Consider the following 56,664-nt stretch of genomic DNA (forward strand, 5'->3'; position numbering starts at 1 on the left):
CGGCGGCGCGGGTGCCGACACGCTGAGCGGCGGCGATGGCACCGACACGCTGGTCTATGGCGGCGCGGACGGGGCTCTCGTCGACCTGCGCACCGGCTATACGGCCGGCCAGGCGGCGGGCGACGTGATCAGCGGCTTCGAGAACGTGCTCGGCGGCTCAGGGAACGACACGGTCTACGGCTCGGCCGAGGCCAACGAGCTCAACGGCCAGGGCGGCAACGACATCCTGGCCGGGGCGGATGGCCATGACACCCTGTGGGGCGGCGCCGGCAACGACTGGCTCGAGGGCGGCAGCGGCGACGATCTCGTCGCGGGCGGCGCCGGCGACGACCGCCTGGTCGGCGGCGCGGGCAACGACGTGCTGCACGGCGAGGCGGGGCGCGACACCTTCGTGTTCGAGAGCGCGCTGAATGCCACGAGCAACGTCGACCGGATCGCCGACTTCGCCGTGGCGGAGGACTGGATCGGGCTGAGCCGGAGCGTGTTCGGCGGCTTCGGCGCGTCGGTGTCGCTGGTGATCGGGACGGCGGCGACGGCCAACAACGCGGCGCAGGTCGTGTACGACAGCGCGACCGGCGCGCTGTTCTACGATCCGGATGGCGCAAGCCCGGCCGCGCAGGTGAAGTTCGCCCAGCTCGCTGCCGGGCTGGCGCTGACCTCGGCCAACTTCGTCCTGAACTGAGCGGGGACCGCAGTCTCACAATGAATGAAGGGCCGGTCTGCCGACCGGCCCTTCTCATGTTTAGGATGAAGCTTAAGGTCTCAGGCCGCTTCCTCGGTCGAGCCGAGGCGCTTGTCGAGATACTCGTCCACCGCCACCATCAGCTCCTCGACGCGGCCGTCGAAGAAGTGGTTGGCGCCCTCGATTACCGCATGCTCGAGCTTGACGCCCTTCTGGGTCTTCACCTTCTCGATGACGCTGATCACGTCCCTGACGGGGGCCACGCGGTCCTCGGAGCCGTGCACGAACAGGCCGGAGGACGGGCAGGGGGCGAGGAACGAGAAATCGTAGCGGTTGGCCATAGCGGCGATCGAGATGAAGCCCTCGATTTCCGGGCGGCGCATGAGGAGCTGCATGCCGATCCAGGCGCCGAAGGACACGCCGGCGATCCAGCAGGCGCGGGCGTCCGGGTTCATGGCCTGGGCCCAGTCGAGGGCTGCGGCGGCATCCGAGAGTTCACCCTGTCCATGGTCGAAGGCGCCCTGGCTGCGGCCGACGCCGCGGAAGTTGAAGCGCAGGACCGAGAAGCCCCGCTTCACGAAGTCATAGTACAGGTTATAGACGATCTGGTTGTTCATCGTCCCGCCGAATTGCGGGTGCGGGTGCAGGATGATGGCGATGGGAGCGCCTTTTTCCTTGGCAGGCTGGTAGCGCCCCTCGATGCGACCGGCAGGACCCGTGAAGATGACTTCAGGCATGTACGCGAACCTCTTGATCACCTCTCCAGGGAGAGGGAAAACCCTGACACGACCTTGACTTCAGGTCGCGGATTCTCCTAAAAGAACCCTTAGAATTATTCTAAAGTGTTCCAATGTTTCATTTTCCGGACGGCAACGGCTCCGGGGAGAAACACGGGACAGATGTGGTTGAGGTGCTTTAGCACGGCAACCAGGGTCGATTGCAAGAATTTCGTGAGGCCTCAGGGCAGCTATGACGTTCAGCCCGCGCACCTATCTCGACCATAACGCGACTTCGCCGCTGCGGCCGGAGGTTGCGGAGGCGGTTCTGCGCGCGCTCCAGCTTCCCGGCAACGCTTCGTCGGTCCATGCGGAGGGACGCGCCGCCCGGGCGGAAATCGAGAAGGCCCGCGAGAAAGTGGCGCGCCTCGTCGGCGCCAAGGCGAAGAGCGTCGTCTTCACGAGCGGCGGGACCGAAGCGGCCAATCTCGTCCTGACGCCCGGCTTCCGACGCCTGGGGCAGACGGGGGCGACGAAGCTTCTGGTGGGGGCCGTCGAGCATCCCTGTGTTCTCAACGGTCACCGCTTCCCCGCGGACGCTGTCGATGTCATTCCCGTCGATGACCAGGGCATCCTTGATCTCGTCTGGCTCAAGGCCCAATTGGGGAAGGCCGGAGACGAGCGGATCCTTGTATCGGTCCAGCTTGCCAATAACGAGACCGGCGTGCTGCAGCCGGTGGCCGAGGCGGCCCGGCTTGTTCACGAGCATGGCGGGCTGATCCACACGGACGCGGTCCAGGCGGCGGGCAAGATCCCGGTCGATATCGCCGGGCTCGGCGTCGATGCGATCACGCTCTCCGCGCACAAGATCGGCGGCCCGAAGGGTGTCGGAGCGCTGATCCTGGCCTCGGACCAGTTCGAGATCGGCGACAAGCTGATCCGCGGCGGCGGCCAGGAAAAGGGATTCAGGGCTGGTACCGAGAACGTGGCAGCCATTGCGGGCTTCGGCGCCGCGGCCGAGTTGGCTCAGGCGGGCCTCGAAGACGAAGCGAGGCGGCTTCGGGAGCTGCGCGGCGAGGCCGAGGCTCAGGTTCGCCGGATCGCGCCGGATGCACTTGTTGTGGCTTTCGCTGCGGAAAGGTTGCCTAACACCTTCGCCTTTGCCATACCCGGCCTCAAGGCCGAGACGGCACTGATCGCCTTCGATCTGGCAGGCGTGGCCCTGTCCTCCGGTTCGGCCTGCTCGTCCGGAAAGGTCAAGCGATCGCATGTGCTCGACGCCATGGGCGTGGAGCCGACCCTCGCAGAGGGTGTTTTGCGTGTAAGTTTGGGGTGGTCGACCACGCACGAGGACGTAATCCGCTTTGCGGAGGCGTGCGAAAGGGTGGTCGGCACCTTATATAAGCGGAAGGCGAGCGCGGCCTGAGAGAGCCGGTTCGCGTTCCTTCAGTCATCAACCCGCGGCCCTTGAAGCCGTGAGCGGTGGGAGAGACAGATGCCTGCAGTGCAGGAAACGATCGATCAGGTGCGTTTGATCGACGTCGATCAGTACAAGTACGGCTTCGAGACCGAGGTCGAGATGGAGAAGGCGCCCAAGGGCCTCTCCGAGGACGTGATCCGCTTCATCTCGGCCAAGAAGGGCGAGCCGGAGTGGATGCTCCAGTGGCGTCTCGATGCCTATAAGCGCTGGCTCACCATGAAGGAGCCGAACTGGGCGCGCGTGTCGTACGACAAGATCGACTACAACGACATCTATTATTACGCGGCTCCGAAGAAGAACCCGGCGCCGAAGTCCCTCGACGAGGTGGATCCGGAGATTCTCAAGACCTATGAGAAGCTCGGCATTCCGCTGCGCGAGCAGGAGATCCTCGCCGGCGTCGAGCCGGAGCGCCGGGTCGCCGTGGACGCGGTGTTCGACAGCGTGTCGGTCGCCACGACCTTCAAGGAAGAACTCGCCAAGGCCGGCGTGATCTTCATGCCGATCTCGGAGGCGATCCGGGAGTATCCGGACCTCGTGCGCCAGTATCTCGGCTCGGTCGTGCCGGTGACGGACAACTTCTTCGCCACCCTGAACTCGGCCGTATTCACCGACGGCTCGTTCGTCTACATCCCGCCGGGCGTCCGCTGCCCGATGGAGCTGTCGACCTATTTCCGCATCAACGAGAAGAACACCGGCCAGTTCGAGCGCACCTTGATCATCGCCGACAAGGGCTCCTACGTGTCGTATCTCGAAGGCTGCACGGCGCCCAAGCGTGACGAGAACCAGCTTCACGCCGCCGTGGTCGAGCTGATCGCCCTCGACGATGCCGAGATCAAGTATTCCACCGTCCAGAACTGGTACCCTGGCGATGCCGAGGGCCGGGGCGGCATCTACAACTTCGTGACCAAGCGCGGCGATTGCCGCGGCAGGAACTCGGTCATCACCTGGACCCAGGTGGAGACGGGCTCCGCGATCACCTGGAAGTATCCGTCCTGCATCCTGCGCGGTGACAACTCGCGCGGCGAGTTCTACTCGATCGCCGTGTCGAACGGGAAGCAACAGGTCGATTCCGGCACCAAGATGATCCATCTGGGCAAGAACACCACGAGCCGGATCATCTCGAAGGGCATCGCGGCGGGCAAGTCCGAGAACACCTATCGCGGTCTCGTGTCGGCTCACCGCAAGGCGACCGGCGCGCGCAACTTCACGAACTGCGACTCGCTCCTCATCGGCAACCAGTGCGGCGCGCACACGGTGCCCTACATCGAGTCGAAGAACGCCACCGCCGTGTTCGAGCACGAGGCGACCACATCGAAGATCTCCGAAGATCAGATGTTCTACTGCCAGCAGCGCGGTCTCTCGGAAGAAGAGGCGACGGCGCTCATCGTGAACGGCTTCGTGAAAGACGTCCTGCAGCAGCTCCCCATGGAGTTCGCCGTCGAGGCGCAGAAGCTGATCTCGATCTCGCTCGAAGGCTCTGTGGGCTAATCGAAAACCAATGGTGTCATCCCGGCCGAAGCGCAGCGCAGAGCCGGGATCGACCAAGCCAGTTCAATTCGGATAGCGGTCCCGGGTCTCGCTACGCTCGCCCGGGATGACGCGGATGGAAGTATCAAGATGCTCGAAATCAAGAACCTTGTTGTCCAGATCGAGGACAAGCGCATTCTCAACGGCCTCAACCTCACCGTGAACAAGGGTGAGGTCGCCGCCATCATGGGCCCGAACGGCTCGGGCAAGTCGACGCTGTCCTATGTGATCGCCGGCAAGGAGGACTACGAGGTCCTCGACGGCGAGATCCTGCTCGACGGCCAGAACCTGCTGGAGATGGAGCCGGATCAGCGCGCGGCCGCGGGCGTGTTCCTGGCCTTCCAGTATCCGCTGGAGATCCCCGGCGTCGCCTCGATGACCTTCCTGAAGGCTACCCTCAACGCCCAGCGCAAGGCGCGCGGCGAAGAGGAGCTGACCACGCCGGACTTCATCAAGCGCGTGAACGCCGCTGCCCAGCAGCTCGAAATTCCGAAGGACATGCTCAAGCGCGCTCTCAATGTCGGTTTCTCGGGCGGCGAGAAGAAGCGCATGGAGATCCTGCAGATGGCGCTGCTCCAGCCGACCTTCTGCATCCTGGACGAGACCGATTCCGGCCTCGACATCGACGCCCTGCGCATCGTGTCGGAGGGCGTGAACGCCTTGCGCTCGCCCGACCGTGCCTTTCTCGTCATCACGCACTATCAGCGCCTCCTGAACCACATCGTGCCCGACACCGTGCACGTGATGCATGCGGGCCGCATCGTGAAGACCGGCGGCAAGGAGCTGGCGCTCGAACTCGAGGCCAACGGCTATGCCGATTACCGGGAAAGCGAGGCCGCCTGAGATGGCTGACGTGACCCTTATGAAGACGCCGGCGGAAACAGCGCTGGTGCAGGCTTTCGAGAGTGCGAAGACGGCGTTGCCCGGCAACGGCGAGGCGCGCGCTCAGGCCTTCGAGCAGTTCAACTCGCGCGGTCTCCCGCACCGCCGGGTCGAGGAGTTCAAGTACACCGACCTGCGAACCCTCCTGCGCGAGGTGGCGCCTTTCGCCGGCGTTCCTTCGGCTGACGAGGCCAGGGCTGCCCTGACGAATGCCAAGGCTCTCGCGGGCGTCGAGGCGCTCCAGGTGCCGTTCGTGAACGGCCATTTCGTGCGCGAGGCGGTGGACTTCCATGCGCTTCCCGAGAACCTCGAGATCGTGCCGCTGGCGGAAGCCCTGGCGAACGGCCACGAGTGGCTGTCGCGCTTGAGCCCGGTCCAGTGGGCGAACGACAACCCGGTTTATCAGCTCAACACGTCCTTCATGGCCGACGGTGTCATGATCCGTGTGGCCGGGCCTGTCGAAACGCCCGTGCATCTGCGCTTCGTGACGGCGGCGAGTTCCGCCGTCGCCACGGCGACGCGCGTTCTCGTGGTCGTGGAGGAGGGCGCGTCCGTGACCCTGCTCGAAACGCACGAGAGCACCGACGGCGCCAACCACCAGCCGAACGACGTGGTGGAGATGATCGCAGGCGACCGCACCAACGTTCAGCACGTGCGCGTCAATGCCGAGGGCGACAAGGCGCTTGCCCTGTCGACGCTCGCAGCCAGGATCGGCGGCGAGGCCGTGTTCAACAGCATCAACGTGACGGCCGGTGCGGCGACCTCGCGGCATCAGGTGTTCGCCGTCCTCAACGGCGAGAACACGAAGCTGCGCGTGAACGGCGCGACGATGCTCAAGGGCTCGCAGCACGGCGACTCGACGCTCATCGTCGAGCACGGTGCTCCCCATTGCGAGAGCCGCGAGCTGTTCAAGACGGTCATCGACAACGAGGCGACCGGCGTCTTCCAGGGCAAGATCATCGTTCCCCATCATGCCCAGAAGACCGACGGCCGGATGATGTCGGCGGCGCTCCTCCTGGAGGAGGGCGGCTCCATGAACAACAAGCCGGAGCTCGAAATCTTCGCCGACGACGTGCAGTGCGCCCACGGCGCCACCTGCGGCCAGCTCGACGAGGATCTCCTGTTCTACCTCATGGCCCGCGGCCTGCCGAAGAAGGAGGCCGAAAGCCTCCTGGTCCAGGCCTTCCTGGGCGAAGCGCTGGAATTCGTGGAGAACGAAGCGGTCCGCGAGGCGCTCGTCTCTACGGTCGAGGGCTGGCTGAGGGCGCGAGCATAACCCTCCTCGTCATGCCCGGCCTTGTGCCGGGCATCCACGTCTTTGCATCGCGCCGACGTGGGAAGACGTGGGTGGCCGGGACAAGCCCGGCCATGACGGCAGAGAAACGGTTTTGGCAATGAACGCTCCAGTGAAGCCATACGACGTCGAAACGATCCGGGCGGAGTTTCCGATCTTAGGTCAACAGGTCTATGGCAAGCCGCTCGTCTATCTCGACAACGCCGCCTCGGCCCAGAAGCCGAAGGCCGTGATCGACGCCATGGTGAACACCATGCAGACGGGCTATTCCAATGTTCATCGCGGCCTGCACTACATGGCGAACGTGTCGACCGAGGGGTTCGAGCGCGCGCGGGAAACCGTGCGGGAGTTCCTCAACGCCGGGTCGATCGACGAGATCGTGTTCACCAAGTCGGCGACCGAAGCCTACAACCTGGTGGCGGATTCCTTCGGGCGCATGAATATCGGGGAGGGCGACGAGATCATCCTCTCCATCATGGAGCACCATTCCAACATCGTACCCTGGCATTTCCTGCGCGAGCGGAAGGGGGCGGTGATCAAATGGGCGCCGGTGGACGATGAGGGGAACTTCCTCCTTGAGGAATTCGAGAAGCTCATCACGCCGCGCACCAAGATCGTCGCCATCACGCATATGTCGAACGTGCTCGGCACCGTGACGCCCGCGAAGGAGATCATCCGCATCGCCCACGCCCATGGGGTCCCGGTCCTGATCGACGGAGCCCAGGGCGCGGTGCACCTCCAGGTGGACGTCCGCGACCTCGATGCGGATTTCTACGTCTTCACCGGACACAAGGTCTATGGACCGACCGGCATCGGCGTGCTCTACGGCAAGCGCGAATGGCTCGCGAAGATGCCGCCTTACTCGGGCGGCGGCGAGATGATCCGCGAGGTGAAGCAGGACGCGATCACCTATAACGACCCGCCGCACCGGTTCGAGGCCGGCACGCCCCCGATCATCGAGGCCATCGGCCTCGACGCGGCTCTGCGCTTCATGATGCAGCTCGGGCGGGAGAACATTCAGGCGCACGAGGCGGCGCTCTCGGCCTATGCCCATGAGCGCCTGGGGGCCATGAACTCGATCCGGATCATCGGCCGCGCCAAGGGCAAGGGTTCCATCCTGGCTTTCGAGATGAAGAACGCGCACGCCCATGACGTTGCGACGATCATCGACCGGCAGGGCGTGGCCGTCCGCGCCGGCACCCATTGCGCCATGCCGCTGCTCGAACGCTTCGGCGCGACCTCGACCTGCCGCGCTTCATTTGGCCTCTACAACACCATGCAAGAAGTCGATAAGCTGGCGGAAGCCCTGCAGAAGGCGGAAGCCCTGTTTGCTTGAGGATTAGACCTGTGAACGACATGACCCCGACCCAGGATGGGCCCAACGCGCCGCAGGTGTCCCCGGGTTCCACCATTCCGCCGGAAGAGCTCGACCGCATGACGGACGACATCATCTCGGCGCTCAAGACCGTCTACGATCCGGAAATTCCGTCGGACATCTACGAACTCGGTCTGATTTACCGAGTCGATATCGACGACGACCGCAATGTCGTCATCGACATGACCCTGACCGCGCCGGGATGCCCGGTCGCCGGCGAAATGCCCGGCTGGGTGGAAAACGCCGTTGCGAGTGTCCAGGGCGTTCAGAGCGTCAAGGTGAACATGGTGTTCGATCCGCCGTGGGATCAGAGCCGCATGTCCGACGAGGCCCGTGTCGCCCTCGACATGTGGTGAGCCTCGGCTCTCAAAATCTGTTCCATGTCATGGCCGGGCTTGTCCCGGCCATGTTAGTTACGGAGTGCTTCGCACTGTCATTCCGGGGCGCCGTAGGCGAACCCGGAACCCATAACCGCTACGGATTCAACGGATGGTGAGACGCTGATCGCCTTTGCCTTCCATGTCGGCGGCTATAGGTTCCGGGCTCCGCTGCGCGGCCCCGGAATGACAGTGCGTTTGTCGCTTTAACCTGTGCTAAGTTTCTCCGACCCTGCCGGCGTTTGCTGGAGGTCGAAGGAGGCCAGCATGGACACGCCTCGATCCTCTGAAACTCTGCAAACCCGCTGCTGTATCGTCGGCGGCGGGCCGGCCGGGATGATGCTGGGGTTTCTGCTGGCCTGGCAGGGGATCGATGTGGTGGTCCTTGAAAAGCATGCCGATTTCCTGCGGGATTTCCGTGGCGATACGATTCACCCCTCGACCCTAGAAATCATGTACGAGCTGGGCCTGCTGCAGGAATTCCTCGCCAGGCCGCATCAGGAGACGCAGACCGTCAGCCTCGTCGTCGGGGGCGAAACGCTGAAGTTGGGTGACTTTTCGCATCTGCCCACGCGGTGCAAGTTCATCGCCTTCATGCCGCAATGGGACTTTCTGGATTTCCTGGCCGATCACGCACGTGCCTATCCGCATTTCCATCTGCGGACACTAGCGGAAGCGACCGACCTGATCGAGGAGCAGGACAAGGTCGTGGGTGTCCGGGTGGCGACCCCGGACGGTCCTCTCGAGGTGCGGGCCGATCTCATCGTGGCGGCTGACGGGCGGCGCTCGGTGGTGCGCGAGAAGGCGGGTCTCGAGATCCTGGATCTCGGCGCACCCATGGACGTGCTCTGGATGAGGGTGTCGAAGCTGCCGGGCGACCCGAGCCAGCTGCTCGGGCGGATCGAGGCCGGACAGATGCTGGTGATGATCGACCGCGGCGAGTACTGGCAATGCGCCTATCTCATCCCGAAAGGCACGGTCGAGCAACTCCGTCAGGAGGGGCTTCCGGCGTTTCGGGCGAAGCTTGAAGGGCTGGCCCCCTTCCTCGGAAGCCGGGTGGAGGAGCTGCAATCCTGGGACGACATCAAGCTTCTGACCGTCGCCGTGGATCGGCTGAAGCAATGGTTCAAGCCGGGCCTTCTCTGTATCGGCGATGCCGCCCATGCCATGTCACCGGCGGGCGGGGTCGGGATCAATCTCGCCATTCAGGATGCGGTCGCGACGGCCAATATCCTGGGACCGTTGCTGAAGCAGGGGCCTGTCGGGCCTGAATCTCTCGCCCTCGTGCAGAAGCGGCGCGAATGGCCGACCCGGATGACGCAAGGATTCCAGGTCCTGCTGCAGAACCGTCTGATCGATCCGGTCCTGAAAAGCAGGAAGCCGGTCTCAGCGCCCTGGATCGTCCGCATGCTGGCCCGCTGGCCGCTCTTCCGCCGGCTTCCCGCCCGGCTGATCGGCATCGGCTTCCGGCCCGAGCACATTCGGTAGCGGCTCGTCGCCATCCGTCATGCCGTCCACCTCCTCGACGGAGGACAACACGGGTGAGCGGGGTGCGTCGGGCACCGCGGCGAACATGGCCCGGGCGATTTCCTGCTCGCCCATGACGACGCGGGAGGCTCCGTACTTCATCACGTGCTCCTCCTGGGCGTCGGAGTGAACGCGGACGATGATCGGCAGGTCCGGATTGATCCTGCGGGCCTGCTCGACGACCTGGCCGCTCTCGAAGGCGTCCGGGATTGCCACCAGGAGGCACCGGGCCTCCTTGACGTTCGCGGCAGCGGCCACATCGGGAGCCGCGGCATTGCCGACGATGATCTGCTGGTCGTCCCTCTGCAGCTCGGCGACCTGGTTCTTGTTCGTCTCGATGACCAGGAAGGGCGTGCCGGAGGTCGCCAGCTTGCCGGTGATGAACTTGCCGACCCGTCCGTGACCCACAAGAACCACGTGGTCGGTGAGGGCAGTGATCGGCAGCGGCTCGGCGACAGGTGCAGGCGCTTCCTCTGTCACGACTGCCGGGCTCTCGGAGGGCACTGTCTCGGCTTTAGCGGCAGCCTCGCGCTTCGCGGTCCAGCGGTCCAGCAGGGCGAACAGGAACGGGTTCGTCAGGGTCGACAGGATGGCGCCGGCCAGGATCAGGTCGCGGCCCATTTCCGGCATGAGTTTCAGGTCCACGCCGAGGCCGGCGAGAATGAAGGAGAATTCACCGATCTGCGCGAGGCTCGCCGCGATGGTCAGGGCGGTCGAGTCCGGGTGGCGGAAGAGCCGTACGATGGCAAACGCCGCGAGCGACTTGCCGACCACAATGATCAGGAAGGTCACCAGGACTGGGCCGAACTCGTTGACGAGGATCATCGGGTCGAACAGCATGCCGACCGAGACGAAGAAGAGGACTGCGAACGCATCACGCAGCGGCAGGGTCTCCGAAGCGGCCTGATGGCTGAGTTCGGACTCGCTCAGCACCATGCCGGCGAAGAAGGCGCCGAGGGCGAAGGACACGCCGAAGAGCTGCGCCGCCCCGAAGGCGGCTCCCAGGGCGATGGCCAGGACCGCCAGACGGAAGAGCTCGCGTGAGCCGGTATGGGCCACGTAGTGCAGGATCCAGGGAATCACGCGCCGGCCGACGATCAGCATGACGGCCACGAAGGCCACGACCTTGCCGAGGGTGATGCCGAGCGAGACCGCGATGGATTCGAGATCCGCCGAGGCGCTGGAGGTCGCGTTCGCGAAGGCGGGCAGGAGCACCAGCGTCAGGACCATGGCCAGGTCCTCGACGATCAGCCATCCGACCGCGATATGGCCGCGCTCGGTCTCGACGAGGCGGCGCTCCTGCAGGGCGCGCAGCAGCACGACCGTACTGGCGACAGAGAGCGCCAGACCGAAGACGAGGCCGCTGGTCGGGGTCCACCCCATCGCCCAGGCGAGCCCCATGCCGAGAAGCGTGGCGCTGGCGATCTGGACGATGGCGCCCGGGATCGCGATGGCTTTGACGGAGAGCAGATCCTTCAGGGAGAAATGAAGACCCACGCCGAACATCAGCAGGATCACGCCGATTTCGGCGAGTTGGTTCGCGAGCCCCTGGTCGGCCACGTAGCCCGGCGTGAAAGGGCCGGCGAGGACACCGGCGAGAAGGTAGCCGATGAGCGGGGAGAGGCGGAATCGGTGGGCGACGGTGCCGAGGGTGAATGCCATCACGAGGCCGACGACGATGGTCGATATCAGCGGCGTGTGATGCGGCATCTGCTCTCCTTGGGAAGCGGCGGACCTTGGGACGGGATGCATCCGATATGATGGACCTCGACCGTAGGAGCAACCCTGAACGGTCTCGACGTTTGCCGTTTCAGCTCTTATCTATGGGGGATCGAACTCGTTCTGCCCGGGCCTTGAACCCGGCCGTCAGGAGAGAAGGCTTATGGCACTACCCGGTTTCAAGGTCGTCACCTTGACCGACGCGGCGGCGAACCGCGTCAAGGACATCATCGGCAAGGCGGACCGCCCCATCGTCGGCGTGCGCGTCGGCGTCAAGAACGGCGGCTGCGCCGGCATGTCCTACACCATGGAATATGCGGAAAGCGTCAACCCGCTCGACGAGGTGGTCGAGGACAAGGGCGTGACCGTTCTGATCGATCCCAAGGCCGTGCTGTTCCTGCTCGGCACCGAGATGGATTTCCAGACCACCAAGATGTCGTCCCAGTTCGTCTTCAACAATCCGAACCAGACCTCGGCCTGCGGCTGCGGCGAGTCGGTGGCGATCACGCCTGCGACGCCTGCGGCCCTTCAATCGGCCGGTTAGCGCGTCGGAACCACACCATGGATCCCGAGGACCTTCGCGATATCTTCCGCAGCCTCGGGCCCGTTCATATCCGGCGGATGTTCGGCGGGCAGGGGGTCTATCAGGGCGACTTGATGTTCGCCCTCGTGGCTTCCGGTGAAGTCTATCTCAAGGCCGATGACGAGACGGCCCGGTTCTTCCGGGAGCGAGGCTCGCGCCCTTTCGCCTACGAAACCCGTGACGGCCGCAGAAGCATCATGAGTTACTGGCTCATGCCGGAATCGGCGCTCGACGATCCCGACGAGGCGGCAGAGCTTGCCGTGATGGCCGTGTCGGCCGCCCGGAGGGCGAAATCGGCCCAGGCGCAAAGAGGCGGCCGGGCCAAGCCGGCCCGCAGGGTCCCGAAGAAGGCCGCGGAGCGCGCTACTTAGCTTTTTTCGTCGTCACGGAGCGCATGAGGAAGGCCGGGACGTGATCGCCGAGGCCGATCACCTTCTCGTCCATGTCGTCGTCGCGCCGCGAGCGTCCCTGGTAACCCCGATCGTGGGAGCGCTCTTGGCGCTCGTGACGATCTTGGCGCTCATGACGATCCTGGCGCTCCTGCCTCGGCCTGCGGTTCTCGTGCTCCTCGCGGGGAGCCTGCGCCGCGCGCGGGGCGGGAGCTTCCTCCCGCGCCTCGTCGGAGGGACCACGGCTCCGGCCGGACGAGCGGACCTTGACCTTGCGGCCGCGCGAGCGGTCCTCGCCCCGTCCGCCGCGACGGCGGGAAGAACCTTCCGAGGCCGGGCGCTCGGCGAGGGTCGGGCCCTGCCACTCGATCGGCTGGCCGATCAGCTTCTCGATGGCCGCCAGGGATTTCTCGTCGCCCGGGCCCACCAGCGTGAAGGATTGGCCGCTTCGTCCCGCACGGCCCGTACGGCCGATCCGGTGCACGTAATCCTCCGCGTGATGCGGAATGTCATAGTTGAACACGTGGCTGACCGCCGGAATGTCCAGGCCGCGGGCCGCCACGTCGCTGGCGACGAGGATCGGCATCTCGCCGCTGCGGAAGCTGTCGAGAGCGGCCATGCGGGCATGCTGGTCCATGTCGCCGTGGAGCGCCACCGCGTCGAAGCCGTGCTTCTGCAAGGAACGGTGCAGGACCGCCACGTCGCGCTTGCGGTTGCAGAACACGATGGCGTTCTGCAGGTCCGTCGCGCCCCGGATCAGTTCGCGCAGGGTCTCGCGCTTCTCGTAATCCTCGCGTCCGGTCGCCACGAGGCGCTGGGTGATCGTCGAAGCCGTCGAGGCGGCGCGGGCGACCTCCACCTTCACCGGATTGTGAAGGAAGGCGTCGGCGAGGCGCTGGATCTCCGGCGGCATGGTGGCGGAGAAGAACAGGGTCTGGCGGGTGAACGGCACCAGTTTCACGATCCGCTCGATATCCGGGATGAAGCCCATGTCGAGCATCCGGTCGGCCTCGTCGATCACGAGCAGCTCGACGCCGGTGAGCAGGAGCTTGCCGCGCTCGAAATGGTCGAGCAGGCGGCCGGGCGTGGCGATCAGCACGTCGACGCCCCGGGTGATCTTGGCATCCTGGTCGCCGAAGGACACGCCGCCGATCAGCAGGGCCACGGAAAGCTTGTGATTGATCCCGTATTTGTCGAAGTTCTCCTCGACCTGGGCGGCCAGCTCGCGCGTCGGCTCGAGGATGAGCGTGCGGGGCATGCGCGCCCGGGCGCGCCCTGTTTCGAGAAGGGTGAGCATCGGGAGCGTGAAGGCCGCCGTCTTGCCCGTGCCGGTCTGGGCGATGCCAAGGACATCGCGGCGGGAGAGGACATGCGGAATGGCCTGGGCCTGGATGGGCGTCGGCTCGGTGTATCCGGCGCTTGCTACGGCCTGTTGAACTTTATCGCTAAGTCCGAGTTCGGCGAACGACATGAATGCTAATTACCGTTGAGGGGCTAGGCGCGCTCTTAAGTGCCGGCCGCGCTCTACGGCAACAAACAGGCGCGAGACTGGTTTCACCTGAGGGTCTTGCTCAAGTTAAGGAGTGGCGGGACCATAAGATAAGCTATGCGCTTGTCAATCCAAGGAAACTTGCCGAGAGGCGACAAAGGGAAATTTGAATGGCCGAAACACTTGTTCTGATTCCCGGATTGGCCTGCACGGTCCGGCTCTTCCAGCCCCAGATCGCCGCCCTGTCCTCGGACCGCACCATCGTCGTGGCGGACCAGGTTCAGGATGATTCGATTGCCGCGATGGCCAGCCGGCTTCTGCGGGACGTGCCCGGGACCTTCTCTCTCGCGGGGCTCTCCATGGGCGGGTACATCGCCATGGAGGTGATGCGGCAGGCGCCGGAACGGGTGGAGCGGCTGGCCCTGCTCGATACCAGCGCACGCCCGGACACGCCCGAAGCGACCCGGGATCGCGAGCGCCTGATCGCCCTCGCGGAGGCGGGGCGCCTCGACGAGATCGATTCCGCGCTCTGGCCCCGCCTCGTGCATCCCGACCACCGGGGCGACCGAGCCCTTCATGACATCATGCTCGGAATGATGCGGGAGACTGGCGCCGAAGCTTATATCCGCCAGCAGCGGGCCATCATGGCACGGGCCGATTCGCGCCCGTCGCTGCCGGGAATCGAAATCCCGACCCTGATTCTCGTCGGGGAGGGTGATTCGATTACGCCGCCCGAGATCGCCCGAGAGATGGCGGACATGATCGAATGGGCGTCGCTGGTGGTGGTGCCTGAGGCAGGGCACATGTCGACCCTCGAGCAGCCTGATCGGGTCACTCATGCGATGCAATTGTGGCTTAACGGCCGTTAACCATGCCGACACCCGAGGCTTGCGAAACTCGTCGCGAAGATGGTCAATGAGTGATTACCGGATCCGCCGACCGCTTGTCGAGCCCTTTGAAACACGAACAAGTCTTTGATCCGGAACGTCTATTTCAAGATTTTGGCAGTCGGGGAGAAGGCGGCGTCCGGGTCGGCGACGCGGTAAAATCCGCCAACTTTCGGTTGCGGATGTGAAAAGCCGCGCTTCTTGTCTTAACTGTGGCAGGAAAGTGACAGACGGTAGGGCAGGTCTGAGCTACAAGCTGCGTCACATCCTTCTAACAGATGGACCAAGACAAATGAAAAAGATCCTCCTCTCTTCGGTTGCCCTCCTCGGCCTCGCTTCTGGCGCTCTGGCTGCTGACCTCCCGTCCCGCCGCGCTCCGGCTCCGGTCATCGCTGCCGTTCCGGTCTTCACCTGGACCGGCTTCTACGTCGGTGTGAACGCTGGCTACGGCTGGAACACGAACGACGACTTCGTTTTCAACAACGTTCGTTACAACCTCAATGACGACGGCGGCTTCGTCGGCGGCGCGCAGGCTGGCTACAACTACCAGATCGGTTCGTTCGTGGTCGGTCTCGAAGGCGACATCCAGTACGCCGATTTCGGCGGCAATGACGTCATCCTCGCTGACGGCACCATTGCTGACTTCAACAACAGCGACTGGTTCGGCACGGTTCGTGCTCGCGCCGGTGTGGCTTTCGACCGCGCTCTGATCTACGCAACCGGCGGCTTCGCCTTCGCTGACGGCGCCACGGGCTGGACCGTCGGTGGCGGTATCGAGTACGCCATCACCAACAACCTGTCGGCCAAGGTCGAAGGTCTGTACGTGAACCTCGACCAGGACGACAACTTCCTGGGCATCAACAACGACGCCGAGTTCGGCGTGGTTCGCGCTGGTCTGAACTACCGCTTCAGCACCTACTAAGACTCATCGCTTCGGCGAATGAGAAGGCCCGGTGGAAACACCGGGCCTTTTTGTTTTTCGGGGCCGAACATCCGGCATCGCGCGGTGGGTCAGGATCCATTGGGCCGACAATACCCTTGGCGCTAAAGATTATAGTGGTATCGGCAAATGACGAGGTGTTGAAATACAGCCCTTCCGGGCGGCCAATCCCTCTTCAATTTCCAAAGACTGAAATTCAAAGCGAGCGTCAGGCCAAGGGTTAAGCAAGGATACCGATCACTCAGTTGTTGCACCGCGATCGCTAAATGGCCGTTCCCGACAAAGGCGGTCACCGAGCAAACCGTTATCCAGCAAGGCCACGCGCCATGCCGATCAATGCCTTGAGCGCGGCCGATGGATTTCGTCTGCTAGGATAGTAGAGACACAAGGGTGCTAGCAGTGGCGTCCAATCTTCCAAGACCCGAACGAGACGCCCTGCCTCGATGTCTTCGCGCACATCGTACTCCATAAAGTAGCCGATGCCGACGTGATTGAGGACAGTGATGCGCGAGAGGCTGGCCTCGTCTAGCGTAATAGGACCTTGAACGTCGATCTGAACCGGCTGACCGTCCTTCTCGAATTGCCAGTGATGCAGCGCGCCATTCGGCAACCTGATCCGAAGACATGAATGGCGCAGAAGGTCGGGGGGCACGCGGGGCTTACCGTTGGCTTTGAAATACGCGGGCGATGCAACCACGGCGAAGCTGCGGGGAGAGCCGACGGGAATGGCAATCATGTCGCTCGGCACAAGGTCGGCGCGCCTCAGGCCAAGGTCGAACCCGTCGGCAACGATGTCCACGATCCGGCCCTCGGTGACGAGATCAACGTGAACTTGGGGATAGCGACGCAAGAACTCTAGCAGGAGCGGAGCAAGAACTTCCCGCGCGCCTGTTGCGAATGCATTGATCCGAAGAGTTCCGGACGGGGTTTCCTGCTGTGAGCGGGCGGCGCCCATTGCATCGTGAAGCGTCTTCACGGCAGGCCCGACATGATCGACGAAGTTCCGTCCAGCGTCCGTCAGGGAAACGCTACGGGTGGTGCGATTGAACAGTCGGACGCCGAGCTGGCGCTCCAGCTTGCCGATGACGTTGCTCAGCGCGGTTGTCGATAGTCCAAGTTCCAGCGCCGCTGCCCGGAACGATCCGCGCCGCGCAATGGCGAGAACAGCATCAAATTCGATCAGGCCGTGCTTCGACATTATCCCGATTTCCGCAACACCACATACCGATTTGTCCCTGTTATCGTGAACCATGTCTATCTCTAAATTGTCCTTGTCACGTCAAGGAGCCGAGCAATGCCGATCGAACTACCCAAGCCCATAGCCGACTATGTCGAGGCGAACGCCCGGCTCGATGTTGAGGGCATGCTGACCCCCTTCGTCACCGATGCTGTCGTTCTGGACAACGGAGGCCGTCACGAGGGCCACGCCGAACTGCGGACCTTGTTCGAAGAGGCGGTGATCCCCGTCCAGGCGATCTTCACGCCGGACACCGTTCGCCACGAGACCGGTCAGGTCATCGTCGAAGGGCCTGCCCACGGCGACTTCAAAGGCAGCCCGATCCGCTTCACCTATCGTTTCATGCTCGAAGACGACGCCATCAAGGCTTTGGAGATCACGGCATGAACATCAAGGCTGATCCGACAGAGTTTGCGGGAAAGCGCGTACTCATCAGCGGCGGCACCAAGGGTTTGGGCCGCGCCACCGTCGACCGCTTTCTGGCTGGCGGAGCCCGAGTGATCACTGCCGCCCGCGGGCTCCTGGAGCCCATGGACGGCGTTGATTTCGTACAGGCGGACCTCACAACCGCTGAGGGCGGGGAAACGCTGGCCAAGGCGGCGCTCGAACGCCTGGGCGGGATCGACATTCTGGCTCATGTGATCGGCGGATCGTCGACACCGGGCGGCGGCTTCGTCGCCCTGACGGACGACCACTGGCTGTCCGAACTGAACCGGAACCTCATGGCGACTGTTCGCCTTGATCGTCTCCTGATCCCGCAGATGATCGAGCGCGGCAGCGGTGCGGTGGTGCACGTGACTTCCATCCAGTCGGTCCTTCCGCTGCCGGAGGCCACCACCGCCTACGCTTCCGCCAAGGCGGCGCTCAGGACCTACAGCAAGTCAGTGTCAAAGGAGCTTGGTCCCAAGGGCGTGCGGGTCAACGTCGTCTCCCCCGGCTGGATCATGACCGAGGCGTCCGTGGATTTCCTGAAGCGCATACAGGCCGCCAATGGCGGCACCATCGAGGAGGCGCGGCAGGTCGTGCTCGACAGCCTAGGCGGGATCTCGATCGGGCGTGCTGCCGAACCTCATGAGGTCGCTGACGTCATCGCCTACTTGGCGTCGGATCGCGCCGCCGCGATCCACGGCGCCGAGTTTGTTATCGACGGAGGCACCGTTCCGACCGTCTGAAGTGATCGCCCTGCCGTTGGCTGCTAGATTAAACGTCGCGCCGTGTTGCTTCGGCGCGAATATCAGAAGGGGCAGAAGGATCGCAGAAGGATCATGGTCAGGACGATCATGCCCAGATACACCGGCGCCTCCATCCGGATGCGTTCCGGAAGCTCCTTCGTCTGGCGTGCGGCCGATCCTACCCAAGAGGCCGAGCTTTGCGATTCCCATCCAGAGATAGGCAATAAAAAACCGGGGCTCGAGAAGAGCCCCGGTGAAGGGAGGCTGCTGTTCCGCAGCCGGGAGGAAAGTCCGCGCATCGTGCGGAAAAGTGGTTCCGGTTTTCCGCTTGAACGATGCGCTACTTTACAAAGAGAGCGTCGGATGAGTCCCAAAAGTGGTGTCCACTTTTGGGTTCGATGCTCGCTCCGATTAGACGGAGTAGTACATCTGGAACTCGACCGGATGCGGGGTCATCTCGAAGCGGGCGACCTCCGTCATCTTCAGCTCGATGTAGCTGTCGATGAAGTCGTCGTTGAAGACGCCGCCGGCCTTCAGGAACGCGCGGTCCTTGTCGAGGCTGGCGAGGGCTTCGCGTAAGCTACCGCAGACCGTCGGGATCTTCTTCAGCTCGCGCGGAGGAAGATCGTAGAGGTCCTTGTCCATCGCCTGGCCGGGATCGATCTTGTTCAGGATGCCGTCGAGGCCGGCCATCAGCATCGCCGCGAAGGCGAGATACGGATTGGCGGTCGGATCGGGGAAGCGAACCTCGACGCGCTTGGCCTTCGGCGAGGTCGTCCACGGAATACGGCAGGAGGCCGAGCGGTTACGGGCCGAGTATGCCAGCAGCACCGGAGCCTCGTAGCCCGGGACGAGACGCTTGTAGGAGTTCGTCGACGGGTTGGTGAAGGCGTTCAGCGCCTTGGCATGCTTGATGATGCCGCCGATGTACCACAGGCATTCCTGGCTGAGGTCGGCATACTTGTTGCCGGCGAAGAGGGGCTTGCCGCCCTTCCACAGGGACTGGTGCACGTGCATGCCCGAGCCGTTGTCGCCGAAGACCGGCTTCGGCATGAAGGTGGCCGTCTTGCCGTACGACTGGGCGACGTTGTGGATGCAGTACTTGTAGATCTGCATCTCGTCGGCCGTGCGCACGAGAGTGTTGAACTTCGTGCCGAGCTCGTGCTGGGCGGAAGCGACCTCGTGGTGGTGCTTCTCGACGGTGACGCCCATGGCCTTCATGGCAGCCAGCATCTCGCCGCGCATGTCCTGGGCGGAATCGAGCGGAGGAACCGGGAAGTAGCCGGCCTTGGTCTGGATGCGGTGACCCAGGTTGCCGCCCTCGTAAGGCGTGTCGCCGTTGATCGGCAGCTCGGAGGAGTCGAGCTTGAAGCCGGTGTTGTAGGGGTCGGCCATGAACTTCACGTCGTCGAACACGAAGAACTCGGCTTCGGGACCGACATAGACCGTGTCGGCGATGCCCGTGGACTGCAGATAGGCTTCGGCCTTCTTGGCGATGCCGCGCGGGTCGCGGTTATAGGGCTCGCCCGTAGCCGGCTCGAGAATGTCGCAGTTGATGACCAGGGTGGACGCCGAGAAGAACGGGTCCATCTGGGCGGTCGTCGGGTCGGGCATGAGGGTCATGTCGGACTCGTTGATCGCCTTCCAGCCGGCGATGGACGAACCGTCGAACATGATGCCGTCGGCGAACATGTCCTCGTCGACCATCGAGACGTCGAAGGTCACATGCTGCCACTTGCCGCGCGGGTCGGTGAAACGGAAGTCGACGTATTGGACGTCGTTATCTTTGATCGCCTTGAGCACATCCTTGGCGGTCTGCATGATCGTCTGGTCCTCTTCTGCCCTTAGAGATAGTCCTCGGCCTGTAGGCCTTGGCTTGGGAAAGCGAGCTTAGATCGCGTCGGATCCGGTCTCGCCCGTGCGGATACGAACGGCCTCTTCGACCGTCGAAACGAAAATTTTGCCGTCGCCGATGCGTCCGGTCTGAGCGGCCTTGCGGATCGCCTCGATGGCGCTCTCGGCCATGTCGTCGTTCAGGACGATTTCGAGCTTCACCTTCGGAAGGAAGTCCACCACGTATTCCGCGCCGCGGTAGAGCTCGGTGTGGCCCTTCTGGCGGCCGAAGCCTTTCGCCTCGATGACGGTGATGCCCTGAAGGCCAACTTCCTGGAGAGCTTCTTTGACTTCATCGAGCTTGAAGGGCTTGATGATGGCTTCGATCTTCTTCATCCCGGTCAACCGTTTCGTTCGAGGTTTTGCCGCTTTTAGCACCAGCACGGAGCGCCTTCCATGCGATCGTCGATTCAAAGTGGGCCAATTTGCCGAGTTGATGGGCATATTATGATCAAAGTTTGTGCAGTTGCGGAAAAGCTCGCCAAATCCCCGAAAACGCGTTCATTTTGCTCCCATGACAGCCTCTGAACTCGTTCTGACCCCCTCCGAAATGAAACAAGCCGACCTGGAGGCCATGGCGAGGGGCATTCCGGGCATCGAACTCATGAGACGGGCAGGGTGCGCGGTCGTCGATTCTGCCGAAAAATTAGCCTCTCCGGGCAGCAGGGTCGCGGTTGCGTGCGGGCCTGGACAGAACGGAGGAGACGGCTTCGTCGCGGCCACGATCCTGGCCGAGCGGGGCTATCGGGTGAGGCTCGGCCTTCTGGGTTCCTTGGGGCGCCTGACAGGCGATGCGGCGGAAGCCGCACGGGACTGGACGGGGGAGGTGGAGCCGGTCGAGGATCTGTCCTTCCAGGAGGCGGACCTGATCGTCGATGCCCTCTTCGGCACCGGCCTGTCCCGCGATCTCGACGGTGCCGCCCGGCACGTGGTCGACCGCATGAACGGATCCGGCAGGCCGATCCTGGCCGTGGATCTGCCTTCCGGCATCGACGGCGGGACCGGAGCGGTGCGGGGCATCGCGGTGAAAGCCGTCCGCACGGTGACTTTCGCGGCCCGGAAGCCCTGCCATCTCCTGATGCCGGGCCGGGCTCATGGCGGGCCCGTCGAGGTGGCCGATATCGGGATCGGGCGGGAGATCCTCGAGGCCAAGGGAGGAAGCCTCTTCGCCAACGGCCCGGCCCTGTGGCTCCGCTCCCTTCCCCGACCCGGCCTCGCTTCCCACAAATATGAGCGCGGCCATACCCTTGTCGCCTCCGGCGGCGCGACCCGCACGGGCGCGGCCAGGCTGGCGGCCCGGGCGGCTCTCAGGATCGGCTCCGGCCTCGTCACCGTGGCGTCCTCACCGGAGGCCCTTGGGGTGAATGCCGCCCACCTCACGGCCATCATGCTCAAGGGCTGCGACGGTCCCGAGGGGCTGCATACGATCCTCCAGGATGCCCGCTTCAATTCCCTCGTCCTGGGCCCCGCCCTCGGCGTCCATGCCGGGACCCGCGCCATGGTGGCCGTTGCCGTCCAGGCGCGGCGAAATCTCGTCCTGGACGCCGATGCCCTGACCTCCTTCGAGGGGCTGGCGTCGGAACTCCACGGGGTGTTCCGTCACGCCCCAACGGTGCTGACGCCCCACGACGGTGAGTTCGGCCGCCTGTTCAAAGGTCATCCGGATATTCTCGACCCGGAGTCGAAAATCGAGCGGGCCCGCCGGGCCGCCGCCTATACGGGCGCCGTGGTGCTGCTGAAGGGACCCGACACCGTCATCGCCGCTCCTGATGGAAGGGCGGCTATCAACGATAATGGTACGCCCTACCTCGCAACTGCCGGCTCGGGCGACACGCTCTGCGGCCTCATCGCCGGGCTGATGGCGCAGCATGTCCCAGCCTTCGAGGCGGCCTGCGCCGGAGCCTGGATCCATGGCGAGGCCGGGGCGAGCTTCGGTCCGGGACTGATCTCGGAGGATCTGGCGGAACTGGTGCCGGGCGTGCTGCGGGACCTGCTCAGGTAACCTCGATCCAGGTCCACAAGCCCGCGTCGAACCGTTCCATGATCGTCGAGGCCAGGAGCCACTTGCCCGGATTGTCGGCCACGAAGGCGATGCGGATCGTCTTGTTTTCCGGCACCTGAACCGTGTCGAGCCAATAGGGCTCCCACCCGTCGTCGAGCGGATGCAGCAGCCGGAACGAATGGCCGTGCAGGTGCATGGGTTGGACGAAACCGGTCTCGTTTTTGAGAGCGAGGACTACTGGCGTGCCACGCTTGACCTTGACGAGTGGGGCATTTGAAGGCTGGCCTGCGACCCCGTTGACGGTCCAAGGGGTGGCTAGTGCCTTCAGGTCGCCGTTGATCACTACATCCCTGCGCGTGGCATTCTGGAGCTTGATGGCATCCGGAAGCTTCGGGTTGAGGGGTAGAGGATCCATTGCGGAGCGATTCACGCGACTGTCGCTAGAAGCAATGATTTCAAGGAGAGGGAGACCATTAGCAATCGAGGCCATCACCATACCGGCCGAGCCAGCCTCCGTCGGCATGGTGATGAGCAGATCATACCGGTTCCCAGGAGCTAAAGGCAGGGAGCCCAACAGAGGTTCGAAGGTGTTGGAGGGTTGCCCATCCACGGCGATGACATTGGGTTTCAGCCCAAGGAACCTCAGGCGCATGCCACGGGCATTGCATGCATTGGCAATACGCAGACGGATTTGTCCACCTGGCGGAGCCTCGATCTGCTGCAGGGGAGGCTTTCCATTGACACTAAGAAAGCTGCCCAAGCGCCCGGCTGGGGCGGGCTCATCAAGAGCGAGGCTGCCATCCTCTGCTAGAGCCCAATCATCCACGAGCAGCACAACGTCCTGGTCGATTTTGGTAGTTTCAGCGTCCTCTACGACCAATATGCCCGAGAGACCACGCTCCTGCGGTTGGGCGCTGCTGCCCAGTACACAAGGGCGGATCAGGAAAGTGCCTGGATCAGGTGGTGTGAATATGTAGAAAAAACTGTCGCCGGGACCCACAGGTTTCTGCGTAAGGCCACCCACGCCATCCATCTCATTCGGTCCCCTGACTCCATGGAAATGCAGCGACAATGGCTGGGGCGTTTCATTCTCGAAGGACAGCCGCACCTCGGCCCCATGCTTCAGCCTGAAGACCGGAGCCATTTCCCCATTGAACATCCAAAGGTCGGCATCCTTGGCTGCATCGGGACGCAGGCGCAGGGACCGAGGTTTGGCGGTGACGGTCCAACCGAGGCCGTTGCCCTTCAAACCATCTACACTGACAGGAGAGGGCGTGGCGGTCTGGGCTGTTGCCCGCCCGGCAAGCCCGATCACGGTCGTGGCGAGACCGGCGGTGACGGCGCGGCGGGTGATCATGGAGGCGGCTCCGTCTCAAGGCGTGCGAATGGGAAACATCGGTACAGCCTTGAACGCGAACGGCCAAGTTTGGTTGCCATCTGGCCGCACACGAACTTTTTTGATGCACTGTCTTTTAACCGTGCTATAGAGCCGCGTCCCGGAAGAGGGGTGCGTTTCGCGCGCCGCTCCCGCGCGGGCGTGGCGGAATTGGTAGACGCACTGGATTTAGGTTCCAGCGACGAAAGTTGTGGGGGTTCGAGTCCCTCCGCCCGCACCAATCCCGTCAGGGTTGGTATCCGGAGGCTCCGAGTGGCCTGGTTGACGGCGTGACGCCGCATCGGCCGGAGCCTGACAGAAATTTTCGAGTGAATGAAGGCGAACAGAACCATGCAGGTGACGGAAACACTGTCCCAAGGCTTGAAGCGAGAGTTCAAGGTCGTGCTCCCGGCCACCGAGTTGGAAGAGCGCCTGAACAGCGAATTGACGACCCTCAAGGATCGCGTCCAGATCAAGGGTTTCCGCCCTGGTAAGGTCCCGGTGGGACATCTGCGTCGGGTCTATGGCCGTTCCGTCATGGCCGACGTGCTGCAGAACGCCGTCAACGAGGCCAACCGCAAGATCGTCGAGGACAACGACCTGAAGCTCGCAAACGAGCCGCAGATCCAGTTCCCCGAGAGCCAGGAAGAGGTCGAGAAGGCCATGGAGGCCAAGGGCGACCTGGCCTTCACCGTCGCCCTCGAGGTACTGCCGATCTTCGAGCTGGCCGATCTCTCCGACGTGACGGTCAAGAAGCCGGTGGCCGAGGTCACCGATGCCGAGATCAACGAATCGCTCGAGCGCATGGCCAAGCAGAACCGCTCCTTCGACACGAAGGACGGCGCTGCCGCCGAGGGCGATCGGGTGGTCGTGGACTTCGTCGGTCGCATCGACGGCACGGAATTCGAAGGCGGCAAGGGTGAGGACATCCGGGTCGAGCTCGGCTCGAACACCTTCATCCCGGGCTTCGAAGACCAGCTCCTCGGCCTGAAGGCCGGCGACACCAAGCTCGTGAAGGTCACCTTCCCGGTGAACTACATGGCGGCCCACCTGGCCGGCAAGGACGCCGAGTTCGACGTGACCGTGAAGGAAGTCGAGGCTCCCGGCGAGCTGCAGATCGACGACGAGATGGCCAAGGGCTTCGGCATGGAGTCCCTGGACAAGCTCAAGGACGCGATCCGCGACGCCATCAAGCGCGACTTCGACGCGCAGTCTCGCCGCAAGGTCAAGAAGGACCTCCTTGACTCCCTCGATGCCAAGTACAGCTTCGAGCTGCCCCCGACCCTGGTCGAGCAGGAGTTCTCGGCCGTGTGGGCGCAGGTCGTCGGCGACATGAAGTCGAACAACCGCACCTTCGAGGACGAGAGCACCACGGAAGACGAGGCCAAGGCCGAGTACCGCAAGATCGCCGAGCGTCGTGTTCGCCTCGGCTTGGTCCTTGCGCAGATCGGTGAGAAGTCCGATATCAAGATTTCCGACGACGAGGTGACTCAGGCCCTCATCGAGCGGGTCCGCCAGTATCCCGGCCAGGAGCGGCAGGTTTGGGAGTTCTACCAGAAGAACCCGCAGGCCCTCGCTGAAATCCGGGCGCCTCTGTTCGAGGAGAAAGTCGTCGACCAGATCCTGTCCCAGGTGAAGGTCAACGAGGAGACCGTCTCCAAGGACGTCCTCTTCAGCGACGAGGACGAGGGCGGAGAGAAAGCCGGCAAGGGCGAGTAACGCTCCCTTAAGCGTCTCGCTGCTTGCTGAAATGCACGGCCGCGCATCCGCGCGGCCGAATTGGAGCAGTGAGACAATGAGAGATCCGGTAGCGCTCTTTAACAATACGCTCGTCCCGATGGTGGTTGAGCAGTCGAACCGCGGTGAGCGCGCATTCGACATCTATTCGCGCCTTCTGCGCGAACGGATTATCTTCCTCACGGGTCCGGTTGAAGATTACTCGGCCTCGCTGATCGTGGCGCAGCTTCTGTTCCTCGAGGCCGAGAACCCCAAGAAGGAAATCTCCTTCTACATCAATTCCCCCGGCGGCGTCGTGACCTCGGGCCTGTCGATCTACGACACGATGCAGTTCATCCGCTGCCCCGTCTCGACCCTCTGCGTCGGCCAGGCGGCCTCCATGGGCTCCCTCCTGTTGACCGCGGGCGAAAAGGGTATGCGCTTCGCCCTCCCGAACGCCCGCATCATGGTCCACCAGCCCTCCGGCGGCTACCAGGGTCAGGTTACGGACATCATGATCCACGCCCGTGAGAGCGAGGCCCTCAAGCGCCGCCTGAACGAGATCTATGTCGGCCATACAGGCCGCAATTACGAAGAGATCGAGCGGGCCCTCGAGCGCGACAACTTCATGACCGCCCAGGCGGCCCAGGAGTTCGGCCTGATCGACCAGGTGATCGAGAAGCGTCCCGAGCCGGCCGCCACCCCGGCTTAACCCTTAAAACCTGGGGACAAAATTCCCCCAGGTGCGTCTTTTTGCCGAGTAATCTCGTTTCTATTGATCAGGCGGCCTCCGCATGATTGCATATGGATTCGGGAGCATGGCGATTTGGGCGTTCGATTCTTAGCGGCGGAACATTTTGTTAGTTTCGTCGCCTATAACTTAGGAGTGTTGGGTCGGCAGGGGCTGTCCCGGCACGGATTGGAGATGTGATAATGACCAAGGCTGGCGGCAACGACTCCAAGAGTACGCTGTACTGCTCCTTCTGCGGCAAGAGCCAGCATGAGGTTCGCAAGCTGATCGCTGGCCCGACGGTTTTCATCTGCGATGAATGCGTCGAGCTGTGCATGGACATCATCCGCGAGGAGTCGAAATCGTCCCTCGTGAAGTCCCGTGACGGGGTGCCGACCCCGAAGGAAATCAGCCGCGTTCTGGATGACTACGTCATCGGCCAGGAGCACGCCAAGAAGGTGCTCTCGGTGGCGGTCCACAACCATTACAAGCGCCTGGCGCACGCGACGAAGCACAACGACGTCGAACTGGCCAAGTCCAACATCCTGCTGATCGGCCCCACCGGTTCGGGCAAGACCCTGCTCGCGCAGACCCTGGCCCGGATCCTGGATGTGCCGTTCACCATGGCGGACGCGACGACCCTGACCGAGGCGGGCTATGTCGGCGAGGACGTGGAAAACATCATCCTCAAGCTGCTCCAGGCCTCGGATTACAATGTCGAGCGGGCCCAGCGTGGCATCGTCTATATCGACGAGATCGACAAGATCTCCCGCAAGTCCGACAACCCGTCGATCACCCGGGACGTGTCGGGCGAGGGCGTGCAGCAGGCTCTCCTGAAGATCATGGAAGGCACTGTCGCCTCCGTGCCTCCTCAGGGTGGCCGCAAGCACCCGCAGCAGGAGTTCCTGCAGGTCGATACCACGAACATTCTGTTCATCTGCGGCGGCGCCTTCGCCGGACTTGAGCGTATCATCTCGGGTCGCGGCAAGGGCACGTCCATTGGCTTCGGGGCAACCGTCCAGGCTCCCGACGACCGCCGGACGGGCGAGATCTTCCGTTCCGTGGAGCCCGAGGACCTGCTGAAATTCGGCCTCATCCCCGAATTCGTCGGCCGTCTGCCGGTCCTGGCCACCCTCGAGGATCTCGATGAGGAGGCCCTCAAGAAGATCCTGCAGGAGCCCAAGAACGCGCTTGTGAAGCAGTACCAGCGTCTCTTCGAGATGGAGAACGTGAACCTGACCTTCCAGGACGAGGCTCTGTCCATGATCGCCCGCAAGGCGATCGAGCGGAAAACCGGCGCCCGCGGCCTGCGCTCCATCATGGAGGGCATCCTGCTGGAGACCATGTACGACCTGCCGGGGCTGGATTCCGTCGAACAGGTGGTGATCGGGCCCGAGGTCGTGGAGGGCAAGGCCAAGCCGCTCTTCATCCACGGCGAGCGCAACGATCAGGCCGCAAGCGCCAGCGCTTGAGGGCCGACGGGGGCTTTCCCATGAAACGAAGCGTTGCGGGCCATCTTCTTGAAACGGTGGGTTCGCAACGCCACATTGTCTCTTGCGCCGGTGCTGTCCGCTCATCTTCCGAGGGAGAGCCCGATGTACCGGGTGCAGCCCAAAACAAAAGCCTGAGCATTCCGGTTATCCGTCTGACTTCCAGCTCATCCGAGGGGACCGTCGGACGCAGTCAAAAGGATACCGTCTCATGACACAATCGAAGCCACGTCAGCCTGTCGTTCCAGGCTCGACCGGAACCTATGCGGTTCTGCCTCTGCGCGACATTGTTGTCTTCCCACACATGATCGTGCCGCTCTTTGTCGGCCGTGAGAAGTCGATCCGGGCGCTTGAGGAAGTGGTCAAGGGGGACCGTCACATTCTTCTGGCCACCCAGATCGATGCGACGGACGACGATCCGTCCACGGATGCGATCTACAAGGTCGGCACCCTGGCCAACGTCCTGCAGCTGCTGAAGCTGCCCGACGGTACCGTGAAGGTGCTGGTGGAAGGCGCGAGCCGGGCCCAGGTGAAGGCCTATACCCGCACGGATGAATATTACGAGGCCGAGGCTGAGGCGCTTCCGGATTCCCTCGGCGATCAGGTGGAGGCCGAGGCTCTCGCCCGCTCCGTCGTGTCCGAGTTCGAGAACTACGTGAAGCTCAACAAGAAGGTGTCGCCGGAGGTCGTGACCGCCGTGACGCAGATCGACGAGCCTGCAAAGCTCGCCGACACCATCGCTTCGCATCTGGCCATCAAGATTGCCGACAAGCAGGCGATCCTGGAGACGCCGACCGTTGCTCAGCGCCTGGAGAAGGTTCTCGGCATGATGGAGAGCGAGATCTCCGTTCTCCAGGTCGAGAAGCGCATCCGGACCCGCGTGAAGCGTCAGATGGAGAAGACGCAGCGCGAGTACTACCTCAACGAGCAGATGAAGGCGATCCAGAAGGAACTCGGCGACGACGAAGGTCGCGACGAGCTGGCCGAGCTCGAGGAGAAGATTGAGAAGACCAAGTTCACGAAGGAAGCCCGCGAAAAGGCGTTGGGCGAGCTGAAGAAGCTCCGCCAGATGTCGCCTATGTCGGCGGAAGCGACCGTCGTGCGCAATTATCTCGATTGGCTGCTCGGCATTCCGTGGAACCGCCGCTCGAAGATGAAGAAGGACCTCAAGGCCGCCCAGGATCTGCTCGACTCGGATCACTACGGCCTGGACAAGGTCAAGGAGCGCATCGTCGAGTACCTGGCCGTGCAGCAGCGCGCCAACAAGCTCACGGGCCCGATCCTCTGCCTCGTCGGTCCTCCCGGCGTGGGTAAGACCTCGCTCGGCAAGTCGATCGCCAAGGCCACGGGGCGTGAATTCGTGCGCATGTCGCTCGGCGGCGTCCGGGACGAGTCCGAGATCCGCGGTCACCGTCGGACCTACATCGGCTCGATGCCTGGCAAGATCATCCAGTCGATGAGGAAGGCCAAGACGTCCAACCCGCTCATCCTGCTCGACGAGATCGACAAGATGGGCATGGATTTCCGTGGTGACCCGTCGGCGGCCCTGCTTGAGGTTCTCGACCCTGAGCAGAACTCGACCTTCAACGACCATTACCTGGAAGTCGATTACGACCTTTCCAACGTGATGTTCGTGACGACGGCCAACACGCTCAACATCCCGGCTCCGCTCCTCGACCGTATGGAAGTGATCCGCATCGCGGGTTACACCGAAGAGGAGAAGGCTGAGATCGCGCGCACCCACCTGATCCCTTCGGCCATGCAGAAGCACGGTCTGGCGGAGAAGGAGTGGAAGATCGGCGATGAGGCTCTCCTCATGCTGATCCGCCGCTACACCCGTGAGGCGGGCGTGCGTAACCTGGAGCGCGAGCTCGCCAATCTCGTCCGTAAGGCCGTGAAGGAGATCCTGATCTCCAAGGTCAAGTCGGTCGAGGTGACCACCGACAACCTGCCTGAGTTCCTCGGACCGCCGCGCTACCGCTACGGCGAGGCCGAGACGGAGGACATGGTCGGTGCGGTTACTGGCTTGGCCTGGACCGAGGTCGGCGGCGAGCTCTTGACCATCGAAGGCATCATGATGCCGGGCAAGGGCAAGATGACCGTCACGGGCAACCTGCGTGACGTCATGAAGGAATCGATCTCGGCAGCGGCCTCCTATGTCCGCTCCCGTGCTCTCGATTTCGGCGTCGAGCCCCCTCTGTTCGACCGTCGCGACATCCACGTGCACGTGCCGGAAGGCGCAACGCCCAAGGACGGTCCCTCGGCCGGTATCGCCATGGCGACCGCCATCGTCTCGGTCATCACCGGTATCCCGGTTCGCCGCGATATCGCCATGACGGGCGAGGTGACGCTGCGGGGCAGGGTGCTTCCCATCGGCGGCCTGAAGGAGAAGCTCCTGGCGGCTCTGCGCGGCGGCATCAAGAAGGTGCTGATCCCCGAGGAGAACGCCAAGGATCTGGCGGATATCCCGGCCAGCGTGAAGAACGGCCTGGAAATCGTGCCGGTCTCAATGATGGATCAGGTTCTCCAGCATGCCCTAATTCGCATGCCGGAGCGGATCGAATGGGATGAGGCTGCGGAACTCAAGGGGCATAAGCCCGGTGTCGAGGACGACTCGGCCGGTGTGATCGCTCACTAAAGCCAAGCGCCTTACGTAACGATAGAGGCCCCTGGACCACGGTCCAGGGGCTTATTTTTTGGTAAAAAGTGCAAATAAACGGCTGATTTCAGCGACTTCGGGGCTTGCCTACGGACAAGCTTTGCGCCAAACGGATTGTCCCTGAAACGGTGGACCATTTCCTTTGCGACCGCCGTGATCACTGGAGGATAGGACTATGAATAAAGGCGAGCTCGTTGCGGCCGTCGCCGACAAGGTGGGCCTTTCGCGTGGCCAGGCTGGTGACGCGATCGACGCCGCCATCGAGGCGATCACCGGCGCTCTGAAGAAGGGTGATGAGGTCAAGATCGTCGGCTTCGGCACGTTCGTTGTGACCAACCGCGCTGCCGGTGAGGCGCGCAACCCGCGTACCGGCGAGAAGGTCAAGGTTCCCGCTTCCAAGACCCCGAAGTTCCGCGCCGGCGCGGGCCTGAAGGATGCCGTCAACGCGAAGTAATTGCCTTTCAGGCGATGTTCGTTGCTAAAGAGGGCCGACGACGCTTGCGTTGTTGGCCTTCTCTTTTTATGTCAGGTCCATCGGGCGGTTAGCTCAGTTGGTAGAGCTTCGGTTTTACACACCGCAGGTCGGGGGTTCGAGTCCCTCACCGCCCACCATTTCCCGTCGAGTGCCGCACCTTCATTGAGCGCTTTCACGGCGAGCAGCGTCTTCGCTTTCTGTCAGTCTGTCGAGCACCTTCTCAGGCGCCACGTGGCGCTCCAGTTCTTCCAGTCCCGGATCGTTCGCCTCCTGGATGCCGAGATGTGCGGCAATAGCGCGGGTAAGGGTCAGAAGGCGCGTGATCTCATGTTCGGACAGAAGATTGGTCTGAAGGTCCAGCTCCGCGCGTCTGTCGGCCTCCACGGCCGCCCGATTCTGGCTGATCAGCACGAAGGTCGAGAGGAAGATCGCCTCGACCGAGGCAAAGGTCGCGAGAATGACGAAAGTCGGATCGAAGACGGGGATAATGGGAATGAGGCCAAGATTAATCGCGACCCAGCTCGCAACCAGCGCCAGATGTACATAGACGAAAGCCATGCTGCCGGAGAAACGGGTGACGAGTTCCGCGATCCGGTCCTGCAGGCTGGCCTTCCGCTCGTCCTCATGTCGCTTGTTGCGCAGGGCATCGATATTGCGCTCAAGCACCGATGCCAGGACATTGGGCTCGATGGGAGGAGTGCTAGGGCTCACGCGCCGTTCCTCTACTGGATACACTGACTCGGTCTCCTTCACGGCAAGGTCCTTAGCTCTTGGCCCAATGAATGGATAAGAACGGCCGTCGCTCCGAAGAAGTTCAGCTTCTTCTAAGACCGACGCCCGAACGAATCGCCGATCGGGCTGGAACGCCGCACCCTGACCGATGAAACATTCCGGTTCGGATAGAGTTTGGGAATGATCCCTCCAAGGATTGCTCCTGAGACTCACCCGCTCCAGCTTCGGTTGGGGCGGGCTTTTCGTGTCAGGTCCGTAACTCAGGGGGCCTTGAGCTAAGCACGTCCGGGATTGAGGCCGGACAGCAAAAAGCCGGCCCTGCGGCCGGCTCGTACAAGCTTTGAGCTTCAAGGAAATAAATGGTCGGAGCGAGAGGATTTGAACCTCCGACCCCTAGTCCCCCAGACTAGTGCGCTAACCGGGCTGCGCTACGCTCCGACTGCCGAAAGGCTTGGTTCCTCTAACTTTTAACGGACGCTCGCGCAACCCCTGAAATCGCGTGGGGCGTGGAAAGTCGCAGTTGCCTTGCGTGTGAGGCGAGGTTGAGAACTCGTGGTCGGGAAACGGACCGGTGGCACAAATGGCTATAGGCGTGGGCCGGTCCAAGCTTCGATGGCCTGCTTGAGCCCCTCGGGCAGATCGGTCGCCATTTCGATCCCCGGAGACGTACCTGAGGAAGCGAGTTCAGACAGGAGCGACCGGTACTTCTCGGTTTTCTCCTGGGCTGCATCGAAGCCTTCTGCCGAGGCATCGTCCGGCAGTCCCGAGAAGAGGCAAAGCAGTGCGAGAATGGCGCGCATGTTTCGTCCCGTATGGTTGACGCTAAGGAAGTGCAGCCAAGGTGGCATTTTCACGGCAGGGCAGGTGTGCGCCAGGACACGTCATCAAGGGCTCCAACGATCGAAAGAAACGGAAGCTTAACCATCCCACAGAAGAAGTGTAGGTTATAACGCGATCAAAGGATATGAATTTCCTTGAGAGCGTCCCACGGCGCCCCCAGTGCCACAGCGCTCTCAGCAACCGGTTTACGGCGGTTGCTTCACTCCTGCGTTGTTGCGCAAGACCCCGCCTCCGTGCGGGGCTTTTTGTTGGTAGGCTTAGAACGGACCACGCTTGGCGAGGGCCTCGAACCCTCCTCTCAGCTGCATCACGCGTTCTTCATAGGCTTTGCCCAGGCAGGCACGGTCCCCACCGCAGGATTCTCGCCGCTTGAGCCAGGTGACTTGCGCGTCTTCCATGTCGCCGCGGGCGCCCATACCCAGCAGCGGCTTGAGCTGCGTATAGAGAACCGACATCTCGACATCCTGATCGTTCAGGGACCGATCTGCGCAGATTGCTTTCTCATCCGGTGTTTCTGCCTTGGCGCAATCGAAGCTGGCAGCCCCGGCGGGCTGACAACCTCCTATCAAGACGAGTGAGAGGATGGCGAGGCAGAGAGATTTTCCCGTCATGGAAGGTATCCCCGAAAGAACTCACGTTGGCGAGAGAACGGTTCCCGGCGATGGAGGCTCCATGAAGGGCCGAACGATCTGACGACAGCCTTAAGGAAGGGTGAAGCGAGGGCTGCTCAGCGACGCAGCGCCGAGGCGTCGCCCATAAGGGCCAGGCGCAGGCCAAGTCCCACCATGATGAGCCCGGCGCATCGCTCCTGCCAGGCGATCAGGCCCGGGCGCCGGGCAAGCCACTCGCCGATGGTCCCGGTCCCCACCGCGACGGCACCGAGAATGAAGAAGCCGGAAATCTTCTGGACCCCTCCCAGGAACAGCAACTGGGCCGTCACGGGCCATCCGTTATCGGGATCGACGAATTGCGGAAGGAAGGCGAGCATGAAGACCATGGCCTTCGGGTTGGTCAGATTGTTGATCATGCCCTGGCGCAGAGCCGCGAGGTCGGACACAGGCTGCGGAGCCTTGCGGACGAGGCTATGGGGGCCGAATGAACCGATCAGAAGCTTGGCGCCCAGCCAAACGAGATAGGCGGCACCGGCCCACCGAAGCAGCTCGAAGGCAAAGGGCGAGGCTTTGATCAGGGAGGTGACGCCCAGGGCCAGGAGAGGCAGCTGGACGAGCCCGGCCAGCAGGGTCATGCCAATGGCGGTTAGAACGGCCGTTCGCCGGCCTTGCCCAACACCGCGGCTGAGCAGGAGAACCATATCCGGGCCGGGAGCGAGCTGAAGAGCCAGCACGGCGGCATAAAAGGTGAGAAAGGTCGACAGATCCGGCATGCCTTGGCCTCTGGGCAGACAGCGAGCCTGCTACGGGAGCGAGGCAGGTTCATCGAGAGCCGCCGCGCCCTCAATCTAGACGGATTGACGGCGCCAGGCGTCGAGATCCTCCAGGGACAGATTCGACCCGCAGAGCACGAGGCCGATGACGCTGTCGTCCGGCAGAGTGGGAGCGACGGTCTCGGCGGCGGTCAGGACGCAGGCCGCGGCAGGCTCGCAGAGGAGCTTCTCCGTCTGGAGCAGCCAGCTCACATCGGCGATGACCGGCTCGTCGTCCACGAGCAGGATCTCCTTGAGGAAAAGTTTGGCGGCAGCGACCGTTCGATAGGTGGCGAATGGTGCCGCCAAGGTCCGGGCAATGGAGGTGGGGCGGATCGTCACCGGCTGATCAGCCTTGAGAGCTTCCGTCATGGTCTGGGCGCCGGTTGGCTCCACGCCGTAGACCGTCAGCGACGGGCGCTTCGCCTTCAGGGCCGCCGCTACGCCGGACATGAAGCCGCCACCGCCGATGGAGACGAACACGTGTGTCAGATCAGGTATGTCGTCGAGGAACTCGAGTCCGAGCGTTCCGTGCCCGGCGATGATGGCAGGATCGTCATAGGGATGAACGAAGAGCCGTCCCTGACGCTGGTAATCCTCGGCCTTGGCGAAGGCTTCAGCAGCATCGTCGCAGAGTTCTACGCGGGCGCCGAACTTCGTGGTCAGGTCGATGTTGAACCGGGCTGCCGTCTTCGGCATCAACACGAGAGCGTCGAGCCCGAGCGTTCCCGCCACCCGGGCGACCGCGATGGCGTGATTGCCGCCAGAGACGGTGACGAGGCCGCGGCTGCGCTCCTCGTCGCTCAAGGTCAGCACCTTGTTGAAGACGCCCCTGACCTTGAAGGAGCCCGCAAGCTGAAGCGCTTCCATCTTCAACGCAGTGCGCCGGCCGAGCCGAGCGGAAACATCGGCGCTCTCGTAAGCCGGGGTGCGCCTGACCCGTCCCGCGATACGGGTGCGGGCAGCTTCGATGTCGGAAAGCGTAACGTCAAAGGCGGTCATGAGGGTGTCCGTGGGAGCGACGTTCGAGGTGCGAACGGATGAGCGGGCAGGGCGGGCGACGGGATCATGCGAGCGACGTCGTTGCTTCGTCAACAGGCAGAGATCTGAATGTTCGCCGATAAAACCGGCTTGACCGCGGGCTCGATAGGATCCGATGCTTACGCCTCGCCCAAGAGCATCGGGCCTGAAAGTGGATTTGCACTTTTGGGAGCACCCGATGCTCAACACCTAAAGCGGCGCATCATTGGGTGCGGAAAACCGGATCCACTTTTCACTAGCGGCCCTCCGGGTCCGCACGATGCGCATGGAGATGTGCCGAATGTCCTTGTCACCTCGCGAAATGCTCGCGCGTCTGGTTGCCTTTCCGAGCGTTTCGACCAGCAGCAATCTCGACATCATTCATTTCTGTCGGGACTGGCTCAACAGCCATGGTGTCGAAAGCCGTCTCGTCATGAGCCCGGAGGGAGATAAAGCCAATCTCTACGCGACGATCGGACCGCAGGTCGAAGGTGGAATCGTCCTCTCCGGTCATACGGACGTGGTGCCGGTGGAAGGGCAGAACTGGTCCACCGATCCCTGGACGCTGACGGAGAAGAACGGTCGCCTGTACGGTCGTGGTGCGACCGACATGAAGGGCTTCGATGCCCTCGTTCTGGCATTGGTCCCCGAGATGGTGCGTGCACCTCTCAAGCGGCCGATCCACATCGCTCTGTCCTACGACGAGGAGATTGCCTGCCGGGGCGCGCCGTCGATGGTGAAGGCAATGGCGGAGACCATTCCCGCGCCTTCCGCCGTAATTGTCGGCGAGCCTACCCGCCACGCGGTTGTGACGGGGCACAAGGCGTCCGTGCAACTGCGCACCGAGGTGACGGGATACGCCGTTCATTCCAGCCGAATCGATCAAGGCGTGAGCGCCGTCATGAACGCGGCGCGTCTGATCGCCTGGCATGAGGACGTGATGGAGGAGAACCGGCGAAAGGCGGATCCGGCGAATCCATTCGAACCGCCTTACACCACGCTGCATTGCGGCATGATGGCCGGAGGCAACGCCGCAAACGTGGTCTCGTCCTCCGCATGGTTCTTCAGCGACATCCGGGCGATCCCGACGGAAAGCCCCATGGATTATCTCGCCCGCTATGAGGCCTATATCCGCGACGTCGTCGAGCCCCGGATGAAGGCGATTGCGCCTGATACGGGCGTTGCCGTCGAACTCATCGCCGAGGTGCCTGGGCTCCGGCCGGAAGCTGACGGAGCGGCCGAACGCCTGATGCGGCGTCTGACCGGAGACAACGGAACGCATGTGGTGTCCTACGGCACGGAGGCGGGGCTGTTCCAGCGTGTCGGCTGGTCGACGGTGGTCTGCGGACCCGGCGACATCGCGCAGGCCCATCAGCCGGATGAATACATCGAGGTCAGCGAATTCCAGGCCGGAGGGGCAATCCTGCGCCGTCTGATCGGCGATCTCTGTGCCTAAATGCTGAGCAAGACGGTCCAAGTGAGGGCTAGACCGTCGGCCACTTTCCTGCCTAACTTCATGCCCGACGGGAGAAACAACGGGAAATCCGGACTTCCGACAAGAAAGAACATCGCGCAAAGACGCGGGACCTCCAGAGGAGAAAGATACACTATGACGATCCGTTCGAAGTTTCTCGTCGCGAGTGTCGCGACGCTCATGGCCGGTGTTGCCTTCCCGGCGATGGCCGTGACTCTGCGCTATGCCAACCAGGGTGATCTCAAATCGCTCGATCCCTATACCTTGAACGAGACGACTACCATCGCGCATCACGGCCACGTCTATGAAGGCCTGACGAAGCGCGGCAAGGATCTGGCGATCGAGCCGGGCTTGGCCGAGCGCTGGGAGATCAGCGAGGACGGCCTGACGTGGCGGCTCTTCCTGCGCAAGAACGTGAAGTTTCACAACGGCAATCCCTTCAATGCGGACGACGTGATCTTCTCGGCTGATCGCGTGCGCGCACAAGGATCCAACTTTCAGACGCGCGTCCCGAGCGGTTCGGAATGGGTCAAGGTCGACGATTACACGGTCGATGTGAAGCTGAAGTCGCCCAACCCGATCATGAATGCCCAGTGGGACACCTGGTACATCATGGACAAGGAGTGGGCGGAGGCCAACAACAGCGTGGCTCCGACGCCGGCTGCAGCGACGACGCCGAGCTTCGCGTCTCTGAATGCCAACGGCACCGGTCCGTTCAAGATCGAGAGCCACCAGCCCGGCGTGAAGACCGTCTTCAAGGTCAATAAGGATTGGTGGGGCAAGGTCGAGCACAATCTCGACGAGATCGTCTTCACCCCGATTTCATCCGATGCCACGCGCGTGGCCGCGCTGCTCTCCGGCGAAGTTGACGTGATCGAGCCGGTTCCGCTGCAGGACGTCCAGCGCGTCAACGGCACGGCCAACGCGAAGGTGCTCGCAGGCCCGGAGCTTCGAACCATCTTCCTCGGTTTCGATCAGACCCGTGACGAGCTTCTGTTCTCGAACGTGAAGGGCAAGAACCCCTTCAAGGACAAGCGCGTGCGCGAAGCCTTCTACAAGGCCATCGATATCGAGACGATCAAGTCCCGCGTCATGCGCGGCATGTCCACGCCGTCCGCTCTCATGATCGCCCCGCAGCTCTTCGCCTTCTCGAAGGACTTCGAACGTCCGAAATACGATCTCGAAGGCGCGAAGAAGCTCCTAGCCGATGCGGGATATCCGAACGGGTTCGAAGTCGGCCTGGACTGCCCGAACGACCGCTACGTGAACGACGAGGCGATCTGTCAGGCAGTCGTCAGCATGCTGGCGCGTGCCGGCGTCAAGGTGAACCTGATGGCGCAGCCGAAGGCGCAGTACTTCGGCAAGGTGCTGAAGTCGGGCAATTACAACACCTCATTCTATCTCCTGGGCTGGACACCGGGCACGTTCGACAGCCACAACGTGCTGTTCGACATCGAAGGCTGTCGCGACAATCCGCAATCCTCCCGCGGCGAGTCGAACCTCGGCAATTTCTGCAACAAGCAGCATGACGAGCTGACGGACAAGGTCCTGGTCGAAAGCAACAAGGAGAAGCGCGACCAGCTGATCAAGCAGGCCTTCCAGATCACCTTCGATGAATACGGATACATCCCGCTGCACCAGCAGGCTCTTGCCTGGGGCGTGTCGAACAAGGTGACCCTGCCGCAGCGCGCCGACAACCAGGTGTTGCTCTACTGGGCGCAGAAGAAGGAATAGTTCGCGCCTGATCGCTCGTCCCGGACAGCTTACCCCTGTCCGGGACAATTCTTTCGAATCTCTCGGGCAGACGGATTGTCCGGGACGCAGCGATCAAGAGATTCTGCATGTTCGCATTCATCATCCGGCGCGCCCTCCAGGCCATCGGCGTCCTGCTGGCCGTCGGAATCATTTCGTTCGCCATGTTCCGTTTCGCCGGGGATCCGGTGAACCAGATCGTTTCCCTCGATACGCCAGCCGCAGAACGGGAGCAGGTCCGCCGCTCTCTCGGTCTCGACGACCCGGTGCCTGTGCAGTTCCTGCGCTATCTCACCAGCGCGGCTACGGGAAATTTCGGCGTGTCCTACCAGTTCCGGCAGCCGGTCTCGACGCTCCTGGCCGAGCGCATGCCGGCAACCCTCGAACTCGCATTCTGCGCCACCCTGTTCGCTACAGGTTTCGGCGTGCTGATGGGCGTCTATTCGGGACTGAAGCGGGACAGCTTTTTGGCCAAGGTATTCCAGACGGTCTCCCTTGTCGGCATCTCGCTTCCGACGTTCCTGATCGGCATTCTGCTGATCTATCTCTTCTCCGTCACCCTCGGATGGCTGCCGTCCTATGGTCGTGGCGACACCGTGCGGATCGGCTGGTGGACGACCGGGCTTCTCACCCTGTCCGGCCTGAAGGCGCTCATCATGCCGTCGATCACCCTGGGTCTGTTCCAGATGACGCTGATCATGCGCATCGTCCGGGCCGAGATGCTGGAAGTCCTGCGTACCGACTACATCAAGTTCGCGCGGGCGAGGGGGCTGACGACGCGGGCCATCCATTTCGGACATGCGCTCAAGAATACCCTGGTGCCGGTCATCACCATCGTGGGCTTGCAGTTCGGCTCCGTGATCGCCTTCGCGATCATCACGGAGACGGTGTTCCAGTGGCCGGGCATGGGCCTGCTGTTCGTTCAGGCCGTGCAGAATGTCGATATACCGATCATGGCGGCCTACCTCATGCTCGTGGCGCTGATCTTCGTGGCGATCAATCTCGCCGTCGATATCCTCTACACCATCGTCGATCCTCGCCTGAGGACGTCGATCCGGCAGCCGGCCTGAGGAGGCAGAGATGGCGGAAGCAATTCAAGCGGCGCCTGCGCCTCATTCCCAACCGACCACGTGGGCCGGCCGTTTTCTCGACAGCGACATCTGGGCGAGCTTCAAGCGTTCCAAGCTGACGATGGTGGCAGCCTTCGTGACCGTCCTGTTCATGGCGGCCGCCGTTCTCGCCGGTCTTGCGCCGCAGGATCCTTTCGATCCGGCGCAGCTCGACCTGCTGAACAGCCGGTTGCCACCGCTCTGGGACGCAGAAGGGCAGGCGCCCTTCCTGCTCGGCACGGACGAACAGGGCCGTGACATCTTCTCGGCCATTCTCTACGGGCTGCGGATCTCTCTCGCCGTCGGCTTTCTCGGCGTCGCCTTCTCGGCGACCCTCGGCATCGCGCTCGGCCTCATCGCGGGCTATGTGGGTGGCACCACCGACGCGATCATCATGCGCGTCGCCGACGTGCAGCTCACATTTCCGGCCATCCTGATCGCTCTCCTCGTCGATGGCGTCGTGAAATCGGTGCTCGGAGGCCAGCTCGACGGCGTCACGACTCTCTCCGTGCTGGTCTTCTCCATCGGCTTGAGCTTCTGGGTGCAATACGCTCGCACCGTACGCGGGTCTGTGATGGTGGAGAAGAACAAGGATTACATCGCTGCCGCGAAGCTCATCGGCCTGCCTGCTCCCGTGATCATGTTCCGGCATGTGCTGCCCAATGTGCTCGGTCCGGTCCTCGTCATCGCCACGATCAACCTGGCGCTTGCGATCATCACGGAGGCGACCCTGTCTTTCCTCGGCACCGGCATGCCGGAAACCATGCCGTCGCTCGGCACGCTCATCCGTATCGGCAACAATTATCTGTTCTCCGGCGAATGGTGGATCATCGCCTTCCCGGGCGTCGCCCTGGCGCTGCTGGTGCTCGCCATCAATCTCCTCGGCGATTGGCTGCGCGATGCGCTCAATCCGAAGCTGCGATGAGAGGATCGCTCATGGCTCAACCTGTCCTCTCCGTCCGCGACCTGCGCGTGGAGTTCGTCACCCGGCGCGGAATCCTCAAGGCCATCGACGGCATTTCCTTCGACATCGCCAAGGGCGAGGTGCTCGGCGTCGTCGGTGAATCCGGCGCCGGCAAGTCGGTGACGGGATCCGCCGTCATCGGTCTCATCGACCCGCCCGGGCGGATCGCCGGCGGCGAGATCCTGCTGTCGGGGCTTCGCATCGACAACCTGCCACCGGAGGAGATGCGCAAGGTGCGCGGCAAGCGCATCGGCATGATCTTCCAGGACCCGCTCACCAGCCTCAACCCGCTCTACCGGGTCAGCGAGCAACTGATCGAGACCATCCGCACACATACGAATCTCTCCGCCTCTGCCGCCCGAAAGCGCGCCATCGATCTTCTGGCGGAGGTCGGCATTCCGGCGCCCGACAAGCGGATCGACAGCTATCCGCACGAGTTTTCCGGTGGCATGCGCCAACGTGTGGTGATCGCGTTGGCCCTCTGCGCCGAGCCGGAGCTCATCATCGCCGACGAGCCGACGACAGCACTCGACGTTTCGGTTCAGGCGCAGATCATCGCCTTGCTCAAACGGCTCGGGCGCGAGCATGGCACAGCCATCATGCTGGTCACACACGACATGGGCGTGATCGCCGAAACGGCGGATCGGGTCGCAGTCATGTATGCGGGCCGCATCGCGGAGATCGGGCCCGTGCGCGATGTGGTTCAGAACCCGCTTCATCCCTACGCCAAGGGGCTCATGGGTGCGATTCCGTCGCTCGAAAGCGATACGGATCGCCTTGTTCAGATTCCCGGCTCGATGCCGCGCCTCTCGGCCATTCCGCCCGGATGCGCCTTCAATCCGCGCTGCCCCTATGTGTTCGACCGCTGTCGGGTCGAGCGGCCCGAGCCCGGCCAGCAGAGCGAGCATCGCGTCGCCTGCCATCTCTATGATCAATCTTCCGTCCGGTCGGAGGCCGTCGCGTGACCGAGAGCTCTTACGTCGAAGTCAAAGACCTGCGCCGCGTGTTCGACGTCTCCAAACCCTGGCTCAACCGGGTTCTGGAAGGCGGCGAGAAACAGTACCTGAAGGCGGTCGACGGGGTGTCCTTCAATATCGCCAAGGGCGAGACTTTCGCTCTTGTCGGCGAGTCCGGCTCGGGCAAGTCGACGGTGGCCCGGATGGTCGTGGGCCTCCTGCCGCCGACGAGCGGGGAGGTGCTGATCGACGGCGTCTCCATGTCGAGCAGGGCCGCCTCGACCGAGCGCCAGCGCCTGCGGCGGCGCATCCAGATGATCTTCCAGGATCCGTATGCCAGCCTCAATCCCCGTTGGCAGGTCGACCGCATCGTCTCCGAGCCCATCAGAGCCTTCCGTCTGATCGAAAGCGAGAAGGACATCGCCGATCGAGTGGGCGAGCTGCTGTCGCTGGTGGGCCTTCACCCGGCGGACGGCCGGAAATATCCGCATGAATTCTCCGGCGGCCAGCGTCAGCGCATCGCCATTGCACGCGCGCTCGCCTCCAATGCGGAGTTTATCGTCTGCGACGAGCCGACCTCCGCGCTCGACGTCTCCGTTCAGGCGCAGATCCTGAATCTCATGCGAGACCTGCAGGACCGCCTTGGCTTGACCTACCTGTTCATCAGCCACAACCTCGCCGTGGTGCGCCACATGGCAAGCCGCATCGGAGTCATGTATCTCGGCCGCATCGTCGAGATCTCCAACGGCCGTGAACTCTTCGCTCATCCGAAGCACCCCTATACCCGCATGCTGCTGGATGCGGTGCCGGACGTGGGGATGACGGGACGCCAGCGCATTCCGGTGCGCGGCGAGATCCCGAACCCGATCAACCCGCCGACCGGTTGCACCTTCAACCCACGCTGCCCCTTTGCCAACGACCGGTGCCGAACAGAGATTCCGTCGCTGATCGGGGGAGTGGCCTGCCACGCAATCCATGAGGGGCGTTTGGCGGTGGATGCCGCAGCTTAGAGGCATTGGATATATCAATCTCAGGATAGTTGACTCAGTCAACAATCTGCTGGATTCTCCTCGGCAGGGAGGCCGCCATGTCTCACATGCCGAAAATGCCGACGGACGAGCAGATCGAGAAGGTCCGGGGCTTCAATCGCTTCTACACGCGTCATATCGGGCTTTTGAACGAGGGGCTCCTAGAGAGTGCATTCTCGCTCACGGAAGCGCGGGTACTGTACGAACTCGCCCATCGTGGTCCGGTGACGGCCGCCGACCTGAGACGGGAACTTGGCCTCGACGCGGGCTATCTCAGCCGTCTTCTGAAGCGGTTCGATGCCAAGGGCTTGCTCCGACGCTCACCATCAAAGGATGACGGACGACAGTCTCTCCTCTCCCTGACCGAGAAGGGCTTTGTCGCCTTCGCGCCGCTGAACCAAGCGTCTGCTGTCCAAGTGGCGGCCATGCTGGCGGAACTCTCGGTCGGGGAGCGGGAGCGGCTCGTTCAGGCCATGTCGACCGTCGAGCGTCTGGTCGGGGGTGGTCCGAAGTCCGATCCTTCCTATAGCCTGCGTCCTCACCGGATTGGTGACATCGGTTGGATCGCGCACCGGCAGGGGCTGCTCTACGCTCAGGAATACGGTTGGGACGAAACCTTCGAGGCATTGGTAGCGGAGATCGCCGCAGCCTTCGTCAAGAATTTCGACCCGCGTTGGGAACGCTGCTGGATCGCTGAGCGGAATGAGGAGATCGTCGGCAGCGTCTTCCTCGTGCGCTCGTCCGATGAGGTCGCGAAGCTGCGGCTGCTCTATGTGGAGCCATCCGCCCGAGGGCTCGGCGTCGGGCGTCGGCTGGTCGGCGAATGCATCGGGTTCGCCAAGGCAAAGGGCTACAAGACTCTGACTCTTTGGACCAACGACGTGCTGGTGGCTGCGTGCAGTATCTATAGGGCGGCTGGCTTCAGGTTGGTGAAGGAGGAGGCGCACAGGTCCTTCGGGAAGGATCTTGTCGGGCAAACCTGGGAGCTCGATCTGTGAGGCGCCAGGAGGCGCTTGCCCTGATGGCAGCGGCCGCGACAGGCGTCCAGGTCGGCGCTGCCATGGTGGCGACGCGCTTCGTAGTCCAGGATATCGGCCCGGCATCGCTGGCTTTCCTGCGCTATGCCATCGCCGTTCTCTGCCTTGTCCCACCGTTGCTGATGAGTGTGCGGGTTCGGTTCGCCGTCCGCGACCTGCTGGTCGTCATGGGGCTCGGCATCGTGCAGTTTGGCATTCTCATTGCGCTTCTGAACCTCGGGCTCCAGTTCATCTCGTCCACCCGAGCGGCTCTCCTGTTCTCGACCTTTCCGCTGATGACCATAATCATCGCGGCAATTCTGGGACGGGAAGACTTCAGCCGCGCAAAGGTCGCCGGCGTCATCCTGACGATCATCGGCGTCGGCGTGGCTTTGGGCGAACGGCTGACTGTACAGAACGCAAACGGTGAATGGCTGGGAGCGGTCCTGGTGCTCGCCGCGGCTCTGTGCGGCGCCATATGCTCAGTGCTGTATCGACTTACCTCGCCCGGTATCCAACCCTGCCCGTCGGCGCCTGGGCCATGCTGGCATCGGTCCTGTTCTTGGCCGCACCCGCCGGCGCAGAGGGGCTTTTCACCGAAGAACCGCGCCTTGATTTGTCGGGTTGGACCGCCGTTCTGTTTATCGGCTTGTCGAGCGGGATCGGCTATGTTCTCTGGCTCTGGGCGCTGAAGCACACCACTCCGACCCGGGTCACCGTGTTCCTCTCGTTGAGCCCGATCACGGCGGCGTTGCTCAGCGTCTGGCTTCTCGGAGAGACCTTTACGTTTGGCGTTGTGCTTGGACTGGTCGGCGTCGCGGCCGGGCTTTGGCTTGCAACCAGAACGGTCCCGGCTCTCAGTTGATGGCCCAGACCCGCGTCTGCATGGCAATGTCATTTGCCAAGGAACACCGAGATTTTGGACGCCCCGATGGCCGCGGAATGTGAGGCGCTAGGTCGAGTGGCGTAAGATCAATGCGACCGCCAGGTTAAGTCGGGCGAGTAAAAAACTAATAAGTCATCGCAATGTGCATCCTTCAAGCTTGACGCTGGGCAAGCTTTGCTTTGAACGGATGCGACAATCACAACTCTGTGTAGTGCAATTACGTTTGGAAACCATCGGCGCCGAGCGCGTTTAGCCTCTGTCTTACATGGCGAACAGCCTTTCTCAATGAAAGCACTGGAGGCACTGATGAAGAAGCTCGCGATTTTCGCTGGCGCTGGATTTATGATTCTTGGCGGCATGGGTGCCGCTCTGGCGCAATCATCCCCGGCAATTTCCGGAACGCCCGGATCGCTCTTCCCGGAAGCCGCTCCGCATGAGATCCGCTACTTCAACGGCGTACCTTGCCGCACGATCCTGGACCCGAGCAACCGCGACACTCGCATTCCGATCGCCTGTGCCGGTCAGGTGAGCGGCATCGTGGCCCCCATGGGCGGTGATGTCGTGACGACGGGCAGCATTGCTCCCGCGCCGGTCGGCCCCATGATGGCCGCGCCCGTGCCGATGGGTTCCCCCGATCCCTATGCGGCTCCGCATGAGATCCGCACCGTGAATGGCGTGCCGTGCCGTACCGTCCTCGACCCGAATACCCGGAACACCCGCATTCCGGTTGCCTGCGGCTACTAAGCACGCATCCAACGACTAAAGGCGCGGGCATCTCAGCCCGCGCTTTTGTATGGAACGTCACAAGAAAGCCCATGGCATGTCTCGGCACGCCATGGGCTTTTGCTTCCGTGGTTCGGGCGGCTTACTCGGCAGCCTGCCTCAGGGGCAGGAAGCCAATGGACTGACGCTGTGGTCCTTCCTGCTTGAGCGTTCGAAGCATGTCTTCGTATTCCCGCTCCATCTCGGGGGTCACGGACGGGCGGGTCTCGCGCATGGCTTGTTCGAAGTGGCCCATGGTCACATGCTCCGCCTGGAGCGACTCCCTCAAGGCGAGGAGGCCCGCGCGACGGGTGAGATCCTCGAGGTCCGCCCCCGTGAAGCGGTTCGTTCGCTCGGCAATGGCATCGAGATCCACATCGGCACCGAGCGGCATACCTTTGGTGTGGATGCCCAGGATGTGCCGGCGTCCCTGCGCGTCAGGAACCGGCACATAGATCAGCTCGTCGAAACGGCCGGGCCGGAGCAGAGCAGGGTCAATCAGATTCGGCCTGTTCGTGGCTGCCATGACGACGACGCCCTGCAATTCTTCGAGGCCGTCCATCTCCGCCAGGATCGTGTTGACAACCCGCTCTGTCACGGCTGGCTCGCCCATGCCACCGCCACGGACGGGAGCGAGGGAATCGATCTCGTCGATGAAGATGACGGTCGGCGCAACCTGGCGTGCCCGGGCGAAAAGGCGGGATACCTGCTGTTCGGATTCGCCGTACCACTTCGAGAGGAGGTCCGAGGATTTCGTTGCCACGAAATTGGCCTGGGCCTCGCGGGCGACCGCTTTCGCCAAAAGCGTCTTGCCGGTGCCGGGAGGGCCGAACAGCAGGAAACCCTTGGCGGGTCGGATACCGAGGCGGCGGAAGGATTCCGGGCTTTTGAGAGGCAGTTCCACGCCCTCGCGCAACCGGGTGCGTGCCTCTTCGACGCCGCCGATATCGTCCCAGGTCACATTAGGCACCTGGATCATGATCTCGCGCAGGGCCGAGGGCTGAACGCGCTTCATGGCGTTCATGAAGTCCTGCCGCGTGACCTGCAAGCTCTCGAGCACGGTGGATGGAATCCCATCCTTGAGATTGATCTCGGGCAGGATGCGCCGCAGGGAATCCATGGCGGCCTCCCGGGCGAGGGCGGCCAGATCGGCACCGACGAAGCCATAGGTCGTACGGGCGATGTCCTCCAGGTTCACGTCCTCGGCCAAGGGCATCCCGCGCGTATGGATGCCGAGGATCTCCCGGCGGCCGGACTCGTCCGGTACCCCGATGACGATCTCCCGGTCGAAGCGGCCTGGACGGCGAAGGGCTTCGTCGATGGCTTCACGCCGGTTGGTGGCACCGATCACCACGATGTTCTGGCGAGGCTCGAGCCCGTCCATGAGCGTGAGCAGCTGGGCCACGATCCGCCGCTCGACCTCACCCGTGACCTCTTCGCGCTTGGGCGCGATACTGTCGATCTCGTCGATGAAGATGATGGCGGGGGCATTCTGCTGCGCTTCCTGGAAGACCTGCCGCAGCCGCTGCTCGGACTCGCCGTAGTGGCTGCCCATGATTTCGGGGCCGGCGATGTGGAAGAACTGCGCTTCCGTCTCGTTGGCGACGGCCCGCGCCAGCCTCGTCTTACCGGTGCCGGGAGGTCCGTAGAGCAGAACGCCTTTCGGCGGATCGATACCAAGGCGCTGGAAGAGTTCCGGATGGCGCAGCGGCAGTTCCACCATCTCCCGAACCTGATCGACCGTGCTGCCGAGGCCGCCGATATCGTCGTAGGTCACATCGGCACGGCGCGCCTCTCGCGGCTCCTCGAATTGCGGGCGCAGCTCGATTTCGGTCTCTGCCGTCACGTGCACAATGCCGCGCGGCTGGGTCGAGACCACGACAAGCCGGATCTCCTGCAATCCGTAGGCCGGAATGTTGAGAAATCCGCGCATTTCCTCCGGCAATCGTTGACCTGCCGAACGTTGCGAATAGATCGAGGTGGAAATCACATCGCCGGCCGTCAGCGGCCGCTGGTAGAAGGTCCGCTTCAGGGCATCGCCCGAGCCTTGAAGGCGCAGCCCCTTTTGCGCCGGAGCAAGCACGACGCGGGTCGCCGGTCGTACATCCGCCCTCTTCACCTCCACGTGATCGCCGCTGCCCACACCCGCATTGACGCGCTGCAGGCCATCGAGGCGGATGATGTTCAGGCCTTCATCCTCAGGATAGGGGGTAACGGCGATGGCGGTCGTGTGACGCTTGCCGACGATCTCAATGGCTTGGCCTTCCTGGACGCCGATCTCGGCAAGGGCCTGTCGGCTCATGCGCGCGACGCCCCGGCCCGAATCGTCCGGCCGGGCATTCGCGACCTGAAGGCGTACGCTCTGCCCATCGTCTGCCATTGCTGTCATCCCTTGTTCGAGCGATTGCGATGCGGTGGCAGGTCGGGGGAGAGGCATGCACAGTCAGGCTTCCCCAGTGCCACGCGTTCAGGCTTCGCAGGCGGCGCGAAACCGCAGGGCCAACGCGACATGCTCGGAATTGTTGCAGGTGACGCTCTGCAGATACGACGCTATGAAGTGATCCGGTTCGAGGGGGCCCAAAGTTGCCTGAGCGCTTCTTCCACCTCGACCTCTTCGGAGGGGGCGGCGATCAGGGCCGCCGTCGTATGCATGAAGGGCGCAATCCTGGGCAGCCTCATGGAGCCTTCGGGACCATCATCCGCCGGTGCATCGATCAGTTCCCAGCTGTCGAACAGGTCCATGGACGAATGGCCTGGAAGGTTCGGGCCGAGATAAGGGACAATTTCCACCCACGGCCTGCCATTGGGCCGGGGAGTGACCTTGGTGACCTGTCCGAAGAAGCGGGTCAGCGGACAACGTACGAAGTCGCCAAGGGCCGGCATCCGGGCCTTCTCGTGCTCCAAAGCCGCTTCGGCTTCGCCGAGCTCGGCGCGAAGCTTGGCAATGCGGTCTACCAACTCGGCAACACGCTTCGTGCAGGGACTTCCATGGTCCCCACTCAAGGTCGAAACGAGCGACAAGCTCGTAGCGGAATCGATATCCGTCACTGGAAATGCCCTCATGACGGCCCTCCTCTGATCCTTCAATTGTGGGGCGTCGGGCCCTGAGAGCAAGGCGCTCCGAAGACTCAGATGGAACTCAACCTTGGCGCATGGGGGTTATAGGAAGAGGTAGCTTAAGAGTAGGAGGCGGCATGGACCGTGCTCGCCGCACGTTACTTGGGATCATGAGCACCATGGGTGGAATGGTGCTCGCTTCGGCCGTTTGGGCTCAGGATCCAGCGCCGCCGCTGCCTCCGCCACGGCCCGATCGCCCGGCCGCGCCGCTGCCCCCGCTGAGGCCGGACCGTTCCGCCACACCGGATACCAGCGCGGAAAAGGCAACGGAGAATGAAGCTCCTTCCGAACAAAAGGCCGAGACCGGAAGCGAGGCCGAAGATGCGTGTCTCCAGCGCCTGAGACAACTCGGGCTGCGCTTCGAGACCCGCCCGCCCGTGAAGGAGAACGATTGCAGGATCGACAACCCGGTCCTTGTCTCCTCATTGCCCAACGGTGTCGCGGTCGTCCCGCCATCGCTCATGCGATGTCCAGTGGCCGAGAGCATTGCCCGTTGGATGAGCGAGTCGGTCGGTCCCGAGGCCGAGCGTCAATTCCAGAGCGCACCGACGAAACTTCTCATCGGCACATCCTATCAGTGCCGCGACCAGCGCAATGGAGAGAAACTGAGCGAGCATGCCTTCGGCAATGGGCTCGACGTCATGGGTTTCGAGTTCGCCAAACGGCCTGCGCTGGCGATTGGCAGCCATACGGAGGATTCTCCGGAAGCGACGTTCCAGTCTGCGATCCGGAAGGCAGCCTGTCCGATCTTCAATACGGTGCTCGGACCGGGCTCGGATTCGGACCACGGCAACCACCTTCATCTCGATCTGCGCCAGCGCAAGGGCGACTACAGGATTTGCCAATAGTCGATGGGAACAGAGGGCCCCGCCAGCGGCTTTTCTGTGCACGACATGGCCGGTGGAGTTGTTCATGAAACGCGTTGCGTTCGTTGCCCTTGGAATCGTGTGTCTGTTGAGTTCGGCGTATGCGGCGCCTCAGACGCTAAACCTCGAATCCGTGAACAAGGTCGAGTGGACGGCCGAGAGCGGCAGGAGCAAGGAGATTGAACCGGCCCTCATCAAGGCACAGGTTTTGCTTGACCGGGCACGCTTCTCACCCGGCGTCATCGACGGGCATCGCGGCGAAAACCTGCGGAACGCGCTCAAGGCTTTCGAAGCGGCGCACGATCTCAAACCCGGTGGGGATCTCGATCAGGAATCCTGGGCCAAGCTCAACGAGACATCGTCCGATCCCGCCCTTATCGAATACACGATCAAGGATGAGGACGTGAAAGGCCCCTTCGTTGCCATCCCGGAAAAGATGGAGGACCAAGCCAAGCTCGACCATCTCGGCTATGCGAGCGCGGAGGAGCTTCTCGCTGAGAAGTTTCACATGGATATGGATCTGCTCAAGGCTTTAAATCCCGGCAAATCGTTCGACAAGGCTGGGACGTCCATCCTTGTCGCCAATGTCGAGGCAAAGCCGTCGGACTCAGCAAAGGCGGAGAAAGCCGCAAAGATCGAGATCGTGAAAAGTGAGCACATCCTGCGTGTTCTGAACAAGAAAGGGGACGTGGTCGCGACCTATCCGGCTTCCATCGGCAGCGAGGAGAAGCCGGCGCCCAGCGGATCGTACAAGGTTCGCGCCGTGGCACCGAACCCGAACTACACGTACAATCCGGATTACGCGTTCAAGGGCGTCAAGACGAAGGAGAAGTTCGAGATCAAGCCTGGGCCGAACAATCCTGTCGGAAGCACCTGGATCGACCTGTCCATCGAGTCCTACGGCATTCACGGAACGCCGGAACCCGAGAAGGTCGGAAAGGCCTATTCCCATGGCTGCGTGAGATTGACGAACTGGGACGTGGAGGCCCTGTCCAAGATGGTCGAGAAGGGGACGCCGGTCGATTTGATCGATTGAGCGTTCTCAGGCAACAGGGCATCGGCGCCGCAAAGTCTTGAGCAGGCAGGGATGCTTGCTCAAGCTAAGCCCGCTCGATCGGCGCATCGACCGTGCAGATGACTCCTGACGGAGCGAATGTGATCTGCACTTCACCATCGAGATCCTGTGCCAGGCTTCGTTCGATCAATCTGGTGCCGAAGCCGCGCCGTTGAGGCGGCTGGACCCTCGGCCCGCCACTTTCGGACCACGTGAGATGCAGACGCTTCTCACCACTCTGCTTGACGAACCAAGCGACATGGACCTCCCCGACCGCATTCGAGAGAGCGCCGTATTTTACCGCATTCGTGGCCAGCTCCTGCAGGGCCATTGCGATCGCGAGCGCCATGCGTGGGGTGAGGCGGACATCCGGCCCTTCCAGATGCAGGCGGTTCTCGCGGTCGTGGCGATAGGGAGCCATGGCTCCCCTGACGATCTCGATCAGCCCGGCTCCTTCCCAGTTTTCCCGGGTGAGCACGTCGTGGGCCCGGGACAGGGCGAGCAGACGTGCTTCCATGGACGACCGCGCTGCTTCCGGATTGTCTGCGTTCCGCAGGGTTTGCGAGGCGATGGACTGAACGGTCGCCAGGGTGTTCTTCACCCGATGATTCAGTTCATTGATCAGAAGCTCACGGTGTTCCTCGGCCTTCTTTCTCTCGGTGATGTCGACGGAGATGCCTGGAAACCTGACGGGCTGGCCCGCCGCGCTATAGCAGCGCCCCTGGGCGAACACCCAATGGATCTGCCCGTTCTTGTCGATCGTACGGTATTCGGCAGCCAGGGTTTCGCCGGTTTCCAAGCTCCGTTGGATCTGCTGCTCGACGCGGCTACGGTCATCCGGGTGAATGCCGCTCACGAAATCCTCGATGGGGGCTCCCACCGCAGCGGCCTCGGGATCGACACCGTAAAGGGAGGCGAAGCGCTCGTCCGCATAGACGAGACCGGATTGGATGTCCCAGTCCCAGGTTCCCACGACGCTCGCTGCATTTAGAGCCAGCTGGAGCCGTTCCTCGCTCTTGCGCAGGGCTGCCTCCGACCGAAGCCGCTCGACCGCATCCCAGGTTCGCTCGGCCACATCTTCGATGAGCTTTACCTCTCCCGGGCTCCAGAGCCGTGGCTCGCGATTGTGCACATAGAGGGCGGCCACCATGCGTCCGTGCTTGATCAGACTGACGGTCACGACAGCGGAGAACTCCAGAAAGGCAAAGGCGGCCAAATGTTCGGGCAAATTGGTGCGCGGGTCCGCAGAGGCATCATGAACGACGAGTGTTTCGCCGCGCTTGAGAGCGCCGTGAATCCCCGGGCCGAAGGCTGACAGGTCGTGTGTTCCCGTCTGATGCGCAACCGTACCGTCCGTCCAATTGCGTTCCGTCGTAAAGAACCGGGCCGTCTCCTCGACCTCACCATAGCCAACCCGGCTTGTTTTGAGGTGCTGGCCCAGCATTTCCTGAGCCGCCGTTATCACCTCGATGGGCTCGTTCAGACCGCGTAGGCGGTCACTCAGGCGAACGAGAAACTCAAGGCGCCGTTCGCTGAGAACTTTCGCAGTAGTGTCGTGCACGATACAGAGGACCCCTCCAACGCCACCCGTCTCATCGTGGATGGGGCTGTAGGAGAAGGTCCACCATGTCTGCTCGGGATAACCGTTTCGTTCAAGGGTAATGGGCAGATCCTCGAAATAGCTGGCGTGTCCGAGAAGGGCCTTTTCGGCGATCGGTCCGACTGTGTCCCAGGCCTCTGCCCACACATCGCGAAAGCTCCGTCCCAAGGCGTCCGCTTTCGAACCCAGGACGGGCGCATAAGCATCGTTGTAGAAGCTCGTCAGCTCCTGTCCCCACAGCATGTAGGTAGGAAATTTGGAGTGGAGCATGATGCTCACGGCGGTACGCAGGGAATGCGGCCATGTCTCGATGCCGCCGACGGGTGTGGCCAACCAATCATGATGGCGAATGCGCTCGCCCATGACCCCGCCATGCGCGAGGAAGTCAGGTCCGGGTTTCACACGCTCCTGCATCAGGTGGACTCACTCAGCACACATAAGGACAATGTTCATAACGATAGGAGGTTCGGCAGGAGGCTACGATGTCCATAGCCACATATGAAACGGCACCTTTCTTTTTCCAGAGCTTGGATCGGGATACGGTGACGCAAAATCGCACCAATCAATCGTCTTGCCGACACGTTTGACTTGCTTTGCTCCGAGCCGGTAGCCTTGAGACAGCCGGGATCTCCATCTAGGGCTGGAGTTTCCGGCAAGTGATGAGGTCGATGTGACAAAGCTTATTGGTATTGCGGGAAGCCTGCGCCAAGCTTCATACAACGCGGCGCTGCTGCGAAACGCGGCGGGCCTGATGCCCGAGGATGCGGAACTTGTTGTCGAAACGATCCGAGGGATCCCGCTTTATGATGCCGATATCGAGGTCAACGAGGGCATTCCTGCGCGAGTCACGGAGCTGAAGGACATCATCGCGTCTGCGGATGGGCTGCTTCTCGTTACGCCGGAATACAACAACTCCATTCCCGGCGTATTCAAGAACGCCATCGACTGGCTCTCACGGCCAGACGCGGACATCAAGCGCGTCTTCGGGGGCAAGCCGGTGGCCGTCATCGGTGCATCGCCGAGCGGTTTCGGGACCATTCTGTCCCAAAATGCTTGGCTTCCCGTCCTGCGCACTCTCAGGGCTGATTTCTGGGCCGGTGGCCGCCTGATGGTGTCACGTGCGCAGACGGTCTTCAACCAGGACGGCACGTTCGTGGACCAGAAAATCGAGGGACAGCTGCGCCAGTTTCTTGAGGGGTTCACGGCCTATGTCCGGTCAGGGCACCAAAACGTGCCCTGATCCTAAAGCATCGGACCCAGAAGTGGATTCCACTTTTGGGATCCAATCCGATGCTTCCTTCTTTGATGAGGGCATCGTTCTGAGCGGAAAACCGGATCCACTTTTCCGCACGATGCTCTAGCCCTCGTCACGGTGCCGAAAGGGGGTGGCCTCTGCCAGCTCTTCGGCGGCTTCGGAGACGTAGTGTCGTTCCTGCTTCAGGTAGTCCTGAATCGCCCGGCGCAGGGAGGGATCGGCGATGTCGTGCGCCGATGAGGTGATCACTGGCCTGTAGCCGCGGGCAAGCTTGTGCTCTCCCTGTGCTCCGGCCTCGACCCGGTCGAGGCCGCGGGTAATGGCGAACTCGATGGCCTGGTAGTAGCAGACCTCGAAATGCAGGAAGGGATGGTCCTCGATGCAGCCCCAGTTGCGGCCGTAGAGGCGCTTGTCGCCGATGAAGTTGATCGCGCCGGCGATGTAGCGCCCGTTCCGTTTCGCCATGACGAGCAGGATCCGGTCCGCCATGCGCTCGCCGACGAGGGAGAAAAAGCGTCGGTTGAGATAGGGGCGGCCCCATTTGCGGGAGCCCGTGTCCATGTAGAACGCGAAGAAGGCGTCCCAATGGGCTTCCGTGATCTCGCGGCCTGTCACCCATTCGATGGATATGCCATTCGCCAGCGCGTCGCGCCGCTCGCGCCGGATGGCTTTGCGCTTGCGGGAGGCCAACGCCGCAAGGAAGTCCTCGAAGGCGGCATAATGGTCGTTGAACCAGTGGAACTGCTGATCGTCACGACGAAGGAACTTCTCCGCGACCATTGCCTCGAGATCCGCTTCCTGGAGGAAGGTCGCATGAATGGAGGAGGCGCCCGTCTGCTCCCGCAGGGCGCGCAATCCTCCAATCAGGTAGGAGCGAATCTCCCTCGCCCGAGGGCCATTCGGGACGAGGAGGCGGGGGCCGGTGACCGGCGTGAACGGCACCGCGACCTGGAGCTTCGGGTAATAATGCCCACCCGCGCGGGTATAGGCATCCGCCCAGGAATGGTCGAACACATATTCGCCCATGGAATGGGACTTGAGATAGCAGGGGGCTGCGCCCAGAAGTTTCCCTGCCTCATCTTCGAACAGGATGTGCAGAGGAGCCCAGCCCGTCTTGGCCCCGACGCAGCCGGAATCCTCCAGCGCGGACAGGAAGGCATGCGATACGAACGGGTTGAACGGATCGTCATCACCCGAGCCCGTCCCGAGGGCACAAGCGTCCCAGTCGGCGGCGGGAACCGCACTGAGACCTTGGGCTATTTTGACCTGGATCGTCACTGGCTGGAAGGATCTCGCCTTTGCGAAATAAGAGCTAAGCGCTTGGCGGGATCCTTGCAACCATTGCGGCAAAGCGTCAGGGCACGAACCCCTCGAAGACCATCTGGTCCGCATGCTTCTGCGCACGGGCGCGGTCCTCGGGGGTCCTCACCGTCCAGGTCATGACTGGCAGGTGGCCCAGGATTCGGCTCAGATGGGTCGACGCGCAGGGGATGTCCTTCACGCGCCAGGACAGGAAGTGCGGCTGCGTCTCGGAGAAATGCAGCAGGTTCGCCATCCGGTGCTTTTGTTCCGGGGACAGGAAATTGTCCGACTTGGAGGCGTATTCCAGTTCCCCGATGAAGCCGCGGGTGATGCTCGGCGCGTTCTCGCGAAGATAGGCGACGATGTCCGGGTCGAACGACTTCACGACGAATGGGCCGCTATAGTCCGCCAGAACCTCGATGACCCGTTTGGTGAGCCGCATGTCGCCGTTGAACTTGCTCTTGATCTCGATGACCAGGGGCGTGCGTCCGGCAATCTTGGCGAGATAGTCCTTGAACGACGGAATCTTGTCTCCGCCAATCGTTCCGGAGATATCGATGCCGGTCAGCGCGGAGAGACTGCGCTCGGCCACCAGTCCGGTCTCGCCGGTGAGGCGGTCGAGCTCGAAATCGTGGAAGACGATAGCTTCGTTGTCGGCGCTCAGTTGAACGTCGAGCTCGATGGGGAACCCCCGGGCGATGGCGGCTTCCGCGGCCGAGATCGTGTTCTCGATGATGCCGTTAGCCCTGTTGTGGAGGCCGCGATGGGCAATGGGCTTCGCGACGAGCCAGCTTGGGGTGCTCATTGGACTTCGAACATTCCTTCGACTTCGACACAGGCATCGAGGGGCAGCTCCGCGACGCCGATGGTGGACCGGGCGTGACGGCCCGCATCGCCGAGGACCTGGACCATCAGGTCGGAAGCGCCGTTCATCACGGGGGCGAGGGCCGCGAAGGTCGGCACTGCATTGATGAAGCCGCCGAGGCGGACGCAGCGCGTGACCTTGTCGAGGTCGCCGACGGCAGCCTTGAGCTGGGCGAGCAGGTTGATGGCGCACAGACGCGCTGCTTCCTGGCCGATCTCGGGCGAGATTTCCGCACCGAGCTTGCCCTTGTGGGCGTCACCGAGCTTGCCGTCGAGGCCGAGGCAGAGCTGTCCGGAGATGATGATCAGATTTCCGGTCCGCACGAATGGGACATAATTCGCAACCGGCGCGGCCGGTGTCGGGAGAGTGATACCCAAATCCTGAAGTTTTTTATCGACTGCACTCATGGAAGCCTCGTTCCGTGACATCATTCGGACGGAGTAGTGGCGGATGAGCCGTAAGGACGCAAGCGGGAACATTGCCCTGTCCGCAAGAGGATCCTATCTTGGCTGCCATTGGATCGGGAATAGATATGCGGTTCCTCGTCGTAGCCTCGGGTTTGTCCTTCGCTTTGTTGGTGCCGGCATCTGCAGAAACGGCGAAACCGTCCGTTCAACTGGTGCCTCATAGAGCCGTCTATGATCTCACCCTCCTGCGGGCGGGCAACTCCAATGGCGTCGAGAACGCGAGGGGGCGCATCGCCATGGAATTCGGCGGCGATGCCTGTGACGGCTACACCCTCAAGTACCGTCAGGTGACGATCCTCAACAGCAGCGAGACCGGCACGAACACCGTCGACATCCAGACCGCGACCTATGAGGCGGGCGACGGCCGTTCCATGCATTTCAAATCCACATCGTTCCGTCAGGGCATGGTCAAGGACGGCGAGGTCGATGGCGACGCGAAGCTTACTCCTCAGGGCGGGCTCAACGTCGATCTCAAGCAGCCGAAGAGAAAGGCCTTCGAGGCGCCGGGCGAGACGGTGTTCCCGACCGAGCACCTCAAGCGACTGATCGAGGCGGGACGGCGCGGGGAAAGCACCCTGTCCGTGAAGGTTTATGACGGGTCGAACAAGGGTGACAAGGTTTACGACACCCTGGGTTTGATCGGCCGCAAGATCGAGGCAGGCGCCGCGACGGCCTCCCTCGAGGACGTCGCCCAAGGCGAAAAACTCAGTTCGGTCGCGCGCTGGCCCGTGACCATCAGCTACTTCGAGGAAGGCAAGGCCGACCGAATGCCGGTCTACACGATCTCGTTCGAACTCTACGAGAACGGCGTCAGTCGTAACCTGAAGCTCGATTATGGCGATTTCGCCCTCAAAGGGGACCTGAAGAGCCTGGACGTGCAGGCGCCGAGCGCCTGTCAGCGTTAGGTTTTACGCAGTACAATCCCCTTCAGCACCGCGTTGGCGCCGAACTTGTCGCGGATCTTGTCGATGGCGGCTTCCATATGGGCCTGCCTCACTACGCTCTGATCCGCCAGATCGCCCTTGTCCGCATCGGCGGCGTCGCAGAGATCGGCCGCCCCGATGCCGATCAGGCGGAACGCGGTACCGTCGCAGGAGGCTTTCAGGAGCTGTCTCGCGGGGTCGAACAGGCGGGCGGCGAGTTGGGTCGGCGCCAGACCTGACCGGGTGCGCGTCAGAAGCCGGAAATCCTTGTCCTTGAGTTTCAGTGTCACGCTCCGCCCGGCGAGGCCGGCGGCCTTGAGGCGACGGGAGACCTTTTCCGAGAGCCGCCACAGGATTGGCTCCAGGTCCTCGAAGGAGCGCAGATCGGTCTCGAAAGTGGTTTCCGCCGAGACACTCTTGGTTTCCCGCTCCGGGTTGACCGTCCGGCGGTCCTCGCCCCAGGCCAGCCGGGAGAGGCGCTGCGAGTCGCGGCCCAGGGCCTCGAACAGGGTTTTGAGCGGCACATCGCGCAGATGGGCAATCTGCGTCACGCCCACTTTGGCGAGCCTGTTCTGAGCGGATGCGCCGATCCCCGGGATGATCCCGACCGGCTTGTCGGCAAGGAAATCCGCCGCCT

52 protein-coding genes, 3 tRNA genes and 1 pseudogene (1 of these 56 only partly in view) are annotated in these 56,664 nt (G+C 62.8%); 36 read left to right on the forward strand and 20 right to left on the reverse strand.

From position 1 onward, the window contains the following. The coding region (locus DDF70_RS04335; RefSeq protein ID WP_162820215.1) for a calcium-binding protein at window positions 1-682 on the forward strand (682 nt) is incomplete at its 5' end. 80 nt (window positions 683-762) lie between these two features. Here the strand turns inward: DDF70_RS04335 and DDF70_RS04340 are convergent. Beyond that, window positions 763-1,419, reverse strand: coding sequence for an alpha/beta hydrolase (locus DDF70_RS04340; protein WP_114943651.1), 657 nt, complete (start codon window positions 1,417-1,419; stop codon window positions 763-765). Between the two features lie 232 nt (window positions 1,420-1,651). Between DDF70_RS04340 and DDF70_RS04345 the strand changes: the two genes are divergently transcribed. From DDF70_RS04345 to DDF70_RS04375, 7 genes are all read left to right on the forward strand, one after another. Then, complete coding sequence (locus tag DDF70_RS04345; protein ID WP_114943652.1) at window positions 1,652-2,824, forward strand: cysteine desulfurase family protein; 1,173 nt, start codon at window positions 1,652-1,654, stop codon at window positions 2,822-2,824. 69 nt (window positions 2,825-2,893) lie between these two features. Further along, on the forward strand, window positions 2,894-4,366 hold the full coding sequence (sufB, locus tag DDF70_RS04350) for a Fe-S cluster assembly protein SufB (RefSeq protein WP_114943653.1): 1,473 nt from the start codon (window positions 2,894-2,896) through the stop codon (window positions 4,364-4,366). A 129-nt stretch (window positions 4,367-4,495) separates the two neighbouring features. After that, window positions 4,496-5,248 carry a Fe-S cluster assembly ATPase SufC gene (gene sufC, locus DDF70_RS04355; RefSeq protein ID WP_009490946.1) on the forward strand — a complete coding sequence of 251 codons (753 nt, stop codon included), beginning with the start codon at window positions 4,496-4,498 and terminating at the stop codon, window positions 5,246-5,248. Between the two features lies 1 nt (window position 5,249). Further along, entirely contained in the window at window positions 5,250-6,563 is a 1,314-nt protein-coding gene (gene sufD, locus DDF70_RS04360) for a Fe-S cluster assembly protein SufD (protein ID WP_114943654.1), read from the forward strand. Between the two features lie 118 nt (window positions 6,564-6,681). Further along, window positions 6,682-7,917: a cysteine desulfurase gene (locus DDF70_RS04365; RefSeq protein ID WP_114943655.1), complete on the forward strand. Its 1,236-nt coding sequence runs from the start codon at window positions 6,682-6,684 to the stop codon at window positions 7,915-7,917. Window positions 7,918-7,937: 20 nt separating this feature from the next. Further along, on the forward strand, window positions 7,938-8,312 hold the full coding sequence (locus DDF70_RS04370; protein WP_114943886.1) for an SUF system Fe-S cluster assembly protein: 375 nt from the start codon (window positions 7,938-7,940) through the stop codon (window positions 8,310-8,312). A gap of 288 nt (window positions 8,313-8,600) precedes the next feature. After that, window positions 8,601-9,821, forward strand: coding sequence for an FAD-dependent oxidoreductase (locus DDF70_RS04375; RefSeq protein ID WP_114943656.1), 1,221 nt, complete (start codon window positions 8,601-8,603; stop codon window positions 9,819-9,821). On the opposite strand, the gene ybaL is transcribed toward DDF70_RS04375, so the two are convergent. Beyond that, window positions 9,720-11,570, reverse strand: a complete 1,851-nt coding sequence (gene ybaL / locus DDF70_RS04380; protein WP_114943657.1) for a YbaL family putative K(+) efflux transporter — start codon at window positions 11,568-11,570, stop codon at window positions 9,720-9,722. The genes DDF70_RS04375 and ybaL overlap by 102 nt on opposite strands. A gap of 172 nt (window positions 11,571-11,742) precedes the next feature. On the opposite strand from ybaL, the gene DDF70_RS04385 reads away from it, so the two are divergent. Beyond that, on the forward strand, window positions 11,743-12,123 hold the full coding sequence (locus DDF70_RS04385) for a HesB/IscA family protein (protein WP_114943658.1): 381 nt from the start codon (window positions 11,743-11,745) through the stop codon (window positions 12,121-12,123). 17 nt (window positions 12,124-12,140) lie between these two features. Continuing rightward, window positions 12,141-12,533 carry a TfoX/Sxy family protein gene (locus DDF70_RS04390; protein WP_114943659.1) on the forward strand — a complete coding sequence of 131 codons (393 nt, stop codon included), beginning with the start codon at window positions 12,141-12,143 and terminating at the stop codon, window positions 12,531-12,533. Here DDF70_RS04390 and DDF70_RS04395 read toward each other — a convergent pair. Continuing rightward, entirely contained in the window at window positions 12,526-14,022 is a 1,497-nt protein-coding gene (locus tag DDF70_RS04395) for a DEAD/DEAH box helicase (protein ID WP_114943660.1), read from the reverse strand. The genes DDF70_RS04390 and DDF70_RS04395 overlap by 8 nt on opposite strands. A 188-nt stretch (window positions 14,023-14,210) precedes the next feature. On the opposite strand from DDF70_RS04395, the gene DDF70_RS04400 reads away from it, so the two are divergent. After that, complete coding sequence (locus DDF70_RS04400; RefSeq protein ID WP_114943661.1) at window positions 14,211-14,909, forward strand: alpha/beta fold hydrolase; 699 nt, start codon at window positions 14,211-14,213, stop codon at window positions 14,907-14,909. Window positions 14,910-15,219: 310 nt separating this feature from the next. Continuing rightward, on the forward strand, window positions 15,220-15,849 hold the full coding sequence (locus tag DDF70_RS04405; protein WP_114943662.1) for an outer membrane protein: 630 nt from the start codon (window positions 15,220-15,222) through the stop codon (window positions 15,847-15,849). 322 nt (window positions 15,850-16,171) lie between these two features. Here DDF70_RS04405 and DDF70_RS04410 read toward each other — a convergent pair whose 3' ends face one another. Continuing rightward, window positions 16,172-17,065, reverse strand: a complete 894-nt coding sequence (locus DDF70_RS04410; RefSeq protein ID WP_114943663.1) for a LysR family transcriptional regulator — start codon at window positions 17,063-17,065, stop codon at window positions 16,172-16,174. Between the two features lie 96 nt (window positions 17,066-17,161). Here DDF70_RS04410 and DDF70_RS04415 point away from each other — a divergent pair, with 96 nt between their 5' ends. Further along, on the forward strand, window positions 17,162-17,491 hold the full coding sequence (locus DDF70_RS04415) for a nuclear transport factor 2 family protein (RefSeq protein ID WP_114943664.1): 330 nt from the start codon (window positions 17,162-17,164) through the stop codon (window positions 17,489-17,491). Continuing rightward, on the forward strand, window positions 17,488-18,276 hold the full coding sequence (locus DDF70_RS04420; RefSeq protein WP_114943665.1) for an SDR family oxidoreductase: 789 nt from the start codon (window positions 17,488-17,490) through the stop codon (window positions 18,274-18,276). The genes DDF70_RS04415 and DDF70_RS04420 overlap by 4 nt, the downstream gene beginning before the upstream one ends. Before the next feature lie 411 nt (window positions 18,277-18,687). Here the strand turns inward: DDF70_RS04420 and glnA are convergent, their stop codons facing one another. Further along, window positions 18,688-20,097 (reverse strand): type I glutamate--ammonia ligase, encoded by a 1,410-nt coding sequence (glnA, locus tag DDF70_RS04425; RefSeq protein ID WP_114943666.1) that lies wholly within the window; start codon window positions 20,095-20,097, stop codon window positions 18,688-18,690. A gap of 69 nt (window positions 20,098-20,166) precedes the next feature. Next, entirely contained in the window at window positions 20,167-20,505 is a 339-nt protein-coding gene (locus tag DDF70_RS04430) for a P-II family nitrogen regulator (protein ID WP_009490961.1), read from the reverse strand. A 178-nt stretch (window positions 20,506-20,683) separates the two neighbouring features. On the opposite strand from DDF70_RS04430, the gene DDF70_RS04435 reads away from it, so the two are divergent. Then, a complete protein-coding gene (locus DDF70_RS04435) occupies window positions 20,684-22,171 on the forward strand; it encodes an NAD(P)H-hydrate dehydratase (RefSeq protein ID WP_114943667.1) in 1,488 nt (495 codons plus the stop codon). Here the strand turns inward: DDF70_RS04435 and DDF70_RS04440 are convergent. After that, window positions 22,164-23,528, reverse strand: a complete 1,365-nt coding sequence (locus DDF70_RS04440; protein WP_114943668.1) for a multicopper oxidase family protein — start codon at window positions 23,526-23,528, stop codon at window positions 22,164-22,166. The two genes, DDF70_RS04435 and DDF70_RS04440, sit on opposite strands and share 8 nt — an antisense overlap. A gap of 174 nt (window positions 23,529-23,702) precedes the next feature. Between DDF70_RS04440 and DDF70_RS04445 the strand changes: the two genes are divergently transcribed. The 7 genes from DDF70_RS04445 (at window position 23,703) to DDF70_RS04475 (ending at window position 30,753) form a co-directional block, all read left to right on the forward strand. Continuing rightward, a tRNA-Leu gene (locus DDF70_RS04445) sits at window positions 23,703-23,787 on the forward strand. A gap of 110 nt (window positions 23,788-23,897) precedes the next feature. Next, entirely contained in the window at window positions 23,898-25,265 is a 1,368-nt protein-coding gene (gene tig, locus DDF70_RS04450) for a trigger factor (RefSeq protein WP_114943887.1), read from the forward strand. A 76-nt stretch (window positions 25,266-25,341) separates the two neighbouring features. Further along, window positions 25,342-25,974: an ATP-dependent Clp protease proteolytic subunit gene (locus tag DDF70_RS04455; RefSeq protein WP_009490965.1), complete on the forward strand. Its 633-nt coding sequence runs from the start codon at window positions 25,342-25,344 to the stop codon at window positions 25,972-25,974. Between the two features lie 221 nt (window positions 25,975-26,195). Beyond that, a complete protein-coding gene (gene clpX / locus DDF70_RS04460) occupies window positions 26,196-27,464 on the forward strand; it encodes an ATP-dependent Clp protease ATP-binding subunit ClpX (RefSeq protein ID WP_114943669.1) in 1,269 nt (422 codons plus the stop codon). Between the two features lie 229 nt (window positions 27,465-27,693). Continuing rightward, entirely contained in the window at window positions 27,694-30,120 is a 2,427-nt protein-coding gene (lon, locus tag DDF70_RS04465) for an endopeptidase La (RefSeq protein ID WP_114943670.1), read from the forward strand. A 196-nt stretch (window positions 30,121-30,316) separates the two neighbouring features. Beyond that, on the forward strand, window positions 30,317-30,595 hold the full coding sequence (locus tag DDF70_RS04470) for an HU family DNA-binding protein (RefSeq protein ID WP_009490969.1): 279 nt from the start codon (window positions 30,317-30,319) through the stop codon (window positions 30,593-30,595). An 82-nt stretch (window positions 30,596-30,677) separates the two neighbouring features. Then, a tRNA-Val gene (locus DDF70_RS04475) sits at window positions 30,678-30,753 on the forward strand. 22 nt (window positions 30,754-30,775) lie between these two features. On the opposite strand, the gene DDF70_RS04480 is transcribed toward DDF70_RS04475, so the two are convergent. The 6 genes from DDF70_RS04480 to DDF70_RS04505 all read right to left on the reverse strand — a co-directional run bounded on the left by DDF70_RS04480 (window position 30,776) and on the right by DDF70_RS04505 (window position 34,613). Then, window positions 30,776-31,327 (reverse strand): DUF1003 domain-containing protein, encoded by a 552-nt coding sequence (locus DDF70_RS04480; protein WP_170316029.1) that lies wholly within the window; start codon window positions 31,325-31,327, stop codon window positions 30,776-30,778. A 381-nt stretch (window positions 31,328-31,708) separates the two neighbouring features. Further along, window positions 31,709-31,786 (reverse strand) — tRNA-Pro (locus DDF70_RS04485). A 146-nt stretch (window positions 31,787-31,932) separates the two neighbouring features. Then, window positions 31,933-32,148: a hypothetical protein gene (locus DDF70_RS04490; RefSeq protein WP_114943672.1), complete on the reverse strand. Its 216-nt coding sequence runs from the start codon at window positions 32,146-32,148 to the stop codon at window positions 31,933-31,935. Window positions 32,149-32,445: 297 nt separating this feature from the next. After that, on the reverse strand, window positions 32,446-32,799 hold the full coding sequence (locus tag DDF70_RS04495; RefSeq protein WP_114943673.1) for a lysozyme inhibitor LprI family protein: 354 nt from the start codon (window positions 32,797-32,799) through the stop codon (window positions 32,446-32,448). Window positions 32,800-32,915: 116 nt separating this feature from the next. After that, a complete protein-coding gene (locus DDF70_RS04500) occupies window positions 32,916-33,572 on the reverse strand; it encodes a LysE family translocator (RefSeq protein WP_114943674.1) in 657 nt (218 codons plus the stop codon). A gap of 75 nt (window positions 33,573-33,647) precedes the next feature. Further along, complete coding sequence (locus DDF70_RS04505) at window positions 33,648-34,613, reverse strand: threonine ammonia-lyase (protein ID WP_162820216.1); 966 nt, start codon at window positions 34,611-34,613, stop codon at window positions 33,648-33,650. A 319-nt stretch (window positions 34,614-34,932) separates the two neighbouring features. Here DDF70_RS04505 and argE point away from each other — a divergent pair, with 319 nt between their 5' ends. The 10 genes and pseudogenes from argE to DDF70_RS04550 all read left to right on the forward strand — a co-directional run bounded on the left by argE (window position 34,933) and on the right by DDF70_RS04550 (window position 44,560). Then, the gene (gene argE, locus DDF70_RS04510) at window positions 34,933-36,087 is read left to right on the forward strand and encodes an acetylornithine deacetylase (RefSeq protein ID WP_114943676.1); all 1,155 of its coding nucleotides are present in this window, start codon (window positions 34,933-34,935) and stop codon (window positions 36,085-36,087) included. Window positions 36,088-36,285: 198 nt separating this feature from the next. Then, window positions 36,286-37,839, forward strand: a complete 1,554-nt coding sequence (locus DDF70_RS04515; protein WP_425374054.1) for an ABC transporter substrate-binding protein — start codon at window positions 36,286-36,288, stop codon at window positions 37,837-37,839. A gap of 107 nt (window positions 37,840-37,946) precedes the next feature. Then, entirely contained in the window at window positions 37,947-38,927 is a 981-nt protein-coding gene (locus DDF70_RS04520; protein WP_114943678.1) for an ABC transporter permease, read from the forward strand. A 10-nt stretch (window positions 38,928-38,937) separates the two neighbouring features. Next, complete coding sequence (locus DDF70_RS04525; protein ID WP_114943679.1) at window positions 38,938-39,891, forward strand: ABC transporter permease; 954 nt, start codon at window positions 38,938-38,940, stop codon at window positions 39,889-39,891. Between the two features lie 11 nt (window positions 39,892-39,902). After that, the gene (locus DDF70_RS04530; RefSeq protein WP_114943680.1) at window positions 39,903-40,895 is read left to right on the forward strand and encodes an ABC transporter ATP-binding protein; all 993 of its coding nucleotides are present in this window, start codon (window positions 39,903-39,905) and stop codon (window positions 40,893-40,895) included. A 38-nt stretch (window positions 40,896-40,933) separates the two neighbouring features. After that, complete coding sequence (locus DDF70_RS04535; RefSeq protein ID WP_162820230.1) at window positions 40,934-41,896, forward strand: ABC transporter ATP-binding protein; 963 nt, start codon at window positions 40,934-40,936, stop codon at window positions 41,894-41,896. 77 nt (window positions 41,897-41,973) lie between these two features. Then, window positions 41,974-42,912, forward strand: a complete 939-nt coding sequence (locus tag DDF70_RS04540; RefSeq protein ID WP_114943682.1) for a bifunctional helix-turn-helix transcriptional regulator/GNAT family N-acetyltransferase — start codon at window positions 41,974-41,976, stop codon at window positions 42,910-42,912. A 62-nt stretch (window positions 42,913-42,974) separates the two neighbouring features. Next, window positions 42,975-43,259: pseudogene (locus tag DDF70_RS39150) on the forward strand (EamA family transporter); the annotation flags it as partial. Window positions 43,260-43,471: 212 nt separating this feature from the next. Further along, the gene (locus DDF70_RS39155) at window positions 43,472-43,795 is read left to right on the forward strand and encodes a DMT family transporter (protein WP_425374053.1); all 324 of its coding nucleotides are present in this window, start codon (window positions 43,472-43,474) and stop codon (window positions 43,793-43,795) included. Between the two features lie 327 nt (window positions 43,796-44,122). Further along, on the forward strand, window positions 44,123-44,560 hold the full coding sequence (locus tag DDF70_RS04550; RefSeq protein ID WP_114943683.1) for a hypothetical protein: 438 nt from the start codon (window positions 44,123-44,125) through the stop codon (window positions 44,558-44,560). A 121-nt stretch (window positions 44,561-44,681) separates the two neighbouring features. Here DDF70_RS04550 and DDF70_RS04555 read toward each other — a convergent pair whose 3' ends face one another. After that, window positions 44,682-46,958 carry a CDC48 family AAA ATPase gene (locus DDF70_RS04555; protein ID WP_114943684.1) on the reverse strand — a complete coding sequence of 759 codons (2,277 nt, stop codon included), beginning with the start codon at window positions 46,956-46,958 and terminating at the stop codon, window positions 44,682-44,684. Between the two features lie 170 nt (window positions 46,959-47,128). After that, window positions 47,129-47,641, reverse strand: coding sequence for a hypothetical protein (locus tag DDF70_RS04560; protein ID WP_114943685.1), 513 nt, complete (start codon window positions 47,639-47,641; stop codon window positions 47,129-47,131). 131 nt (window positions 47,642-47,772) lie between these two features. Between DDF70_RS04560 and DDF70_RS04565 the strand changes: the two genes are divergently transcribed. After that, window positions 47,773-48,543, forward strand: a complete 771-nt coding sequence (locus DDF70_RS04565) for an extensin-like domain-containing protein (protein ID WP_162820217.1) — start codon at window positions 47,773-47,775, stop codon at window positions 48,541-48,543. A gap of 64 nt (window positions 48,544-48,607) precedes the next feature. Continuing rightward, window positions 48,608-49,597 (forward strand): L,D-transpeptidase family protein, encoded by a 990-nt coding sequence (locus DDF70_RS04570; protein ID WP_114943687.1) that lies wholly within the window; start codon window positions 48,608-48,610, stop codon window positions 49,595-49,597. 64 nt (window positions 49,598-49,661) lie between these two features. On the opposite strand, the gene DDF70_RS04575 is transcribed toward DDF70_RS04570, so the two are convergent. Further along, entirely contained in the window at window positions 49,662-51,629 is a 1,968-nt protein-coding gene (locus tag DDF70_RS04575; RefSeq protein WP_114943688.1) for a PAS domain-containing sensor histidine kinase, read from the reverse strand. Window positions 51,630-51,885: 256 nt separating this feature from the next. Between DDF70_RS04575 and DDF70_RS04580 the strand changes: the two genes are divergently transcribed. After that, window positions 51,886-52,455 carry an NADPH-dependent FMN reductase gene (locus DDF70_RS04580; RefSeq protein WP_114943689.1) on the forward strand — a complete coding sequence of 190 codons (570 nt, stop codon included), beginning with the start codon at window positions 51,886-51,888 and terminating at the stop codon, window positions 52,453-52,455. 117 nt (window positions 52,456-52,572) lie between these two features. Here DDF70_RS04580 and DDF70_RS04585 read toward each other — a convergent pair whose 3' ends face one another. The 3 genes from DDF70_RS04585 to DDF70_RS04595 all read right to left on the reverse strand — a co-directional run bounded on the left by DDF70_RS04585 (window position 52,573) and on the right by DDF70_RS04595 (window position 55,044). Then, a complete protein-coding gene (locus DDF70_RS04585) occupies window positions 52,573-53,748 on the reverse strand; it encodes a GNAT family N-acetyltransferase (protein WP_114943690.1) in 1,176 nt (391 codons plus the stop codon). A gap of 76 nt (window positions 53,749-53,824) precedes the next feature. Next, window positions 53,825-54,577 carry a glycerophosphodiester phosphodiesterase family protein gene (locus DDF70_RS04590; protein ID WP_114943691.1) on the reverse strand — a complete coding sequence of 251 codons (753 nt, stop codon included), beginning with the start codon at window positions 54,575-54,577 and terminating at the stop codon, window positions 53,825-53,827. After that, window positions 54,574-55,044: a RidA family protein gene (locus tag DDF70_RS04595; RefSeq protein WP_114943692.1), complete on the reverse strand. Its 471-nt coding sequence runs from the start codon at window positions 55,042-55,044 to the stop codon at window positions 54,574-54,576. The genes DDF70_RS04590 and DDF70_RS04595 overlap by 4 nt, the downstream gene beginning before the upstream one ends. A 212-nt stretch (window positions 55,045-55,256) precedes the next feature. Here DDF70_RS04595 and DDF70_RS04600 point away from each other — a divergent pair, with 212 nt between their 5' ends. Next, window positions 55,257-56,009, forward strand: coding sequence for a cell envelope integrity EipB family protein (locus tag DDF70_RS04600; protein WP_245435365.1), 753 nt, complete (start codon window positions 55,257-55,259; stop codon window positions 56,007-56,009). Here the strand turns inward: DDF70_RS04600 and DDF70_RS04605 are convergent. Continuing rightward, window positions 56,006-56,664, reverse strand: partial view of a DNA polymerase IV gene (locus DDF70_RS04605; RefSeq protein WP_114943694.1) — the 3' portion only. The gene runs 610 nt beyond the window's last position; the window shows 659 of its 1,269 coding nt (coding positions 611-1,269); its start codon lies off the right edge, out of view — the gene reads right to left on this strand; the stop codon is at window positions 56,006-56,008. The two genes, DDF70_RS04600 and DDF70_RS04605, sit on opposite strands and share 4 nt — an antisense overlap.

Source organism: Microvirga calopogonii, assembly GCF_003347665.1.
GTDB lineage: Bacteria > Pseudomonadota > Alphaproteobacteria > Rhizobiales > Beijerinckiaceae > Microvirga > Microvirga calopogonii.

Coding starts and splice junctions, on each gene's coding strand:
- DDF70_RS04420 (WP_114943665.1), top strand. CDS start 17,488: ATGAACATCAAGGCTGATCCGACAGAGTTTGCGGGAAAGCGCGTACTC.
- DDF70_RS04430 (WP_009490961.1), bottom strand. CDS start 20,505: ATGAAGAAGATCGAAGCCATCATCAAGCCCTTCAAGCTCGATGAAGTC.
- DDF70_RS04455 (WP_009490965.1), top strand. CDS start 25,342: ATGAGAGATCCGGTAGCGCTCTTTAACAATACGCTCGTCCCGATGGTG.
- sufB (WP_114943653.1), top strand. CDS start 2,894: ATGCCTGCAGTGCAGGAAACGATCGATCAGGTGCGTTTGATCGACGTC.
- DDF70_RS04495 (WP_114943673.1), bottom strand. CDS start 32,799: ATGACGGGAAAATCTCTCTGCCTCGCCATCCTCTCACTCGTCTTGATA.
- sufD (WP_114943654.1), top strand. CDS start 5,250: ATGGCTGACGTGACCCTTATGAAGACGCCGGCGGAAACAGCGCTGGTG.
- DDF70_RS04415 (WP_114943664.1), top strand. CDS start 17,162: ATGCCGATCGAACTACCCAAGCCCATAGCCGACTATGTCGAGGCGAAC.
- argE (WP_114943676.1), top strand. CDS start 34,933: ATGTCCTTGTCACCTCGCGAAATGCTCGCGCGTCTGGTTGCCTTTCCG.
- DDF70_RS04440 (WP_114943668.1), bottom strand. CDS start 23,528: ATGATCACCCGCCGCGCCGTCACCGCCGGTCTCGCCACGACCGTGATC.
- clpX (WP_114943669.1), top strand. CDS start 26,196: ATGACCAAGGCTGGCGGCAACGACTCCAAGAGTACGCTGTACTGCTCC.
- ybaL (WP_114943657.1), bottom strand. CDS start 11,570: ATGCCGCATCACACGCCGCTGATATCGACCATCGTCGTCGGCCTCGTG.
- glnA (WP_114943666.1), bottom strand. CDS start 20,097: ATGCAGACCGCCAAGGATGTGCTCAAGGCGATCAAAGATAACGACGTC.
- sufC (WP_009490946.1), top strand. CDS start 4,496: ATGCTCGAAATCAAGAACCTTGTTGTCCAGATCGAGGACAAGCGCATT.
- DDF70_RS39155 (WP_425374053.1), top strand. CDS start 43,472: ATGCTGGCATCGGTCCTGTTCTTGGCCGCACCCGCCGGCGCAGAGGGG.
- DDF70_RS04400 (WP_114943661.1), top strand. CDS start 14,211: ATGGCCGAAACACTTGTTCTGATTCCCGGATTGGCCTGCACGGTCCGG.
- DDF70_RS04505 (WP_162820216.1), bottom strand. CDS start 34,613: ATGACCGCCTTTGACGTTACGCTTTCCGACATCGAAGCTGCCCGCACC.
- DDF70_RS04370 (WP_114943886.1), top strand. CDS start 7,938: ATGACCCCGACCCAGGATGGGCCCAACGCGCCGCAGGTGTCCCCGGGT.
- DDF70_RS04345 (WP_114943652.1), top strand. CDS start 1,652: ATGACGTTCAGCCCGCGCACCTATCTCGACCATAACGCGACTTCGCCG.
- lon (WP_114943670.1), top strand. CDS start 27,694: ATGACACAATCGAAGCCACGTCAGCCTGTCGTTCCAGGCTCGACCGGA.
- DDF70_RS04590 (WP_114943691.1), bottom strand. CDS start 54,577: ATGAGCACCCCAAGCTGGCTCGTCGCGAAGCCCATTGCCCATCGCGGC.
- DDF70_RS04550 (WP_114943683.1), top strand. CDS start 44,123: ATGAAGAAGCTCGCGATTTTCGCTGGCGCTGGATTTATGATTCTTGGC.
- DDF70_RS04390 (WP_114943659.1), top strand. CDS start 12,141: ATGGATCCCGAGGACCTTCGCGATATCTTCCGCAGCCTCGGGCCCGTT.
- DDF70_RS04565 (WP_162820217.1), top strand. CDS start 47,773: ATGGACCGTGCTCGCCGCACGTTACTTGGGATCATGAGCACCATGGGT.
- DDF70_RS04405 (WP_114943662.1), top strand. CDS start 15,220: ATGAAAAAGATCCTCCTCTCTTCGGTTGCCCTCCTCGGCCTCGCTTCT.
- DDF70_RS04525 (WP_114943679.1), top strand. CDS start 38,938: ATGGCGGAAGCAATTCAAGCGGCGCCTGCGCCTCATTCCCAACCGACC.
- DDF70_RS04520 (WP_114943678.1), top strand. CDS start 37,947: ATGTTCGCATTCATCATCCGGCGCGCCCTCCAGGCCATCGGCGTCCTG.
- DDF70_RS04490 (WP_114943672.1), bottom strand. CDS start 32,148: ATGCGCGCCATTCTCGCACTGCTTTGCCTCTTCTCGGGACTGCCGGAC.
- DDF70_RS04515 (WP_425374054.1), top strand. CDS start 36,286: ATGGCCGGTGTTGCCTTCCCGGCGATGGCCGTGACTCTGCGCTATGCC.
- DDF70_RS04530 (WP_114943680.1), top strand. CDS start 39,903: ATGGCTCAACCTGTCCTCTCCGTCCGCGACCTGCGCGTGGAGTTCGTC.
- DDF70_RS04385 (WP_114943658.1), top strand. CDS start 11,743: ATGGCACTACCCGGTTTCAAGGTCGTCACCTTGACCGACGCGGCGGCG.
- DDF70_RS04500 (WP_114943674.1), bottom strand. CDS start 33,572: ATGCCGGATCTGTCGACCTTTCTCACCTTTTATGCCGCCGTGCTGGCT.
- tig (WP_114943887.1), top strand. CDS start 23,898: ATGCAGGTGACGGAAACACTGTCCCAAGGCTTGAAGCGAGAGTTCAAG.
- DDF70_RS04410 (WP_114943663.1), bottom strand. CDS start 17,065: ATGTCGAAGCACGGCCTGATCGAATTTGATGCTGTTCTCGCCATTGCG.
- DDF70_RS04375 (WP_114943656.1), top strand. CDS start 8,601: ATGGACACGCCTCGATCCTCTGAAACTCTGCAAACCCGCTGCTGTATC.
- DDF70_RS04540 (WP_114943682.1), top strand. CDS start 41,974: ATGTCTCACATGCCGAAAATGCCGACGGACGAGCAGATCGAGAAGGTC.
- DDF70_RS04570 (WP_114943687.1), top strand. CDS start 48,608: ATGAAACGCGTTGCGTTCGTTGCCCTTGGAATCGTGTGTCTGTTGAGT.
- DDF70_RS04340 (WP_114943651.1), bottom strand. CDS start 1,419: ATGCCTGAAGTCATCTTCACGGGTCCTGCCGGTCGCATCGAGGGGCGC.
- DDF70_RS04365 (WP_114943655.1), top strand. CDS start 6,682: ATGAACGCTCCAGTGAAGCCATACGACGTCGAAACGATCCGGGCGGAG.
- DDF70_RS04395 (WP_114943660.1), bottom strand. CDS start 14,022: ATGTCGTTCGCCGAACTCGGACTTAGCGATAAAGTTCAACAGGCCGTA.
- DDF70_RS04575 (WP_114943688.1), bottom strand. CDS start 51,629: ATGCAGGAGCGTGTGAAACCCGGACCTGACTTCCTCGCGCATGGCGGG.
- DDF70_RS04555 (WP_114943684.1), bottom strand. CDS start 46,958: ATGGCAGACGATGGGCAGAGCGTACGCCTTCAGGTCGCGAATGCCCGG.
- DDF70_RS04435 (WP_114943667.1), top strand. CDS start 20,684: ATGACAGCCTCTGAACTCGTTCTGACCCCCTCCGAAATGAAACAAGCC.
- DDF70_RS04595 (WP_114943692.1), bottom strand. CDS start 55,044: ATGAGTGCAGTCGATAAAAAACTTCAGGATTTGGGTATCACTCTCCCG.
- DDF70_RS04470 (WP_009490969.1), top strand. CDS start 30,317: ATGAATAAAGGCGAGCTCGTTGCGGCCGTCGCCGACAAGGTGGGCCTT.
- DDF70_RS04560 (WP_114943685.1), bottom strand. CDS start 47,641: ATGAGGGCATTTCCAGTGACGGATATCGATTCCGCTACGAGCTTGTCG.